The organism is Bacillus sp. FSL K6-6038, assembly GCF_038050455.1.
Classification (GTDB): Bacteria; Bacillota; Bacilli; order Bacillales; family Bacillaceae_G; genus Bacillus_A; species Bacillus_A pseudomycoides.
Map to the genome: position 1 here is coordinate 520,001 of NZ_JBBOUH010000001.1, position 57,671 is coordinate 577,671.

Annotated in this window: 49 protein-coding genes, 16 tRNA genes, 2 rRNA genes and 2 pseudogenes (2 of these 69 running past the window's edge); 57 read left to right on the forward strand and 12 right to left on the reverse strand. The window is 35.4% G+C overall.

Features of this window, described 5'->3' with window-relative positions; genetic code table 11:
* The 35 genes from NSQ40_RS02655 to NSQ40_RS02825 all read left to right on the forward strand — a co-directional run.
* Positions 1–1,815, forward strand: a 23S ribosomal RNA gene (locus NSQ40_RS02655); it begins 1,107 nt to the left of the window's first position.
* A 102-nt stretch (positions 1,816–1,917) separates the two neighbouring features.
* Positions 1,918–2,033, forward strand: a 5S ribosomal RNA gene (gene rrf, locus NSQ40_RS02660).
* 9 nt (positions 2,034–2,042) lie between these two features.
* Positions 2,043–2,117, forward strand: a tRNA-Asn gene (locus tag NSQ40_RS02665).
* Between the two features lie 5 nt (positions 2,118–2,122).
* A tRNA-Ser gene (locus NSQ40_RS02670) sits at positions 2,123–2,214 on the forward strand.
* A 10-nt stretch (positions 2,215–2,224) separates the two neighbouring features.
* Positions 2,225–2,299: transfer RNA gene (locus NSQ40_RS02675), tRNA-Glu, on the forward strand.
* Between the two features lie 5 nt (positions 2,300–2,304).
* Positions 2,305–2,380: transfer RNA gene (locus tag NSQ40_RS02680), tRNA-Val, on the forward strand.
* A gap of 24 nt (positions 2,381–2,404) precedes the next feature.
* Positions 2,405–2,481 (forward strand) — tRNA-Met (locus NSQ40_RS02685).
* A 3-nt stretch (positions 2,482–2,484) separates the two neighbouring features.
* Positions 2,485–2,560, forward strand: a tRNA-Asp gene (locus tag NSQ40_RS02690).
* A gap of 9 nt (positions 2,561–2,569) precedes the next feature.
* A tRNA-Phe gene (locus tag NSQ40_RS02695) sits at positions 2,570–2,645 on the forward strand.
* A 14-nt stretch (positions 2,646–2,659) separates the two neighbouring features.
* Positions 2,660–2,735, forward strand: a tRNA-Thr gene (locus tag NSQ40_RS02700).
* 10 nt (positions 2,736–2,745) lie between these two features.
* Positions 2,746–2,829: transfer RNA gene (locus tag NSQ40_RS02705), tRNA-Tyr, on the forward strand.
* 14 nt (positions 2,830–2,843) lie between these two features.
* Positions 2,844–2,917 (forward strand) — tRNA-Trp (locus NSQ40_RS02710).
* A gap of 12 nt (positions 2,918–2,929) precedes the next feature.
* Positions 2,930–3,005, forward strand: a tRNA-His gene (locus tag NSQ40_RS02715).
* Positions 3,006–3,070: 65 nt separating this feature from the next.
* Positions 3,071–3,145, forward strand: a tRNA-Gln gene (locus NSQ40_RS02720).
* Positions 3,146–3,150: 5 nt separating this feature from the next.
* A tRNA-Gly gene (locus tag NSQ40_RS02725) sits at positions 3,151–3,225 on the forward strand.
* 14 nt (positions 3,226–3,239) lie between these two features.
* Positions 3,240–3,310, forward strand: a tRNA-Cys gene (locus NSQ40_RS02730).
* Positions 3,311–3,320: 10 nt separating this feature from the next.
* Positions 3,321–3,402 (forward strand) — tRNA-Leu (locus NSQ40_RS02735).
* Positions 3,403–3,584: 182 nt separating this feature from the next.
* Positions 3,585–3,758, forward strand: coding sequence for a hypothetical protein (locus tag NSQ40_RS02740; protein WP_170957071.1), 174 nt, complete (start codon positions 3,585–3,587; stop codon positions 3,756–3,758).
* A 297-nt stretch (positions 3,759–4,055) separates the two neighbouring features.
* A complete protein-coding gene (locus tag NSQ40_RS02745) occupies positions 4,056–4,862 on the forward strand; it encodes a C1 family peptidase (RefSeq protein ID WP_029427298.1) in 807 nt (268 codons plus the stop codon).
* 838 nt (positions 4,863–5,700) lie between these two features.
* The gene (locus tag NSQ40_RS02750; protein ID WP_003205196.1) at positions 5,701–6,420 is read left to right on the forward strand and encodes a YebC/PmpR family DNA-binding transcriptional regulator; all 720 of its coding nucleotides are present in this window, start codon (positions 5,701–5,703) and stop codon (positions 6,418–6,420) included.
* 150 nt (positions 6,421–6,570) lie between these two features.
* Complete coding sequence (locus NSQ40_RS02755) at positions 6,571–6,735, forward strand: hypothetical protein (protein ID WP_018765644.1); 165 nt, start codon at positions 6,571–6,573, stop codon at positions 6,733–6,735.
* Between the two features lie 688 nt (positions 6,736–7,423).
* The gene (locus tag NSQ40_RS02760) at positions 7,424–8,200 is read left to right on the forward strand and encodes a transglycosylase domain-containing protein (protein WP_003195077.1); all 777 of its coding nucleotides are present in this window, start codon (positions 7,424–7,426) and stop codon (positions 8,198–8,200) included.
* A 191-nt stretch (positions 8,201–8,391) separates the two neighbouring features.
* A complete protein-coding gene (locus tag NSQ40_RS02765) occupies positions 8,392–9,045 on the forward strand; it encodes a DsbA family protein (protein ID WP_141525807.1) in 654 nt (217 codons plus the stop codon).
* Between the two features lie 111 nt (positions 9,046–9,156).
* Positions 9,157–9,230, forward strand: a tRNA-Gly gene (locus tag NSQ40_RS02770).
* A 209-nt stretch (positions 9,231–9,439) separates the two neighbouring features.
* Entirely contained in the window at positions 9,440–10,582 is a 1,143-nt protein-coding gene (gene queG / locus NSQ40_RS02775; protein ID WP_003195073.1) for a tRNA epoxyqueuosine(34) reductase QueG, read from the forward strand.
* A gap of 77 nt (positions 10,583–10,659) precedes the next feature.
* The gene (locus NSQ40_RS02780; protein ID WP_224796257.1) at positions 10,660–11,517 is read left to right on the forward strand and encodes an amidase domain-containing protein; all 858 of its coding nucleotides are present in this window, start codon (positions 10,660–10,662) and stop codon (positions 11,515–11,517) included.
* A gap of 58 nt (positions 11,518–11,575) precedes the next feature.
* The gene (gene trmL / locus NSQ40_RS02785; RefSeq protein ID WP_003195070.1) at positions 11,576–12,064 is read left to right on the forward strand and encodes a tRNA (uridine(34)/cytosine(34)/5-carboxymethylaminomethyluridine(34)-2'-O)-methyltransferase TrmL; all 489 of its coding nucleotides are present in this window, start codon (positions 11,576–11,578) and stop codon (positions 12,062–12,064) included.
* A gap of 403 nt (positions 12,065–12,467) precedes the next feature.
* The gene (locus NSQ40_RS02790; protein WP_003195068.1) at positions 12,468–14,363 is read left to right on the forward strand and encodes a PrkA family serine protein kinase; all 1,896 of its coding nucleotides are present in this window, start codon (positions 12,468–12,470) and stop codon (positions 14,361–14,363) included.
* 671 nt (positions 14,364–15,034) lie between these two features.
* Positions 15,035–16,210 carry a sporulation protein YhbH gene (gene yhbH / locus NSQ40_RS02795; RefSeq protein WP_033797684.1) on the forward strand — a complete coding sequence of 392 codons (1,176 nt, stop codon included), beginning with the start codon at positions 15,035–15,037 and terminating at the stop codon, positions 16,208–16,210.
* 312 nt (positions 16,211–16,522) lie between these two features.
* Complete coding sequence (locus NSQ40_RS02800; RefSeq protein WP_098158992.1) at positions 16,523–17,071, forward strand: NfeD family protein; 549 nt, start codon at positions 16,523–16,525, stop codon at positions 17,069–17,071.
* Positions 17,072–17,083: 12 nt separating this feature from the next.
* On the forward strand, positions 17,084–18,643 hold the full coding sequence (locus NSQ40_RS02805; protein ID WP_003195033.1) for a flotillin family protein: 1,560 nt from the start codon (positions 17,084–17,086) through the stop codon (positions 18,641–18,643).
* A gap of 1,301 nt (positions 18,644–19,944) precedes the next feature.
* Positions 19,945–20,658, forward strand: coding sequence for a response regulator transcription factor (locus NSQ40_RS02810; protein WP_018765620.1), 714 nt, complete (start codon positions 19,945–19,947; stop codon positions 20,656–20,658).
* Positions 20,655–21,713 carry a sensor histidine kinase gene (locus tag NSQ40_RS02815; protein ID WP_018765619.1) on the forward strand — a complete coding sequence of 353 codons (1,059 nt, stop codon included), beginning with the start codon at positions 20,655–20,657 and terminating at the stop codon, positions 21,711–21,713. Before NSQ40_RS02810 ends, NSQ40_RS02815 begins: the two co-directional genes overlap by 4 nt.
* Positions 21,714–21,954: 241 nt before the next feature.
* Complete coding sequence (locus tag NSQ40_RS02820) at positions 21,955–22,266, forward strand: heavy metal-binding domain-containing protein (protein ID WP_000587631.1); 312 nt, start codon at positions 21,955–21,957, stop codon at positions 22,264–22,266.
* Positions 22,267–22,488: 222 nt separating this feature from the next.
* A complete protein-coding gene (locus NSQ40_RS02825) occupies positions 22,489–22,758 on the forward strand; it encodes a hypothetical protein (protein ID WP_033795860.1) in 270 nt (89 codons plus the stop codon).
* Between the two features lie 152 nt (positions 22,759–22,910).
* Here the strand turns inward: NSQ40_RS02825 and NSQ40_RS02830 are convergent, their stop codons facing one another.
* Positions 22,911–23,705, reverse strand: coding sequence for an EcsC family protein (locus NSQ40_RS02830; RefSeq protein ID WP_258248429.1), 795 nt, complete (start codon positions 23,703–23,705; stop codon positions 22,911–22,913).
* Between the two features lie 361 nt (positions 23,706–24,066).
* Here NSQ40_RS02830 and NSQ40_RS02835 point away from each other — a divergent pair, with 361 nt between their 5' ends.
* Positions 24,067–24,756 (forward strand): DUF4274 domain-containing protein, encoded by a 690-nt coding sequence (locus NSQ40_RS02835; protein ID WP_018765616.1) that lies wholly within the window; start codon positions 24,067–24,069, stop codon positions 24,754–24,756.
* Positions 24,757–24,826: 70 nt separating this feature from the next.
* A pseudogene (locus NSQ40_RS02840) lies at positions 24,827–25,180 on the forward strand (histidine kinase); the annotation flags it as partial.
* Here the strand turns inward: NSQ40_RS02840 and NSQ40_RS02845 are convergent.
* Positions 25,135–25,410 (reverse strand): annotated as a pseudogene (locus NSQ40_RS02845) (citrate transporter); the annotation flags it as partial. The pseudogenes NSQ40_RS02840 and NSQ40_RS02845 overlap by 46 nt on opposite strands.
* 254 nt (positions 25,411–25,664) lie before the next feature.
* Here NSQ40_RS02845 and NSQ40_RS02850 point away from each other — a divergent pair.
* The 7 genes from NSQ40_RS02850 (at position 25,665) to NSQ40_RS02880 (ending at position 31,394) form a co-directional block, all read left to right on the forward strand.
* A complete protein-coding gene (locus NSQ40_RS02850; RefSeq protein ID WP_341286058.1) occupies positions 25,665–25,919 on the forward strand; it encodes a hypothetical protein in 255 nt (84 codons plus the stop codon).
* 166 nt (positions 25,920–26,085) lie between these two features.
* The gene (locus NSQ40_RS02855) at positions 26,086–27,360 is read left to right on the forward strand and encodes a right-handed parallel beta-helix repeat-containing protein (RefSeq protein WP_097786854.1); all 1,275 of its coding nucleotides are present in this window, start codon (positions 26,086–26,088) and stop codon (positions 27,358–27,360) included.
* Complete coding sequence (locus tag NSQ40_RS02860; RefSeq protein WP_003195015.1) at positions 27,360–27,878, forward strand: nitrous oxide reductase accessory protein NosL; 519 nt, start codon at positions 27,360–27,362, stop codon at positions 27,876–27,878. The genes NSQ40_RS02855 and NSQ40_RS02860 overlap by 1 nt, the downstream gene beginning before the upstream one ends.
* Positions 27,879–27,973: 95 nt before the next feature.
* Positions 27,974–28,786: an ABC transporter permease gene (locus NSQ40_RS02865; protein ID WP_098187795.1), complete on the forward strand. Its 813-nt coding sequence runs from the start codon at positions 27,974–27,976 to the stop codon at positions 28,784–28,786.
* Positions 28,783–29,478 carry an ABC transporter ATP-binding protein gene (locus NSQ40_RS02870; protein WP_033795862.1) on the forward strand — a complete coding sequence of 232 codons (696 nt, stop codon included), beginning with the start codon at positions 28,783–28,785 and terminating at the stop codon, positions 29,476–29,478. Before NSQ40_RS02865 ends, NSQ40_RS02870 begins: the two co-directional genes overlap by 4 nt.
* A gap of 168 nt (positions 29,479–29,646) precedes the next feature.
* Positions 29,647–30,591 carry an alpha/beta hydrolase family protein gene (locus NSQ40_RS02875; protein ID WP_098187796.1) on the forward strand — a complete coding sequence of 315 codons (945 nt, stop codon included), beginning with the start codon at positions 29,647–29,649 and terminating at the stop codon, positions 30,589–30,591.
* Positions 30,564–31,394, forward strand: coding sequence for an ankyrin repeat domain-containing protein (locus NSQ40_RS02880; RefSeq protein ID WP_018765610.1), 831 nt, complete (start codon positions 30,564–30,566; stop codon positions 31,392–31,394). Before NSQ40_RS02875 ends, NSQ40_RS02880 begins: the two co-directional genes overlap by 28 nt.
* A 48-nt stretch (positions 31,395–31,442) precedes the next feature.
* On the opposite strand, the gene NSQ40_RS02885 is transcribed toward NSQ40_RS02880, so the two are convergent.
* From NSQ40_RS02885 to NSQ40_RS02910, 6 genes are read right to left on the reverse strand one after another with little or no spacing between them, the layout of a single operon-like run.
* Positions 31,443–32,588: a hypothetical protein gene (locus NSQ40_RS02885; RefSeq protein WP_258248430.1), complete on the reverse strand. Its 1,146-nt coding sequence runs from the start codon at positions 32,586–32,588 to the stop codon at positions 31,443–31,445.
* Positions 32,585–33,922, reverse strand: coding sequence for a F390 synthetase-related protein (locus NSQ40_RS02890; protein ID WP_033795864.1), 1,338 nt, complete (start codon positions 33,920–33,922; stop codon positions 32,585–32,587). The genes NSQ40_RS02885 and NSQ40_RS02890 overlap by 4 nt, the downstream gene beginning before the upstream one ends.
* The gene (locus NSQ40_RS02895) at positions 33,915–34,766 is read right to left on the reverse strand and encodes an MBL fold metallo-hydrolase (protein ID WP_018765607.1); all 852 of its coding nucleotides are present in this window, start codon (positions 34,764–34,766) and stop codon (positions 33,915–33,917) included. The genes NSQ40_RS02890 and NSQ40_RS02895 overlap by 8 nt, the downstream gene beginning before the upstream one ends.
* A complete protein-coding gene (locus NSQ40_RS02900; RefSeq protein WP_018765606.1) occupies positions 34,763–35,749 on the reverse strand; it encodes an NAD-dependent epimerase/dehydratase family protein in 987 nt (328 codons plus the stop codon). Before NSQ40_RS02900 ends, NSQ40_RS02895 begins: the two co-directional genes overlap by 4 nt.
* Complete coding sequence (locus NSQ40_RS02905) at positions 35,746–36,909, reverse strand: ATP-grasp domain-containing protein (RefSeq protein ID WP_258248431.1); 1,164 nt, start codon at positions 36,907–36,909, stop codon at positions 35,746–35,748. The genes NSQ40_RS02900 and NSQ40_RS02905 overlap by 4 nt, the downstream gene beginning before the upstream one ends.
* Entirely contained in the window at positions 36,899–37,888 is a 990-nt protein-coding gene (locus tag NSQ40_RS02910) for a beta-ketoacyl-ACP synthase III (protein ID WP_003194997.1), read from the reverse strand. The genes NSQ40_RS02905 and NSQ40_RS02910 overlap by 11 nt, the downstream gene beginning before the upstream one ends.
* 639 nt (positions 37,889–38,527) lie before the next feature.
* On the opposite strand from NSQ40_RS02910, the gene NSQ40_RS02915 reads away from it, so the two are divergent.
* From NSQ40_RS02915 to NSQ40_RS02970, 12 genes are all read left to right on the forward strand, one after another.
* Positions 38,528–39,625, forward strand: a complete 1,098-nt coding sequence (locus tag NSQ40_RS02915) for an ABC transporter ATP-binding protein (RefSeq protein ID WP_141525825.1) — start codon at positions 38,528–38,530, stop codon at positions 39,623–39,625.
* Positions 39,625–40,557, forward strand: coding sequence for a carbohydrate ABC transporter permease (locus NSQ40_RS02920; RefSeq protein ID WP_097786921.1), 933 nt, complete (start codon positions 39,625–39,627; stop codon positions 40,555–40,557). The genes NSQ40_RS02915 and NSQ40_RS02920 overlap by 1 nt, the downstream gene beginning before the upstream one ends.
* Positions 40,554–41,375, forward strand: coding sequence for a carbohydrate ABC transporter permease (locus tag NSQ40_RS02925; protein WP_098716137.1), 822 nt, complete (start codon positions 40,554–40,556; stop codon positions 41,373–41,375). The genes NSQ40_RS02920 and NSQ40_RS02925 overlap by 4 nt, the downstream gene beginning before the upstream one ends.
* 27 nt (positions 41,376–41,402) lie before the next feature.
* On the forward strand, positions 41,403–42,779 hold the full coding sequence (locus NSQ40_RS02930) for an ABC transporter substrate-binding protein (protein ID WP_098716136.1): 1,377 nt from the start codon (positions 41,403–41,405) through the stop codon (positions 42,777–42,779).
* Positions 42,780–43,302: 523 nt separating this feature from the next.
* On the forward strand, positions 43,303–43,974 hold the full coding sequence (locus NSQ40_RS02935; RefSeq protein ID WP_258248432.1) for a response regulator transcription factor: 672 nt from the start codon (positions 43,303–43,305) through the stop codon (positions 43,972–43,974).
* The gene (locus NSQ40_RS02940; protein WP_033795867.1) at positions 43,971–45,242 is read left to right on the forward strand and encodes a sensor histidine kinase; all 1,272 of its coding nucleotides are present in this window, start codon (positions 43,971–43,973) and stop codon (positions 45,240–45,242) included. The genes NSQ40_RS02935 and NSQ40_RS02940 overlap by 4 nt, the downstream gene beginning before the upstream one ends.
* Before the next feature lie 315 nt (positions 45,243–45,557).
* Complete coding sequence (locus tag NSQ40_RS02945; protein ID WP_050775690.1) at positions 45,558–46,343, forward strand: hypothetical protein; 786 nt, start codon at positions 45,558–45,560, stop codon at positions 46,341–46,343.
* A 21-nt stretch (positions 46,344–46,364) separates the two neighbouring features.
* Positions 46,365–47,186: a C39 family peptidase gene (locus NSQ40_RS02950; RefSeq protein WP_141521859.1), complete on the forward strand. Its 822-nt coding sequence runs from the start codon at positions 46,365–46,367 to the stop codon at positions 47,184–47,186.
* Positions 47,187–47,570: 384 nt separating this feature from the next.
* Positions 47,571–49,178 (forward strand): sensor histidine kinase, encoded by a 1,608-nt coding sequence (locus NSQ40_RS02955; RefSeq protein WP_003194978.1) that lies wholly within the window; start codon positions 47,571–47,573, stop codon positions 49,176–49,178.
* On the forward strand, positions 49,175–49,882 hold the full coding sequence (locus tag NSQ40_RS02960) for a response regulator (RefSeq protein ID WP_018765595.1): 708 nt from the start codon (positions 49,175–49,177) through the stop codon (positions 49,880–49,882). Before NSQ40_RS02955 ends, NSQ40_RS02960 begins: the two co-directional genes overlap by 4 nt.
* A 122-nt stretch (positions 49,883–50,004) precedes the next feature.
* Positions 50,005–51,351 carry a 2-hydroxycarboxylate transporter family protein gene (locus tag NSQ40_RS02965; RefSeq protein ID WP_003194975.1) on the forward strand — a complete coding sequence of 449 codons (1,347 nt, stop codon included), beginning with the start codon at positions 50,005–50,007 and terminating at the stop codon, positions 51,349–51,351.
* A gap of 68 nt (positions 51,352–51,419) precedes the next feature.
* Positions 51,420–52,625, forward strand: a complete 1,206-nt coding sequence (locus tag NSQ40_RS02970; RefSeq protein WP_003194973.1) for an NAD(P)-dependent malic enzyme — start codon at positions 51,420–51,422, stop codon at positions 52,623–52,625.
* Between the two features lie 325 nt (positions 52,626–52,950).
* Here NSQ40_RS02970 and NSQ40_RS02975 read toward each other — a convergent pair whose 3' ends face one another.
* Both NSQ40_RS02975 and NSQ40_RS02980 read right to left on the reverse strand, forming a co-directional pair.
* A complete protein-coding gene (locus tag NSQ40_RS02975; protein ID WP_018765594.1) occupies positions 52,951–53,490 on the reverse strand; it encodes a DUF4871 domain-containing protein in 540 nt (179 codons plus the stop codon).
* Between the two features lie 119 nt (positions 53,491–53,609).
* Positions 53,610–54,536, reverse strand: coding sequence for a DMT family transporter (locus NSQ40_RS02980; protein ID WP_097786929.1), 927 nt, complete (start codon positions 54,534–54,536; stop codon positions 53,610–53,612).
* A 119-nt stretch (positions 54,537–54,655) separates the two neighbouring features.
* Here NSQ40_RS02980 and pdxR point away from each other — a divergent pair, with 119 nt between their 5' ends.
* A complete protein-coding gene (gene pdxR / locus NSQ40_RS02985; RefSeq protein WP_098609622.1) occupies positions 54,656–56,053 on the forward strand; it encodes a MocR-like pyridoxine biosynthesis transcription factor PdxR in 1,398 nt (465 codons plus the stop codon).
* 42 nt (positions 56,054–56,095) lie between these two features.
* Here pdxR and NSQ40_RS02990 read toward each other — a convergent pair whose 3' ends face one another.
* Positions 56,096–56,608, reverse strand: a complete 513-nt coding sequence (locus tag NSQ40_RS02990) for a GNAT family N-acetyltransferase (protein WP_003194966.1) — start codon at positions 56,606–56,608, stop codon at positions 56,096–56,098.
* A gap of 191 nt (positions 56,609–56,799) precedes the next feature.
* On the reverse strand, positions 56,800–57,671 hold the 3' portion of the coding sequence (locus NSQ40_RS02995) for a HAMP domain-containing sensor histidine kinase (RefSeq protein WP_003194963.1). 505 nt of this gene lie beyond the right edge of the window; the window shows 872 of its 1,377 coding nt (coding positions 506–1,377); the start codon falls outside the window, past its right edge; the stop codon is at positions 56,800–56,802.

Consider the following 57,671-nt stretch of genomic DNA (forward strand, 5'->3'; position numbering starts at 1 on the left):
GGCTTAGAAGCAGCCACCATTTAAAGAGTGCGTAATAGCTCACTAGTCGAGTGACTCTGCGCCGAAAATGTACCGGGGCTAAATACACCACCGAAGCTGCGAATTGATACCTATGGTATCAGTGGTAGGGGAGCGTTCTAAGGGCAGTGAAGTCAGACCGTAAGGACTGGTGGAGCGCTTAGAAGTGAGAATGCCGGTATGAGTAGCGAAAGACGGGTGAGAATCCCGTCCACCGAATGCCTAAGGTTTCCTGAGGAAGGCTCGTCCGCTCAGGGTTAGTCAGGACCTAAGCCGAGGCCGACAGGCGTAGGCGATGGACAACAGGTTGATATTCCTGTACCACCTCTTTATCGTTTGAGCAATGGAGGGACGCAGAAGGATAGAAGAAGCGTGCGATTGGTTGTGCACGTCCAAGCAGTTAGGCTGATAAGTAGGCAAATCCGCTTATCGTGAAGGCTGAGCTGTGATGGGGAAGCTCCTTATGGAGCGAAGTCTTTGATTCCCCGCTGCCAAGAAAAGCTTCTAGCGAGATAAAAGGTGCCTGTACCGCAAACCGACACAGGTAGGCGAGGAGAGAATCCTAAGGTGTGCGAGAGAACTCTGGTTAAGGAACTCGGCAAAATGACCCCGTAACTTCGGGAGAAGGGGTGCTTTCTTAACGGAAAGCCGCAGTGAATAGGCCCAAGCGACTGTTTAGCAAAAACACAGGTCTCTGCGAAGCCGTAAGGCGAAGTATAGGGGCTGACACCTGCCCGGTGCTGGAAGGTTAAGGAGAGGGGTTAGCGTAAGCGAAGCTCTGAACTGAAGCCCCAGTAAACGGCGGCCGTAACTATAACGGTCCTAAGGTAGCGAAATTCCTTGTCGGGTAAGTTCCGACCCGCACGAAAGGTGTAACGATTTGGGCACTGTCTCAACCAGAGACTCGGTGAAATTATAGTACCTGTGAAGATGCAGGTTACCCGCGACAGGACGGAAAGACCCCGTGGAGCTTTACTGTAGCCTGATATTGAATTTTGGTACAGTTTGTACAGGATAGGCGGGAGCCTTTGAAGCCGGAGCGCTAGCTTCGGTGGAGGCGCTGGTGGGATACCGCCCTGACTGTATTGAAATTCTAACCTACGGGTCTTATCGACCCGGGAGACAGTGTCAGGTGGGCAGTTTGACTGGGGCGGTCGCCTCCTAAAGTGTAACGGAGGCGCCCAAAGGTTCCCTCAGAATGGTTGGAAATCATTCGTAGAGTGCAAAGGCATAAGGGAGCTTGACTGCGAGACCTACAAGTCGAGCAGGGACGAAAGTCGGGCTTAGTGATCCGGTGGTTCCGCATGGAAGGGCCATCGCTCAACGGATAAAAGCTACCCCGGGGATAACAGGCTTATCTCCCCCAAGAGTCCACATCGACGGGGAGGTTTGGCACCTCGATGTCGGCTCATCGCATCCTGGGGCTGTAGTCGGTCCCAAGGGTTGGGCTGTTCGCCCATTAAAGCGGTACGCGAGCTGGGTTCAGAACGTCGTGAGACAGTTCGGTCCCTATCCGTCGTGGGCGTAGGAAATTTGAGAGGAGCTGTCCTTAGTACGAGAGGACCGGGATGGACGCACCGCTGGTGTACCAGTTGTTCTGCCAAGGGCATAGCTGGGTAGCTATGTGCGGAAGGGATAAGTGCTGAAAGCATCTAAGCATGAAGCCCCCCTCAAGATGAGATTTCCCATAGCGTAAGCTAGTAAGATCCCTGAAAGATGATCAGGTTGATAGGTTCGAGGTGGAAGCATGGTGACATGTGGAGCTGACGAATACTAATAGATCGAGGACTTAACCATATAATATGAAGCAAATGTTATCTAGTTTTGAGAGAACATGAAAAAACTTATTGACTTTTTTAATCAATCAAGTATAATAATGTTTGTCTCGAGTGAATGTAGTCTGGTAATGATGGCAGAGAGGTCACACCCGTTCCCATACCGAACACGGAAGTTAAGCTCTCTAGCGCCGATGGTAGTTGGGGCCTTGCCCCTGTGAGAGTAGGACGTTGCCAGGCTAATATCATTCCGCAGTAGCTCAGCGGTAGAGCTATCGGCTGTTAACCGATCGGTCGTAGGTTCGATTCCTACCTGCGGAGCCATGATTGGAGAGCTGTCCGAGTTGGCCGAAGGAGCACGATTGGAAATCGTGTATACGTCACAAGCGTATCAAGGGTTCGAATCCCTTGCTCTCCGCCATAATATTTTTGGCCCGTTGGTCAAGTGGTTAAGACACCGCCCTTTCACGGCGGTAACACGGGTTCGAATCCCGTACGGGTCACCACTTTTGGAGGATTAGCTCAGCTGGGAGAGCACCTGCCTTACAAGCAGGGGGTCGGCGGTTCGATCCCGTCATCCTCCACCATATATAACATATGAATAGTATTGTCGCGGGGTGGAGCAGTTCGGTAGCTCGTCGGGCTCATAACCCGAAGGTCGCAGGTTCAAATCCTGTCCCCGCAACCAAATGGTCCCGTGGTGTAGTGGTTAACATGCCTGCCTGTCACGCAGGAGATCGCCGGTTCGACCCCGGTCGGGACCGCCATTTATTTATGGCTCGGTAGCTCAGTCGGTAGAGCAGAGGACTGAAAATCCTCGTGTCGGCGGTTCGATTCCGTCCCGAGCCACCATTTTAACTAAATATGCCGGCTTAGCTCAATTGGTAGAGCAACTGACTTGTAATCAGTAGGTTGGGGGTTCAAGTCCTCTAGCCGGCACCATGTAAGTTTCGGAGGGGTAGCGAAGTGGCTAAACGCGGCGGACTGTAAATCCGCTCCTTCGGGTTCGGCAGTTCGAATCTGCCCCCCTCCACCATTTACATTTTATATAGGGGTATAGTTTAAAGGTAGAACAGAGGTCTCCAAAACCTCCAGTGTGGGTTCAATTCCTACTACCCCTGCCAAAACACAACATGGCGGTTGTGGCGAAGTGGTTAACGCACCGGATTGTGGCTCCGGCATTCGTGGGTTCGATTCCCATCAGTCGCCCCATTTTTATTTTTTAACATTTGTAAATAAAGTAGTTAATACTTGCATATAATGAATTAAAACTTCGGTGGGCTATAGCCAAGCGGTAAGGCAACGGACTTTGACTCCGTCATGCGCTGGTTCGAATCCAGCTAGCCCAGCCATTTTTGCGGAAGTAGTTCAGTGGTAGAATACAACCTTGCCAAGGTTGGGGTCGCGGGTTCGAATCCCGTCTTCCGCTCCAAAGTAATTTAATATGGCGGCATAGCCAAGTGGTAAGGCAGAGGTCTGCAAAACCTTTACCACCGGTTCAAATCCGGTTGCCGCCTTTCTTATTATGCCGATGTGGCGGAATTGGCAGACGCGCACGACTCAAAATCGTGTTCCTTCGGGAGTGTCGGTTCGACCCCGACCATCGGTATCAAAAAGACGAGTAATCGTCTTTTTTATTTGTCTTCGGATTGATTATATCGTACATATTAAGCGCTTCTTACTTCGGTAAGGAGTGCTTTTTTTTGCGTTTATAGACGTTGAATTCTTAGATGACTATATTAACTCGAAGCGTGCGAGCAAATCGTTTACGTTGAGTGTGGAGGTGTAGTTGTGGTAAGACGAAGGAACGTGTTAAATGATCGCGAATTATCTGTTGTTCACAAAAGTAAAAAGTCGTACGTAGAAATGTTTGAGGATGCGCTAAGTATTTTTACGAAGAATTGTGAGTTACGTAATTTAAGGCCTCATACGATTGGGCTTTATCGTAAGGAAGTATCTGCCTAAACCATTTACATGAGCAAGGTATCGACAGTATAAATTTAAAGTTGTATAACGTCACAGAGGAACATAGTAAAGAAAACGTCATTTTATATATGCGTAATGAAGTAGAAAATCCTACGGAGCCCCGCGTTTAATTATCGGAAGTGACCACCATTCTCGTTGGCTTTACTCGTTTTTTTTTATACGAGGAAGTCAAAGTATAACCAAGACTCTCTGTTATAGAATACATATTTTCCAATGTATATGTTAAGGATATATATTGAATGACTTTGTCTATAAGGAAAGGACGAATGTTTAAATATGAATTCAAAAGAATCAATTCTTAGCCTTACTAGTAATAATGATATTGTTAAATACCTAAATGTGAGGAAAGACCCTATTGATTTACGAGATAGAATGTTTCAAAGTTATCTTTTTAGTAATGAGGAGGATCTTCCAACTCAAGTGGATCTTCGAGAGCGAATGTCAGATGTTGTAGATCAAGGTCAACTTGGTTCTTGTACAGCAAACGCTATTGTATCCGGATTACGTGAGTATCTCTTAAAACAATCGGGACGCCCATTTGTTCTATTATCGCGCTTATATCTGTATTATCATGAACGAAAAATAGAGGGAGACATTCAAAATGATAATGGAGCTATTTTGCGAGATGGGATGAGTGTACTTGAAAAGCTGGGAGTCTGTCCGGAGAAAGATTACCCTTACCAAATAGAGCATTTTCGTGATACACCATCCTCGAAATCGGAAAATGATGCATTACTTTATCGGATTGGGCAATATAGTCGTGTGCAAGATTTACCACGATTAAAATCTGCACTGGCGCATGGACTTCCAGTAGTTCTTGGTTTTCTAGTTACAAATGCCTTTTATCATTCTGATGAGGTAAGAAAAACTGGAATCGTACCTATCTCAGGAACTGATGATGTAATTATAGAAGATGGACAACCAGCAGGACATGCTGTATGTGCTGTTGGGTATGATGATGATAAAAAAGTTGTGATTATTCGAAACAGCTGGGGGACAGAATGGGGAGATGAAGGGTATTGTTATTTTCCATATGAATTATTCCAAAACGGAATTGTACAGGATATGTGGACCGGACGTTAATTTCAGAATAAGGAAGGAGGATAAAAAGATTATTCTAATTCCTCCTCTTTGAATAATCTTTTTTTGTATTGCGTATACTATCTGCAAGCCGACTTTCCTTCGGCTTCACTCTTTCAAAACGGGGCGCTCTCTCTTCCGTGTCGTGCAAGAACGTAGCGGGGGACTTAATCAGTTGCCTGCTGTTTTTGCGAATAAACGTAAAAATTCTTGTCCACAATAACTAAAGAAGATATCTTAAGCTATTCGTAGCAACCTCCAGCAAATGTTTTTTGTACGACCGTTCTTGTAAAAGAGGCGGTCTTATTTACGTATTGCTATAAACACAAAGAAAAACTCTTATAGTATCAGTCATTCTGTTATCGGTACTAGCTGAACAAAAGTTAACACTACGAGCAATTCTCACCGTTCGCACCACGCATTAAAACCGTGCATTTTAATCGGCAGTGAGTCCGAGAGTTCGATGAACCAAATCATGCGCATTATGAGGAAACACACTTTGTATTAAATAAATTTGGAGATGGAATTGCTAGATCATTAACGAAATCTGGAGACCTTTCAGAACCAAAATAATGGGTTGTAAAAGTAGGCTTCCATTTTAGGAGGCTTTTTGTATTTACACTGTAAAATCATGTTATTTGAGTGTTAAATTCGTAATGAATTATGAATTTAAGGTATAATATAATTTGGTGAATGAACGAAATTATATTGATTTATATTATGTCAGTAATGCGAATCAATAATGAACTTTTTGTATTTATTTTGAAAAAGTGTTGAATAAACATTGTATTTCATATTAATATTTTTATGTAGATTTAAACGTGAAAGAGAGTGGAACAGTATGGGCCGTAAATGGAATAATATTAAAGACAAAAAAGCATCAAAAGATGCAAATACAAGCCGTATATATGCGAAATTTGGACGTGAGATTTATGTGGCTGCAAAACAAGGTGAGCCAGATCCAGAATCAAATCAAACGTTGAGAGTCGTATTAGAACGTGCAAAAACATACAATGTACCAAGAACAATCATTGATCGTGCGATTGAAAAAGCAAAAGGTGGTTCTGAAGAAAATTACGACGAGCTTCGTTATGAAGGATTCGGACCAAATGGATCTATGGTAATTGTAGATACACTTACAAATAACGTGAATCGTACTGCAGCGGATGTACGAGCTGCGTTTAGTAAAAATAGTGGTAATATGGGCGTAAATGGATCCGTAGCATATATGTTTGATGCAACTGCTGTTATTGGGCTTGAAGGAAAAACAGCAGATGAAGTGCTTGAAATTTTAATGGAAGCAGATGTAGACGCGCGTGATATTCTAGAAGAAGAGGAAGCAGTTATCGTTTATGCTGAACCTGATCAGTTCCATTCGGTACAAGCAGCGCTTAAGGATGCTGGTATTACTGAATTTACAGTTGCTGAGCTAACAATGCTTGCACAAAATGATTTAACACTTCCAGAAGATGCACAAGTACAATTTGAAAAAATGATTGATGCATTAGAAGATTTAGAAGATGTTCAACAAGTTTATCACAATGTGGATTTGGGTGAATAATATCTAAAAAAGAGACCTTTTGTTATTTAGAACAAAAGGTCTCTTTTTTAGATTGTTTATAGCCTAAAAGAAAAGGATTCTTACAATAATTAATGAATATTAATATATATTGTATTTGGAATTATACTAATGTTCTTTGGGGGCTATAAAATGGAATATACAACACCAAGGCATATTGTTGCTGTTTCTGCTTACATAAAATATATAACACGCCCACATATGAAGTCGAGAACACTTGATGCCATAAAAGCAAAGAATTTCATTCCATATGAAACATGGAAAGTAGATCCTTATGATTTGATAGGGAGATTATAGATTATTTCATCTATTATTAATTTCAAAAGGGCAAGTGATTTGAGATATCATCAAATCAATCGTCCTTTTTTGCTTATATTGTGTAAGTAAAAATGTCTAGTATGATGTTTAATCGGTGAAATTAGGTAAAGTAATAAGATAAAAAATATACATAGTAAATACATATTGATTATAAGAACGTTCGTTTGGTATTATATCTATATTGTTCCAATTGGACTGTTATATTAATTTTTTAGAAATACTGTAGAAAAAATGTTAGGAGGGAACCAACTAAAACTAAAAATATGCCAGGTGATATAATAGAAGAAGGATGGATATGTGATTTTAAAGCAATTCATCTGAATATATATATCCATTTTGATTTTCCGACATATAAGTCGCGGCTATGAAAACAAAAGAGGATCTCCACTCATTTGCTCCCTTTGTTTTCACGTGGCATGGGGCCAAAAAAGGCACTGACCGCTTCTATACATGGCCGGATCCTCTCTCCCATCTAAAAAGAAGGGGGGTATGTTGTTTTTTTTATTTCGATGTATATAGAATCTTACCATTTTTTCTGCTAGAATATGTATTTTATAACTTACAACATTGTAAGGTAGGTGTAAGAGAAATCAATTGGAGATTGTTTTAAAAAACGGTATTCTTAATGTAAGGATTATATATGGTGTAAGGAAAAGAGGTGTGCATAATGAAAGAACGAGTACTGTCTAGAGTCAACTATCATCAAAAAGTTTCATTCAATCCAATTACAAAGTTTCTTTATAAAGCTATTATTTTATTATTACTACTGAGTTGTACATTATTATTTGTCGGAAATGTAATGATTGAAAGAAGTGATATTAGTAAGCTACATGTACCTGCTAAATTAGAGGTGCCAGAATCTCTGGCTCACGCATTTATTGCGACAGAAGATAAAAGGTTTTATCACCATAACGGCTTAGACTATATAGCAATTGTTCGAGCTTCTATTGAAAATATAAAAGCTGGTGGTGTTGTACAAGGTGGAAGTACAATTACACAGCAGCTTTCCAAAAATGCTTTTTTATCCAATGAACGTACATTTTCTCGTAAATGGAAAGAAGTTTTTTATACAAAAAAAATTGAGCGAACATTTACTAAAGATGAGATTTTGAAATTATATGTAAGCAATATTTATTACGGAGAAGGTGCATGGGGGATTGAAAAAGCATCCAAGCTATACTTTGGCAAAACGGTAAATCAATTAACATTAAGTGAGAGTGCAATGATGGCTGCTGTTGTGAAAGCTCCTGCTTATTATTCTCCTGCTCAAAATTATGACAAAGCAGTAGAAAGACGAAATGTCGTTTTGAAATTAATGGAACGAGAAGGATATATTAGTCATGATGAATATGTGCAAGCAATTAGTGAAAAATTAGTAATTCGTCATGACATTCCAACTCAGCATTCATTGCAAAAAGTAGCTCGTGAAAAAGTGGTAAGTTAAAAGTGAAGTTCCATAGGGGAACTTCACTTTTTTTTGAATAAGACTGCCAAAGAAGAGACACAATATTGACACATTTGTTGTGTTTTTGGAAATTATGTGAGCGTGTTCATTGCATGATGTATAAAAGTATTGATATCATGTGTAATGTGTACAACAATGTATACAGAATATGAATTTAAAGAGGAATGTATATGAAATCATCAAATAAAATCATGGCTCTTGGTATTGTTTTTTCTATTGCAGTGTTAATTGTAATTGGAACAGTTGCGTACAGTATCATAAATGACAAAAAAGATAAAGGGAATGAAATGTTTGCTTATTCCACGCAGCAATCTTTAGGTAAGGAAGATGCACCCGTTAAGGTTGTTGAATTTGGGGATTTTAAATGTCCAGCTTGTCGAACTTGGGATACGACTGTATTACCTCGTTTAAAAGAGGAGTATATTAATAAAGGGAAAGTCCAGTTTTATTTCATTAATTTTCCGTTTATTGGAAAAGATTCTAATTTAGGTGCAGCGGCTGGTGAAGCGATTTATAAACAAGACCCAGAATCTTTCTGGACATTCTATGATGAAATTTATCAAATTCAGAAGAAAGATACTGAAGAATGGATTACAGAAGAACTGCTTCTTAATATAGTGAAGGAAAAACTTCCGAAAGTTAATATAGAACAGTTTAAAAAAGATTTACATAGCAAAGAAACCCAAGAGAAAGTACGTAAGGATTCCGATCGTGCACAAAAATTAAAAGTACAAGGTGCTCCTTCAGTATATGTAAATGGGAATCTTTCAAATCCTGATTATGATAGTATGAAAAAGGCAATCGATAAAGAATTGAAAAAGTGATGATTATTCATCACTTTTCGACTTTTTTCGATAAAATTCTTGCTTGGACTTTTATTACATGCTATACTATTTTACATAAGTTATTTCAATATCTTATGTTTTTTCATATTTGCGGGTGTAGTTTAGTGGTAAAACAAGAGCCTTCCAAGCTCTGGTCGAGAGTTCGATTCTCTTCACCCGCTCCAGATATTATTTCATATTATCATAATAAATTGTGATCAACGCAGTGTTTCGTTTCTAAGATAAACGAGGCATTGCGTTTTTTAATGTTTGGAAATGAAGATTTTATGCGAAAATAGAATTAAGGACTATGATTACGAAGTGGATTGCTAACCATCAGTAGGTGATTACTTGTTTGATGAGGATATGTATTCATCGTAGAAGGAGGCAAAGCATGAATTTTGAGCAATTAAAGCAAGATGTTATAGCGTATAGTAAAACAATTGGAATAGATAAAATAGGCTTTGCGAGTGCCTCACCATTTGAAGAATTAAAACAGCGTTTAATTCAGCAGCAACAATTAAATTATCAGTCTGGATTTGAAGAACCTGATATTGAAAAAAGAACGAATCCACAGTTACTATTGCCAGGAGCAAAATCCATTATTGCAATTGCATTAGCGTATCCATCAAAGTTGAAAAATGCACCGTTAAGTAAACGAGGAGAAAGACGTGGTATTTTTTGCCGTGCTTCTTGGGGACAAGATTATCATCTTGTTTTGCGGGATCGCCTGCAAAAATTAGAGGCGTATTTAATTGAGAAGCTTCCTGATATAGAAGTGAGATCAATGGTGGATACGGGAGAGTTGAGCGATCGCGCTGTTTCGGAGCGTGCTGGTATTGGATGGAGCGGTAAAAACTGTTCTATTATTACGCCAGAATTTGGCTCCTATGTGTATTTAGGTGAAATGATTACGAACGTACCATTTCCGCCGGATCAACCAATAGAAGATCAGTGCGGAAGTTGTACAAAGTGTATTGATATTTGTCCAACTGGTGCACTTGTACAGGGAGGACAATTAGATTCAAAAAAATGTATTGCTTTTTTAACGCAAACAAAAGGGTTTCTCCCAGAAGAATATCGAGATAAAATTGGAAATCGTATTTACGGCTGTGATACGTGTCAAACAGTTTGTCCAAAGAACAGAGGGAAGGACTTTCATAACCATCCAGAAATGGAGCCAGATCCAGAGCTTGTTAAACCATTATTAACTCCATTATTAACGATAAGTAATCGGGATTTCAAAGAAAAATATGGCATTATGTCTGGATCATGGCGCGGGAAAAAACCATTGCAACGAAATGCAATTTTAGCCCTTGCTCATTTCAAGGAAACCACAGCAACTCCTGATTTAATTGGTGTTATGAAAGATGATCCAAGACCCGTAATTCGTGGGACAGCAGCATGGGCTCTAGGAAAAATCGGTGGTGAAGGTGTAGGAGAAGCGATTGAAAAGGCGATGGAGCGTGAAAAGGATGAAGAAGTTCTTCATGAAATGAATCGCGGTCTTGAAATGTTAGCTGAGAAAAAACAGTAGATAATACCTCTTTTTTTCATATTGTGTAATATGGGAGGGAGAGGCCTGTGTTGGTAAAGAAACAGCTTGAACAACAGATGCAACAATTTTTAGCGTATATTACAAATAAACGTGTAAGCGTCGATAAGATTCCTGCTGATTTACTACAAGTATTACAGCGAAAAAGAAGTTTGTTTCAAAAACGTGATGCTGAAATTGTAAAGGCAACAGCGGACGTATCTTTTATAAGACAATTGAATAGTAAGCAATATCAAGAAGTAGATTATCAAGTTCATTTGAAATATTTAGTTCATCATCATGAATTATTCTACATGGAAGAAGAACAATTAGAACGGCGTGTTTATCTGAAAGATGGGCGTATTGTAGAAGATAAAGATATTGCAGTGAAAGAAGAAAAGGTCCAAGGGGAAACGTTAGAGCGTGAGATAACGAAAGGAAAGTATGATTCGTATCAATATAATCGCTTAGAAGCTGTCAAATATGCGGAGCGTTGGTGGGATGATCGAAACCCTGCGTATCGTAATTTTCCTGATAATTGTACGAATTTTATTTCACAGTGTCTGCATATTGGTGAAACACCAATGACTGGGTATCCTAACATTCGTAAAGGATGGTGGCAAAGGGAGAATCAGTGGAGCTGGAGCTGGGCAGTTGCTCATTCATTTTATTGGTATTTATCAGGGGCTACAACAGGACTTCGTGCTAAAGCGGTAGAAAATCCGGAAGACCTGCTACTTGGTGATGTAATTGTTTATGATTTTGAAGATGATGGTAGATGGAATCATACAACAATAGTTGTAGCCAAAGATGCGGACGGCATGCCGCTTGTAAATGCCCATTCTGCTAATAGCCGCAGGCGTTATTGGAATTATGAAGATTCCAGTAAATATACACCACAAATGAAATATAAATTTTTTCATATTATTAATGGGTAGAGATTTTTCACTCAAGTGGTATAATACGTAGTAGACAAAAGATTGAGGTGAATATAACGTGGGAGTACATGTTGTTTTATATCAACCAGAAATTCCAGCAAATACAGGGAACATTGCACGTACTTGTGCAGCCACTGGAACAGAATTACATTTAATTCGGCCACTTGGATTTTCAACGGATGATAAAATGTTAAAACGTGCCGGTCTTGACTACTGGCAGCACGTAAAAATTACGTATTATGATTCGATTGAAGAGTTTTATGAAAAAAATAAAGACGGTGAATTCTTCTATTTAACAAAGTATGGTGAAAAAGCACATACAGCGTTTGATTATAGTAAGGTAGAGAAAGATTATTATTTTGTATTTGGAAGAGAAACAAACGGATTGCCAGCAAACGTAATTGAAGAAAACTTCGATCATTGTTTACGTATTCCAATGACTGACAAAGTACGTTCTTTAAATTTATCCAATACAGCAGCGATTTTAATTTATGAGGCATTCCGCCAACAAAATTATCCAGGTTTAGATTTAGAGATTGTATATTAAAATTTAAATGTAATAGCAGACAAAAAGTGATGGGCTTAGGCCCATCACTTTTTGTTTGTACCTGGTTTATCATTATATCCTGAAGTGAAAATTGCAGTAAGAAATGTAAGTGAGACACCTAAAATTAATAATAATTTCATGTGAGACCTCCTTCTTCATATTTTATTTAAAATAATTTTGATCTGAAGTTTATGTAGATTCTATGGAAGTAAAGAAGATATATCCTGTAAGAATGGAGAACAAGTTCCCTAGTATTTTTATTATACCGAATTTTCTTTTAACTTTGGGGTGAAATTTATAATGTTTGTAGAAGATTTCATTTTGATTTAAAGAATGTTTAAGGACATCCTCGCATACCTTTTATAATAATCCGATTGAACAAGGAGATGGGGGAGGAGCTATAATGGATATTCTAAAGAAAATTGAACAGCATCGAGAAGCAGAAGAACGTTTACAATGGGAAGGTACGTTTGCGGAATATTTGGAGCTTGTTAAAGAACGACCATGGGTGGCTCAAACTGCACACTCTCGCATTTACAATATGATTAAAGATGCTGGCATTGAAGAAGTAGAGGGTAGAAAAAAATATAATTTTTTTAGCAATCAGCTATTTGGATTAGAAGAAGCATTAGAGCGTCTTGTGGAAGAATATTTTCATCCGTCTGCGAAACGTTTAGATGTTAGAAAACGGATTTTATTATTAATGGGACCAGTTAGTGGTGGGAAATCCACGTTAGTCACTATGTTAAAACGGGGATTAGAGACATACTCGCGTACAGATCGAGGAGCTATTTTTGCGATAAAAGGTTGCCCGATGCATGAAGATCCTCTTCATTTAATACCACATCATTTACGTGATGACTTTTACGATGAATATAGGGTAAGAATTGAAGGGAATTTGTCACCATTAAATGTGATGCGTTTAGAAAAAGAATATGGTGGAAGAATTGAAGATGTGATTGTAGAACGTATTTTCTTCTCGGAAGATCGCCGGACAGGAATTGGTACATTTAGTCCTTCAGATCCAAAATCACAGGATATTGCAGATTTAACAGGGAGTATTGATTTTTCTACAATTGCAGAATATGGTTCAGAGTCAGATCCACGTGCATACCGTTTTGATGGAGAGTTAAATAAAGCAAACCGTGGTATGATGGAATTTCAGGAGATGTTAAAATGTGATGAGAAATTTTTATGGCATCTATTATCTCTTACACAAGAGGGGAATTTCAAAGCGGGGAGATTTGCACTTATTTCAGCAGATGAATTAATTGTAGCCCACACGAATGAAACAGAGTATCGCTCCTTTATTTCTAACAAGAAGAATGAGGCGTTACATTCAAGGATTATTGTAATGCCGGTTCCATATAATTTACGAGTGAGTGAAGAAGAACATATTTATGAAAAGATGATTCATGAAAGCGATGTTGCCAATGTACACATTGCGCCGCACACACTTCGCGTCGCAGCAATGTTCACGATTTTAACACGCTTGAAGGATCCGAAGCGTCCGGATATTGATTTAATTAAAAAGATGCGTTTGTATGACGGAGAAATGGTAGAAGGTTACAATGCAATTGATGTAGAGGAATTGCAGCGTGAATATCAGGATGAAGGTATGAGTGGTATTGATCCGCGTTATGTCATTAACCGTATTTCTTCTACTATTATTAGAAAAGAAGTACCATCGATTAATGCGCTTGATGTGTTACGTTCATTAAAAGATGGGTTAGATCAACATCCATCTATTAGTAATGAAGATCGGGAGCGCTATATGAATTTCATTTCATTAGCACGGAAAGAGTACGATGAAATTGCCAAGAAAGAAGTACAAAAAGCATTCGTGTATTCGTATGAAGAATCAGCTAAGACGCTTATGGATAATTACTTGGATAACGTTGAGGCATATTGCAATAAATCAAAATTACGTGATCCATTAACAGGTGAAGAAATGAGTCCAGATGAAAAGCTGATGCGTTCTATTGAAGAGCAAATTGGTATTTCAGAAAATGCAAAGAAAGCGTTCCGAGAAGAAATTTTAATACGCATTTCAGCTTATGCTCGTAAAGGAAAACGTTTTGATTATAACTCACATGAACGCCTTCGCGAAGCAATCCAGAAAAAATTATTTGCTGATTTGAAAGATATTGTGAAAATTACAACATCTACAAAAACACCAGATGAAAATCAGCTGAAGAAAATTAATGATGTTGTAGCACGCTTAATCGATGAACATGGCTATAATTCTTCATCAGCAAATGAATTGCTTCGCTATGTAGGTAGCTTGTTGAATCGATAGCTTGATAATAAAACGCTGTCTCTAATGAAAGCAGAGGCAGCGTTTTTGTATCTATCTGATTGAAGTAATGGAACTTTACTATATAAATCCATTTCGATTTTCAAACATCTAAATTGTGGTTATGAAAAAATCTCCATTCATTTCTTCCTGTTGTTTTCACAAGGAAGGGGGCCAAAAAAGGAACTGACCACTACTAGGCTTGGCCGGATGCTCTCTTCCACCTAAAAAGTAGGTGCTGTATTGGTTTTTCAATATGTATTTATATAGTGAATGTTTCCTGGAGACTTGTCCAAACATAATAAATTAGGGTGCAATTTCATGAATTTATTGTCAATTATTTTTACAATACGCATATGATAGAGTAACCAACCATTCATACAGAAAAAGCCAACACAATACAATATGTTGCAGAGTGGAAAAGTGTGCAACAATGAATTGTGTTTCTTTCTTATCAGCTAAAGAAATTTCAATTTAAAATGAATGCCAAAGTTTTTGTTAAGGAAGTTCGGAGCAATACGTAAAAAAGCTATGGGTGTCTTATGATTATGGAAAAAGTAAGTTCTAATGAACAGATACTTTTTAACTACTCTTGTTGCTACATCATAACCTCAAATTTGTATATTACTGTTTATTAGAGAAAATAAGGAAAATCACAGTAAGGAGGGAAAAAGATGGGCGAAGAAAATCAACCAAATTATACAATTTCACAGGAAAACTGGTCCCTCCATCGCAAAGGACATGACGATCAACAACGCCATCAAGAAAAGGTGCAAGAGGCAATTAAGAATAACTTACCAGACCTTGTGACAGAAGAAAATATCGTGATGTCTAATGGTAGGGACGTTGTAAAGATACCAATTCGGTCTTTAGATGAATATAAAATTAGATATAACTACGATAAGAATAAACATGTTGGGCAAGGAACTGGTGATAGTAAAGTTGGCGATGTGGTTGCAAGAGATGGGTCAGGTGGTCAAAAGCAAAAAGGACCAGGAAAAGGGCAAGGTGCAGGGGATGCAGCTGGAGAAGATTATTATGAAGCAGAAGTATCAATTTTAGAATTAGAGCAAGCATTTTTTAAAGAGTTGGAGCTGCCTAATTTAAAGCGGAAAGAAATGGATGAAAATCGTATTGAACATATTGAATTTAATGACATTAGAAAAACAGGATTGTGGGGAAATATTGATAAAAAACGGACGATGATCTCAGCTTACAAACGAAATGCTATGAATGGAAAGCCAGCTTTTCATCCAATTCGTCAAGAAGATTTGAAGTTCCGAACATGGAATGAAGTGTTGAAGCCAGATTCCAAAGCTGTTGTATTAGCAATGATGGATACGAGCGGATCTATGGGAATTTGGGAGAAGTATATGGCGCGTAGTTTCTTCTTTTGGATGACAAGATTCTTACGTACAAAGTACGAAACGGTAGATATAGAGTTTATTGCGCATCACACAGAAGCGAAGGTCGTGACAGAAGAGGAGTTTTTCTCAAAAGGAGAAAGTGGTGGAACAATCTGTTCCTCTGTTTATAGAAAAGCACTTGAGCTTATAGATGGCAAGTATTCACCGGAACGCTATAATATTTATCCATTTCATTTTTCAGATGGAGATAACTTAACATCAGATAATGCTCGGTGTGTGAAGTTTGTGCAAGAATTGATGAAGGTATGTAATATGTTTGGGTATGGGGAAGTAAACCAGTACAATCGTCACAGTACGCTTATGTCAGCCTATAAAAATATTAAAGATGAGAATTTCAGATACTATATTTTAAAGCAGAAAGCTGATGTGTTTCATGCAATGAAGAGCTTTTTTAGAGAAGAATCAGGTGAGAAAATGGCGTAGCCCCTTTTTTAAGGGGTTTTTTATATAATAGAATATTCATTCATGTGTAATAAAAGGGAAAAAATTGAAGTAGAAATATTTATATAACTTTACTTTTTATGTAAAATAGTATATTATATAAATATACAATATAACGGTTATTTTCTAGGAGGAGCCTGTCACCATAGGCTCCTCCTGTTCTTTTTTAAGCAGCCTGTCGTACAGGTTTTTTTTTAAAAGATTAAATAACTGAAAATTAGGAAAAATAATTTTTGAAAGAGGTGAGGCATACATATAACAAAGAGAGAGGTAATGATGAAAGGGGGATAAGGCATGACATTGTTGGGTTATCCGCTTGAGACAATTTATTTATATGGATTTATTATTGCTACCGTACTTACTGTTATTTATATCTTTTTTGGAGATATATTTGAATCCATAGTTAGCTTCGGAGGTGGATCTACATCTATTGTAACGTTGCTGCTCAGTTTCTTTGCCATGCTTTGTGGTTTTAGTTATATAGGAGAGTATTTATTTACTTGGAATAGTATTGTTATTTTTAGTCTTTCTTTCGGCATATCTTTTATTGGAGTTTTCCTAATGAAAATATTGATTTTAAAACCAATTGCAGAAGCTGAACAAAATACAGTGCAACGTATGGCTGAATTTGTTGGATGCAAAGGAGAAGTGATTATTACCATCCCGAAAGAAGGATTTGGAGAAGTATTAGTTTCTTCGCAATTTGGAAGTAATGCGATACCAGCTAAGACAATTGGAAAGAAAGATATTTTACAAGGAACCGAGGTCATTATTGAGGGAGTTCAAGATGGTGTTTTGCTTGTACAGAACATCGCTTATTCTTTAAAAAAACCAAAGTTATAAGGGGGAATTTGAATGATTCCATTAATTATCGGTGGTATATTACTCGCAATCTTACTTTTACTTATTTTGGTGTTTATCACAAAATATCGTACAGTTGGTCCTGATGAGGCGCTGATTGTAACAGGGAACTGGCTTGGTGACGGGAAAAACGTTGTCACAACAGATGATGGTAAAAAAATTAAAATTATTCGTGGTGGTGGTACGTTTGTTGTACCAATTATGCAACGAGCGGAACTTCTTAGTTTATTAAACTATAAATTAGAAGTTGGAACACGTGATACGTATACAAAGCAAGGGGTGCCAGTTACGGTAAATGGTGTTTCTATTATTAAAGTAGGTTCAACAATTGAAGAAGTATCTACAGCAGCTGAACAATATTTAGGGAAAGAAACGGAAGAGTTAAAAGTTGAAGCGAAAGAAGTATTAGAAGGCCATTTACGTGCTATCTTATCTTCAATGACAGTGGAGGATGCTTATAGTAATAGAGAGCAATTTGCACAAAAAGTACATGAAGTTGCTTCGACAGATTTGAAGAAAATGGGGCTTCGTATTGTCTCCTTTACGATTAAAGAAATCATGGATAAAAATGGTTATTTAGATGCTTTAGGTCAACCGCAAATCGCAACAGTGAAACGTGATGCAACAATTGCGAATGCAGAGCGTGAAAAAGAAGCACGTATTGAAAAAGCTCGTGCGGAGAAAGAAGCAAAAGAAGCTGAATATCAACGTGATGCACAAATTGCTGAGGCTGAAAAGCATAAAGAATTAAAAGTACAATCATATAAGAGAGAGCAAGAGCAAGCACGTGCCGATGCGGACCTTTCTTATGAATTACAACAAGCAAAAGCACAACAAGGTGTTACAGAAGAGCAAATGCGCGTTAAAATCATTGAGCGTGAAAAGCAAATTGAATTAGAAGAAAAAGAAATTGCGCGTCGTGAAAAACAATACGACGCGGAAGTAAAGAAGAAAGCAGATGCAGATCGTTATGCAGTTGAACAATCAGCGGAAGCGGAAAAAGTAAAACAAATGAAAAAAGCAGATGCAGATCAATATAAGATTGAAGCAGAAGCAAGAGCACGTGCGGAAGAGGTGCGTGTAGAAGGTTTAGCAAAAGCCGAAATTGAAAAGGCACAAGGGCAAGCAAAAGCAGAAGTTCAAAAAGCGCAAGGTACAGCGGAAGCGGATGTTATCCGATTAAAAGGTTTAGCAGAAGCAGAAGCGAAGCAAAAAATTGCGGAAGCATTCGAATTATATGGGCAAGCGGCAATTATGGATATGGTTCTTAAAATGCTTCCAAGCTACGCAAAAGAAATTGCAAGCCCACTTAGTAACATTGATAAGATTACTGTTGTGGATACAGGCGGCGGTGGAAAAAACAGCGGAGCTGGAAAAGTGGCAGGATATGCGACGGATTTAATGGCAACAATGCAAGAAACATTAAAAGCTTCTTCTGGTATTGATTTGAAAGAGTTATTAGAAGGATTTGCCGGAAAAGGTACTGTGCAGCAAATGGTGAGTGAGAAGCCTGTTGTGCAAGTAGTGGAAGAAAACGAGAAAAGTGAAAAATAACGAAGGAAGGCCTCTAGCATTAGGGGCCTTTTTAGGCTCTAATGTAAAGCGAAAATAAAAGAGAATATAGCGCATATATTTCTAGCGGAATTATATTTGATGATATAAATGCAAACAATTGATGGATGAATTCTTTCTATTTTGGACAGGTTGATTCTGTAAATCAATTTTTCTTTTTCATATTGATCATGTCCTTTTTTAGATTGATAGTATCAGTATGTCAAGGTTTTATAAATTTCTCGCACCAGAATCTCGCTAGCATCATACATGCCGCACTCATGCCACCTAATGCTTTGGAAAGAAATAATCCCCATATATGATTGGCAAATTCAAATAAAGATTCAGAGGAAGAACAAAGAAGTAACCCCAGTATAATCAATTTTTGATTGAATCTATCTATCTATCTATCTATCTATCTATCTATCTATCTATCTATCTATCTATATTCCGGTGATAGGAGGTGTTAGTAATTGAGTAAATGTAAATGTAGCAATATTTCATTATAGTCAGTAACTAATTGTAACGTATTCATATAAAAAGACATTATAGGAACAACAAGATCGATTCCTAAAAATAAAGAAATTGAATAATATCAGGGCTAAAGATATCTTTTCTGCTGCATACAATTATGTTATTTCTTTCAATGTGTTAAATTTAATTCAAATAAAGTAAATTTAGATTAATGGAGAAATGATTGTGTGTTAAACTACATTAAAATATGTTTAATTATAATTCGTTACACAACTTGCTACAAGAACATTAGGAGGATTAGAAAGATGAGGAAATTGAAAGCAAAGATATACAAGTATGGAAAGGTTAATATCCTTTACTAAACAAGCTCATTTCAATGGAGGAAGTATTTTGAATCAACCCTGATATCGAAGAATTTCAAAAAGGATTGAAAATAGCGTTAGAGAAGCAGAATTAATTTAATATGGGGAATTTGAACTTCATATAGCGTTTGAAAAAGCTACTTCTATTCAAGGGAGATTACAAATAGGATGGGCTGTTGTGTATAGCGTAACTCAAATATTTTTTATAGTTATATAAACAGAATTATTAATGTGATATAAAAATTATTGTGTAACTCCATTTTTATCCCGCATTAACGGACAGTAACACTCCCACCTCAAAATTCAGCGAAGGCAAAGAAGTTAGGTAGGAGATGAACTGTCCGTAAAAGCCCGATTCGTTCAACTAATAATCAGTGGTGGATGAAGAAAACCCCCACTGATTAAAGTTTCACTTTATTTAGTGTGCTGTTATCGCAGTTTTTATAAGGAACAGAGGAGACTTAATGTATGAAAAAAAGAATTGTAATCATAGAAGATGAAGATAATATCCGAGAAATATGTAAACGGTACTTGGAAAGAGAAGGATATGAAGTATACACCGCTGTAAACGGAATAGAAGGTTGGAACGTATTTCAGCAATATCAACCAGATTTAATTATTTTAGATTTGATGATGCCGAAAAAAGATGGCTGGGAATTATGTGAGGAAATTCGCCAATACTCTAATGTCCCTATTATTATGTTAACCGCTAGAGGAGAAGAAAGAGATCGAATTTTAGGATTAACAATGGGCGCGGATGATTATGTGACAAAGCCGTTTTCACCTCGTGAATTAGTATTAAGGGTGCAAATTATATTAAGAAGAGGAAATCAAGCAACGATACAAGAGAAAGAACCTGTATCAGAAATGATAGAGTTCCTAGATTTGAAGATTGATCCAACGAAAAGACGTGTATTTGTTTGTGGACATGAAATTGAGTTAACAGTGAAAGAATTTGAGGTACTTTATATAATGGCAAAACATCCAAAACAAGTATTCTCACGATCTCAACTTCTTGAACAGATATGGAATTTTGAGTATGAAGGGTGCACAAATGCAGTAACTGTGTTAATGAGTCGTCTACGTGAAAAATTGGAGAAGCATACAACAAAGAATCGTTGGATTCATACAGTTTGGGGCATAGGATATCGCTTTGAGCCAGATGGAGGAAATGAAACATGAAGTTACGGAATCAATTGTTATTGATGAATTTATTAAGCACGGGAATCATAGTAATTTCGATCTGGTATAGTGACAGAAGAATGTTACTTAGACCGGAACAAACACGGTTATTAATAGGAATTGTGATGGTAGCAATGATTCTTTCAACGATTATTTACTGGTTAATGACACGTCCTATTATGAGATCTATTCAAAATTTAATTGCATTAACGAAACAATTTAGTGATAGACACTTTGAAACGATGTATATAATCGGGAAAGAACCAGAAGAGTTTAAAGAATTAGCGACAGCTTTTCAACAAATGGCTAAAAAATTAGAAGAAAGCTTTACTAAGTTAGAACAAGGAGAAAAAGCACGTACAGAACTAATTGCGAATATTTCCCATGACTTACGAACCCCTATGGCTAGCATACAATTGATGATAGAAGCGTTACAAGATGGTTTAATTGAAGATCCTAATATGAAAATGCAGTATCTAACGACAATCCTAAACGAAATTCAAAGATTAAGTGGATTAATTAATAATTTGTTTGAGCTTTCTAAGCTAGAACTTGGACAAGGAGCCTTTCACCCCAGTTTAACACATGTGGACAGCATTCTATTAGAAGTACTAGATTCCCATGCGATCTTATTGAAGGACAAAAATATCCATTTACAATTGCACGTTTCGGATACATTGCCACGACTTTGGATTATGCCATGTAAAATAGTGCGGGTTATCAGTAATTTGTTACATAATGCGATTCGGCATTCCCCCACATTTGGAACAATCGAGTTAATTGTGGAGGAAAATAAACAAAAACAGCAAGTTACATTCATTTTGCGTGATGAAGGGGAAGGGATTTCTTACGATGATCAATTACGTATATTTGAACGTTTTTTCAGAACAGACCCATCAAGAAGCTCACAATCTGGAGGGTCTGGACTTGGACTCGCCATTGCAAAATCACTAGTTGAAATACACAAAGGAGAAATTGGTGTTCAAGATCGTTCGGATGGGAAACAGGGATGTGAATTTTGGTTTACTCTTCCCATTGCATCAGAAAAGAAATAATACGGTTGAAAGACTTTTGTAACATTTATGAGAGAGAAATGAAAGATTTGTTAGCTATGATGAAGTTAATCTTACTAGTAGATGTTTTATAACTCATCTAGAAAACTTAGTGACTTATGAAATCTTACAAACCTGTCATCTTTATGTAAGGTTATTAGATAGTTCATTTATTATTTTAATGTGATAATAAAGGTATAAGAAATACCAGTAAATTTTTAGATATTATAGGAGAGTGTCAGTAATGATTATAACAACAACTTCAACGATTCAAGGAAAAGAAATTATTGAGTATATCGATATTGTAAACGGTGAAGCGATTATGGGGGCAAATATTGTACGTGATCTATTTGCTTCTGTTCGTGACGTTGTCGGTGGCCGCTCTGGTGCATATGAAAGTAAATTAAAAGAAGCTCGTGATATTGCAATGGAAGAGATGAAAACTCTTGCGAAGCAAAAAGGTGCAAATGCAATTGTTGGTATTGATGTAGACTACGAGGTCGTTCGTGATGGAATGTTAATGGTTGCTGTTAGTGGTACAGCTGTACGTGTATAAAATAAAAAGTATAATTGCTAAAGCGCCTTGTTAAGAGTGAGGTGCTTTTTCTTTTTTGTAAAATTAGAAAGGTGAAACACCTGAAAGGAAATAATATCTTATTTTCTTTAAGTTACTTTAGTGTTTTTTTGTACCATTAATATTTCCAATTATGGTATATTTTTTAGCGGAAGAAGATGTTCAATTAATAATAAATATATTTTTATTAAAAAGGAGAATATTTTGTTAAAAAAAAGTAGGGTAACTACAAGTATATCGATTTTAATACCAGTTCTATTGATCTTACTCATAGTTAACTTTATAAATGAAATTATTTTAACTGTATTTCAGGGGATTTCTCTTGTTTTACCTTTATTTCTTTGTCCTATTGGATTTATTTTAGCTATTTTTTCTTATAAAGTAGATAAAAATAATGGAGCAAAGATTGGGATCGTATTAAATGTGTTAGTATTCTTAATTCCTTTTATTTTGCTGATACGGGGAACGATGTGATTTCTATTTTGGTTATATTTAAATAGAGTTACCTTCTCTAAAGGGGAAAAACGTAGAAAGATCTTTGATAATTTTTGAGGGATTCTGGTGCAAGAAATATATGGGTATATTCTCTTTTATTATATCTTTGCACCAGCCCACCTTTTTAGACACTATTTAGAAGTGTATTTCATTCCTTCTAGTCTATCTAGTACCCTTCTTTTCTTATAAAACATTTTCCCTACTTCTGCAATTTCTTCAATTGTTTTTCGGTTTAAATAAGCACCAAAAATCATACCAGCAATGGGAATCATCTGAAATAGCTTCTTCCAACCGTAATTGTCACGATATACAGTAAACACTTCGCGCCATGATTTAATTTGGGACATACTGTCGTCGTGATTGACACGAGCATCAAAATGTTTTAATTCATGAAGAATGGTTTGTTTTCCTACAATATCAGACGAGGAAAATTGTAAGCATTTTACGATAAATAATCTCTCTTGAATATCTTCAGGATTATAACCGTAGCAAATTGCAATTTCTTGCAAAACGTTTAGTGACATGCTTAAAACAGCTGGAATATCAATTGCTAGGGTAAAAATGCCACCAAAACCGGTTGTGGCCCCTTGTGCAGTTGCGACAGATTTTCTATTCTCGATAATTTTATCAACGATTGTATCTATCTCACTTAAAGGGAATTTTTGAACATCTGTTAAAGAAGCTGCGTTTTCAAATTTCTTTATTGTTGTTTGTGGATGAATTAAATATTTACTTCCAGAATTGAGATATTGAATGAGCTCATCTAGTAAAATATTAATTTTTTTATGGATAAACTTAGGAGTTAACTTATCAAGAATAGCAAATGGAATTTCCCCCCACTTTTCAAAGAACCAAAGATCTTCCTGTTCTTTCTCCCATTTTTCAATGATTACGATTTCCTGTAATAAAAGTTCTTTTGACTCCATTTTTCGCCCTACTTTCTTATAACCGTGTCTTTCTATTTTACTGGGTATTTTTTGAATAATAAATAAAATTTAGCGTTTGTATTTATATTGGATGCTGTAAATAAGAAAAAGAGATAAGAGAACCAGCTTGAAGGAAGTATAGAATTAGATAACGTAATACAGCATTTCAGTTGGGATTTCTTGTGTAGGAAGTAGATATACGAGTACAATAAATATGTTAGTTTTACTTAACTTTTAACATTTGAATAAGCTTAATTGATTTTTGTGAGGTATCCTTTTTTACTGATAAAGGGCTTAATCCATTTGTAGATATCAGTATTTTCTGTAAAAAAGAGACTTTAGTTCGAAAGTGGTGGATGAAATGAATATACTGTTTGAAGCAATTAAGAGTAAAAATCTTGAAAAAGTGATAGGAGCTATGCCAAAGGTGGATATAAATGAACAAGATCAGTTTGGAAGAACCTCCTTGCATTACGTAATTGTAAAAAAGGCTCCTATTGAAATATTCAAAGAGTTACTAGCCTTCGGGGCGAAAACAGGCATAACAGATCGTTTACATGAGTCAGTACTTACTAAAGCAATTAAGTTTAATAATAAACAAGCTGTAAAGTGTTTAATCGAAAATGGAGTGGAATTGAATCATCCAGCCGGGATAAAGAAAACTCCTTGGTTTTTAGCAAGACATAATCCTGAAATAGCAGATTTATTATTGGAAACAAAAGGAGCTATTCGGCTGAAATTAACAGAAAGCGAACAAGCAATCATCGATGGTTGTTTGTATGGAGAACCTGCTGAAGTAAATGCTTATTTGACTCAATTAAATACTCCGGAATTGTTACATGCTTTTGTATTACATTTTAATTGGGATGATGATTTACAGCCGATGAAAATGGTATTGCAACATGCTAATTGTCAGGAAATAACTGCTATTGAAATGTTTGATTTAGTAGATGGGGATTATTGGCTGAATCAGGGAGATAGTAGTGATGAAGAAAGGGAGTATGTAGATTTTGTACAACATCTTTTAAGGAGGTTTCCTAATATATTATAAGCTATTTTTCATATTGTGATCTTTGTATTAAGGAGATTATACAGAGTAATGGGCAATGAAAGTTAGGGGAATGATTTTGAAGGTTAAAAAATTAAAATTACAGCCAGGAATTACATTGACGATTGGTACACTCATTTTCTTTGTTATTGTTTTAACGAGCTTTCTTTTTTACTATATTGTATCTGAAACGGTGGAAGAGCAAATTGGTAAAAGGGCATTACACGTCGCAAAAACAGTTGCTGCCATACCTGAAATTCAAGAAGCATTTCAGAAAGAAAACCCATCTGCTATTATTCAACCAATTGTTGAGAAAATAAGAGTAGAAACAGATGCCGATTTTATCGTGGTAGGAAATAAAGATGGGATTCGTTATGCGCATCCGTTTACAATCTTCAAGATTTTACTAATGATTGGATCAAATAATCCACTATCAATCATAATTCCGAAATATAAAATGGCAAACATAAGCATAATACCAGTTGGTGCTAATTTCTTAATCCCGTCTAGCATCATTGGTCCTACATTTGCATAAAATCCTCCAATTAATGCAAATATAATAGGAATTAATATTAATGCAACTAATGCTGATATACGTTTGGTCATAATTAAAAACATAAAGACAAAGACCATCGCAAACCCGAGTACTGCTAACATGTAATCTCCCCCTCTGAAAATGATTGCGCTTTCAATAAATGCTGAAAATTCAGAAAAACCTTTTTATTTATCATAAAGGATGGAGTATGTATGGTAAATAATTAGAAAAATAACGTTATTAAACGCATAATCGTTATTTTGTTCATTTTGTTCATGAGTTTTATTTTGAATTTTTAAAAATATAAGGTGTTTATTGCAGGAGTGATAGAATAGATGAGAAAATAGAGAAGCGTGAAGTAGGGAGTAGATTTTGAATGGAAGCAATGATTGAAGAGATTTATAGTTCATATAAAGGAAGAGTAGAAGAGATTTTCGTTGATGAATTATCTTACGTATATGAATGGGAAAAATTAATGACGATTCGAAAAAATGACGGAACACTGGAGAAAGTAGCAGTGGGAATTAGTGGTCATATACGATCTGTAAATATAGAGATTGGTCAGGAAATTGATATGGATACATTGTTACTTAAGTTAGAAGATGATTTATTGATTACGGGCTGCGAATGATAGAAGATGTGTAGAAATTGCTACACATCTTTTTTTATTAGTGAAAATTCCATTTATTACAAAAAATGCATTGTTTTTTCACAAATCTCACACAAATCTCACACAAATTTTTGGTATTCTCCTAAATGAGTAAGTGAATAGAATTTGATAGAGAAGGGAATTACATATGAAAATGATTCGATTTTCTTTTCTCTTATTTTTTGTATTACTTTGTATCCCATTTCGTATTCATGCTGAAACAACAATTCAATCACAAATTGATGATACTCCTGCGTACGGAACTGTAAAGCTAAAAAATGGTATGTATAATGAAGCGATTGAAATATCAAAACCTATTACGTTGGAAGGAGAGAAAAATACGAAGATTCGTTTTTGTGGTAATAAACCTGTTATTAAGGTGAATGGGGAAAATGTTACTGTTAAACGACTAAAAATAGAGCAGTGTAAGAAAAGAGAGGGAACAGCCGCTGTATATGTTGCAGGAGTCGGGCATAATTTCACTGATTTAGAAATTCGTACACAGCAAATTGGGATGAAGTTGGAAGGTACTCAAAATACGAAAATCCAGAATAGCAGTATTCTAGGAGAAGCTAACGGTAATGGAATTGATTTATGGAAGTCCCATTGGAATCAAATTGAAAATGTTCGAATGAAAAATGTAAGGGATGGGATTTATTTAGAGCAAAGTGATAATAATCAAATATTAAGAAATTCCATTAGGCAATCTCGTTATGGTATTCACCTTATGTATTCTGATGGTACGAATGTGAGCAATAATATATCACAATATAATATAACTGGTGCGATGATTATGGGTACGAAAAGAACGACTGTAAAGGGAAATCAATTTATCAATAATAGAAGAAATGTTCATGCGCAAGGATTACTTTTGTACGATGCGATAGAAACGGAAGTTATGCAGAATCAAGTTACTAACAATAGAGTGGGAATGTATGTTGAAAAGGCGAAAGATAATCGGATTATAAAAAACATCGTTACAAATAACTTTATTGGAGTGCAATTAAAAAATGCAAATGAAAATGAAATAGCTGAGAATACCTTTTTAAGTAATATCAATGGCTCACAAGCTACGAAAAGCACGAATAATGTAATTCATCGTAATTATTGGGATGGTGCTTTAAAAGTAGATTTAAATCATACAGGTATTAGTGCATTACCTTATAAGGCTGATTCTTTTTTTTTAGTTTTAACGCAGGATATTCCTGAATACCAGTTGTTTTTTCATTCGCCTGGGATGCTTATTTTACAAAATTTAATCAAAATTCCAGATGAATCGATGTTAATTGATTATAAACCAAGTATGAGTATGCAGTTTTCGAAGATAGAAAGAGGTACAGAAAGTCAATTTGAAGCTTGGATTATTAGTGTAAGTATGTTGCTTATGGGAAGTATATTGTTCTTTTTAGGGAGGAAGTATTGATGAAAATAAAACATGTTGTATTTGTTATGTGTATGTGTCTAGTATTTGCAGTGGTAGGGTGTGGAAAGAAGGGCGCAGAGCCAGTCGCGGTCGATGAAAAAAATGATAAGTGTGATGTTTGTAATATGGCAGTAATGGATAATCAATTCGCAACGGAAGTTATTTTAGAAAATGGTAAAGCGCTAAAATTTGATGACATTGGTTGTATGTATAAATGGATGGACGAACATAAAAATGAAAAAACACAAGAAAAATTTGTTCGAGATTATCATACAAAGGATTGGATTTCATTAGATAAAGCTACTTATGTGTATGATAAAACAATTAAAACGCCAATGGCATACAATGTAATTTCTTTTAAAGAGAAAAAAGATGCTGAAAACTTTGTATCTAAACATGCTGGAAAAGTCTTTTCATATAAAGAGTTAACGGATCATAAATGGGAAATGAATAAAGAAATGATGGGGAAAATGAAGAAGGAACATGGGAAAGAGAATAACTCAGGGCACTCTCATTAATATAAAATAAAATGGAAAGAGGCTTTATAGCCTACAAATAGCTGGATAAAAGACAACCTTAGGCGGTTGTCTTTTTCTATAAAAAGGGTGATGATATGTGGAATATATGCTATTCAGAGTGGCGTAGAACAGTAAGAGAAAAGTCTTCGTATACATTTTTATTACTTTGGATTGTAATACTTTCTTTATTATTTTTGATGGAACGGAATGTACCATCCTTAGTGGGATATACGAACACAATGGGAACAATTTTAAACTTAATTTTATACATTATCCCTTTATTTATGTTAATCGCAGGATCATTTTCAATTGCAAATGAGATGGAAAATGGACAATGGCGGCTTCTGTGTACATATCCTTTAACTACATCCTCATATGTAATAGGAAAGATTGCTGGTCAATTTATAGCGCAAATTATTCTTTTTACACTTAGCTTTGGAAGTGGTGTAATGATTGGATTATTAAGTGGAAGTATGTTTAAAAGTAGCTGGATACTAGCAATTTACTTATTTTCTATTATTCTTATATTCTTTTTTATAGTTTTAGGTATAACAATTGGTGCATTTTCTTTGACAAGGTGGCAAGCGTTAGCAATTTCAATTGCAGTTTGGTTTTTACTCATTATGATGTGGCCTACGGCAGTAATTAGTATTCTTAATCTTGTTCCATATACGATGATAGCATCGCTTATAAAAGTTTTTGTGTTTTGTAATCCGGCTGAACTGCTAAGAATCATATTTGTTATTCAATTAGGGGGAGGGGCAGTATTTGGACAATCCTATGATCAGCTTGTGATATTTTTTCAGAGTGGGGCAGTAGTTATAGTTCTTTTTATGTATAGTGCGATCTATACAGTAATCTTCTTATTATTAGCTGTTTGGCGACTAGAAAGGAGAAGAAACCAATGACGGTATTGCAAATTGATGGAATTTGTAAGCAGTATAAAAAGAAAACGGCATTATTTCCTACTTCGCTACACGGTAGAGATGGGGAATGTATTGTACTATGCGGTGGAAACGGAGCGGGGAAAAGTACGATCCTTAATATATTAGCAGGAATCTCTTCACCTACATCTGGAACAGTAAGGTTACAGGACATAGAATTGCGTAAAAATAGAAGGCAATATGTAGCTGAAATTGGTTATATGCCAGATGACTTTCATGCGCAACAATCTATGACTGTACAAGAGTTTCTATCATTCTATGCAGCTTTTCGAAAGGTAGGAAAAGAGAGAGTTCAGGAAGTAATTGCATTACTTGGATTAGAAGAGAAGCAAAGCGAGTGTTTACACAGACTATCAAAAGGAATGAGACAAAGGCTTTTATTTGGACAAGCGTGGCTCGCCAAGCCTAAATTACTACTATTAGATGAACCAACAAATGGTTTAGATCCATATTGGGTAAATGAATTTGTTACATTATTAAAAGATATAAAGAGAAGTGGTACAATCATTGTTTTTTCTACACATATGATGGATGTAGCAGCAGATATTGGAGATGTGATTCTCTTTATGGAAGATGGAAAGGTTACACAAGAAATAAGAGATGATGGAAATACGGAAAACTTGATATTACAATTATTGCAACTTCATCGTAAGTAACAGAATAGATTTTTTTCATATAATCCAAACAGCTGTTGAATCATTTTCAACAGCTGTTTGGATTATATACCTGTTCTTACTTTTGATAATATAGGCATAGAATATAGTAGGAAAGAAGAGCGATTGCAACGATTATCATTCCTGAAAAAGAATGAGAGGCGAATAGAAATGGGGAAAGAACTGTTTGTGACAATTGAAAGTGCCTTTACACTTCAAGGAACATTAACAATTCCTACATATTATTCAGAAACATATCCAGTTATTATGTTGATTGGTGGTACTGGGAAGGGAAATCGTGATGGAAATACAAGTCGTTTACAGTTAAACTTATATAAAGAATTAGCTGATTATTTTACCTCTTTAGGATTTGCAGTGCTTCGTTATGATAAACGTGGTACTCATAAAAGTAAGGGGAATTACTATAAAGCAGGGGTAACAGATTTTATTAATGATGCTGCTTTATGGATTCGATTTTTAAAGGATCATCCGCAAATAGATCCGAAACGTGTTATTATTGCGGGGCATAGTGAGGGAGCGTTGCTTGCACCAGCTGTCTACGTAAGAGAATCAGTTGCGGGATTAATATTACTTGCTGGTGCAGCAGAACCATCTAAATTGTTGCTCGAGAGACGAGTAGATAAAGTTGCTAACGAGTTAGAAATAGCGTCAGGATTCAGAGGGTGTTTATCTAAAATGTTGAAAATTCCGCAGCATATAAGAAAGCAAAATGAAATACTGATGAAAAAGGTGCAACATTCAACAAAAGCTGTTATATGGATCAAAGGTACGAAAGTGAATGCAAAATGGCTAAGAGAACAGTTACAATATAATGTAGTTACATATTTAGAGCAAGTATCATGTCCTGTTTTAGCAATTACGGGAGACAGTGATATACAAGTGCCACCTGAGCATGCTAAACTGATTGCTTCATATGTTAATGGTGAAGCAGAGTGGCATATCATTCCGAACATGAACCATATTTTAAGAAATTATGAACATAAGCATACAATGATTCGATTAATGAAGGAATATAAGGGGCTTATGGATAAATCTATTGAAGAAGAGTTGTTACATGTGATGAAGGGATGGTTAAAAAAACATTATCTTTCATAGGAGCTGTAGTTGTGAGGAAACAAAATTTTTTATTATTTATGTTGTTAGGGCTTTTCATTATGCTAGTAGCTTGTGAGAAGCAAGAAGAGGTTGAATCTAAACCGGTTCAAGTGAAAAATGAAAAGAAACAAGAGAAGACGCATAAAGAGGAAGAAGAGAACAAAGAGAAAAAGAATATGAATTTAATGGATAAGCAATTATTACTTTCTGCAACACTAGGCGATACAGAAACAGTTATGAAATTAATAAAAGATGGAGCTAACATAAATGTATCAGGGGATAAAGGAGAAACACCTGTAATGGCAGCGACGTATCATAATCATGTTGAGACAGTGAAAGCATTGATCGATGCGGGTGCAGACATTGAATTGCCAGATGAAAATAAAGAAAATCCATTCCTTTATGCAAGCAAAGAGGGCTATGTTAATATTGTGAAACTAACAATTGATGCAGGAACAAATATTAGAGAAACAAATCGTCATGGTGGAACAGCACTCATTCCAGCGGCTGAAAGAGGACATGTGGAAGTTGTAAAAGAGCTAGTAGGTCGCACAGATATCGATGTGAATTATAGAAATGACCTTGGTTGGACGGCATTACTAGAAGCAATTGTTCTTGGAAATGGCAGTGAAAATCATAAACAAATTGTTCAGTTACTCATTGATCATGGGGCAGATGTAAATATGGCAGATCGAGACGGCGTTACTCCACTAGAGCATGCGGAAAATCGTGGTTTTAAAGAAATCGCAAATATGCTAAGAGTAGCAGGAGCAAATGAAACTATCAAACAATCTACAGAATAATGTAGGGTATAGAAAAAGAGATAAGAGGGAATCTTATCTCTTTTTTATTTAAAAGCGATGTTTTTTTGCCATCGGTTCTATACATGTATTTAATATCCAACTTAAGATTCTCCAGACTTTTTGTTGTTTATGTGGCAAATGGTCATTATATATATAGCTGTATTCAATCTGCTGTTTTGCACCACGATTTCGTTTGAACTCTCCAGCTCCAGCGCTACAATGACAAATTAAATTTTTTTCGATAGAATCCATTGTAATAAGGAGGGAAAGAATGCGATATAAGCCTTGTTGCTGATCAGAGTTTGTATCATATCCGAGTATAGGAGTTGTCATAACTCCATCTCTAATAAAGTAAGCAATGACACCATCAATTATCCCCTCTTTTTTTATAACTTTTATCTCAAATAAATGATGCTGAAGTGCGTTCCATAAATAAGCTGGTGTAAACATTGGATTATGATCGGAATATTTCTCGATATATAGTTGATTGTATAACTCGAAAATCTGTAAAATATCCTCTTTTGTTAACTCCTCATTCGTAATTATTTCATAATTACTTTTCTTTAATAAACTTTTATCATTTAATAAGTCTTTTCGTGCTTTTCGGTTCATTTTTTTATAGTCTTTTGGATTAAATAAATATACAGAACGAGACATAATTTTATTGTAACCTACAGTAGACAATGCTTGTGTAATTGTAGGGTATAATTCGCTATTTAAAGAACGGAATAAAATTGTATGCTCTGGAAATTTCTCAACAAGTAAATTCGTAATCTGTTCGATTTGTTGTTTATTGATAGAATGGTAAAGATTTGTTGATAACATCCAATTATTTACTATAATTACTTTATTAATATTCGTTCGTCGTAGCCAGCTTCCGATAATATGAATCGGATAGGTTAGTAACTTCTCTAACCACGGTTTTTTTAATTCCCATAACTCTTCTAGTGCATAGGATATGTAATGTGTATAAGGAGAACATACATATGAATTTTCAAACTCCTCATGATTAACAGTAACTGGTAATACAAGATCATCAATTTCTAATAGAAAAAGTTGAGTATTAACATTTTCAATAAATGCTGTAATGTCATTTTGTAAGAGTGGTAGGAAGCTGTCTCTTACATATGCTCCATCTCGTTTTGTGGTCCAGTCGATGCTGTGTAGAGAATGAATATCATGTAGCTTAATCATATATTCTCACCATGCTTTATAAGGTTTTCTATTCTTTTTAGTTTTTTATCATATAACTGAATATCATAATGTGAAAAGAAAAAGTGTGGTGCAACACATTTTTTAGTGGCCCATAGTGTATGTAGCTCCTGTATTACGATAGATTTACATGATTTGAAATGTTCAGGTGGTACTTTAAGTTTAATCTCAATTTTGTCTGTGCTGTGCTGAATCACTTTAAATTCTTGAATTTCATTAGATGCAAACATAATTGCTCTTCGAATGAAATCAGGAAAAATAGATATCTCACTCTTATCCAATTCACTTATCCCAATAAATATATCATCACATCGACCATCAATTCGTTCTAAGGCTAAGAAGGGAGAGCCGCAGGCGCATGTTGTTTTTTTCTCAATTAATATGTCATTGAGACGGTAGCGGATTATAGGCTGTGTTTTCCTCATGAAATCAGTAATAATAGGAACGAATATCCCTCTTTCCTGATCTAGGTATTCTTTTTCAATATGAACGAGGTCTTCATTGATATGTAATGTACCATGTTTACATGTTGTAGCAAGAAAGCCTTCTGTACATTGGTAAATTTGGTGTACTGTTTGTTGAAAAATTGTACTGATAAACTCTCTATCAATATCTTCAAGTACTTCTGCTACAGAGATAATTTTTTTGGGACAAATCATAATAAGTCCTTCTTGTTGCCAATGAGCGATTTTTCGCAACATAGAAGGAGGTGCAATTAAAATAGATGGATTTATTTCATTTAGTCGAGCGATATGTTGCTGAAACGAATCTAGTAAATCAAAAAAATGAAATGAGATTCGCTTATTTTTTGTCGCTTCATATAAATTGCTGTTCGCTCGTAGGAAAAAAGCGATAGTGTGTTTATGTAGAATGCTAGAAGGAAGTACTTTACCGATAATAGAACCAGCCCACATCGTTTGTTCTTCCTCAGAAACGAGAAAAACTCCGCGATTTCCACTAGTGCCTGATGATAGCCCAACAGTTATATTACGAATAGTCGGAGAAAAATTCCGGGTCTTTTCAGCCTCAAATGCCACATGAAAGGCTTCTTTCTTTGAAATAGAAACTGTATTTAATGTATCAAAATTTTCCATCATTACCTCTTTATTAATGATAGGGAGTGTAGCCAAGTTCCCTTTTTCGATTTCTTTTGAAAAAGGTGTATATAACTGGCGATAGAAAGGAGACATCTCTACAGTGAACAAAAGTTGTTTTTTTATTTGTTGTTTATGAAATTGTTCCAATTGTTCGCGATTTGAAAATCGTAAGCGATATTTTGTTTTCAAATATTGCTGGAGAATTCGTAATTTATTCATAGTACACCCCTGCTTTAATTTGATTCCATGTGCGTTCGCAATGAGTTGGAAGAATTTCAATTTCAGGTGATATTTGCGATAAATGATGTAGTTTTTCAATGTTGAGACGATAAGATTTTGCATCCCCAGTTAAAAGATTGGCGATCTTACTTGGAAATACAAGGTTTTCATACGTTTTACTTAGCCACACTGCATCTGCACAAAGAAAAACAATTTTATTACTATGTAAATGGACGAATACACCAAATTGTCCAATTGCATGTCCCGTTAAATCAACAGCGAGCAATGAACCATCACCAAACACGTCATAAGCCTCTTCAAATTTTCCATATGTAGGAGGTAAGCTTGATGGTGGGATTTGATCAATGAATGTCAGCCGTTGTTCTAAATCAATTGGTAATGTGTCTTTTAAGCAACCTTTTAATAGAGCACCAAATTTACTTCTCTTTTTTATATCTTCATAAGCTTTCGCGAAGGTTAGTATTTTTGCTTTCGGAAAGTCAGGTAGCCCTGCTGTATGGTCACCGTGAAAGTGAGAAAGAATAATATATTTAATTTCTTCTGGCTGGATGCCATCAAGAAGTAGTTGCTGTTTAATAGATTGCTCCTCTGTAAAATGAACAGGGGTAAGTTTAGCGTATACAGAGTAAGGAAATTTTCTTGTTGCTTCTTTAAAGTGCCGAGCATATCCGGTATCAAACAAGATATAACCTAAGCTTGGATGTTGAAGTAACCCCACTGTAGCTGGAAAGCTAATTTGCCTCCAACTCCCCTTGGAATATGCAACTTTTTCAGGGTGTGTACAATATCCTGTATCGTATAGCTTTAAAGATTTGATTTTCATTGTGTTTTCCACCATTCTACAAATTTTGTGATTCCTTCTTCTATGCTGATATTCGGAGCATAGCCTAGTTCTTTTTGAGCTTTATCAATGCTTAAAGTCTGACTTTTTGAAAGTACACTAACTGTATATTTTGTGAGAATAGGTTCTTTTCCAAGTAAAATGGTTTTTGAAATACCTTCTAGTATAGCGGCAATTGTAAAAGCGGCTTTGTAGGAAATCTTTTTATATTGAACCTCTTTACCAAGGCGTTTCATCACATTCTCAATTACTTCATATAAATTTACACGTTCACCATTTGTTATATTATATTTTTGACCTAATGTATGTTTAGGTGAATGCATACAAAGAAGTAAGGCATCTACAACATTATCGATATAGGTAATGTCTACGAGTACATCTTCTGTACCGATTCTTGGTAGAGCACCTTTTTCACATACTTTAATAAGGCGCGGGAGAATGGCGTTATCTCCTGGACCAAATAAAGCACGTGGGCGTATCGTGATAACAGGTAAACCATGATTGAATGCTTGATCAATAGATTGCTCAGCTAAGTACTTTGTTTTCGCATAATGGTTTACAAATGTATCAGGAAGTTTCGCATTTTCTACTACATCTTGTCGTTCATCATAATAGAAATAAATACTCGGTGTTGATACATGGATGAGGCGCTTTATACCAGATTTTTGACTTCCTTCGATAATATGCTTTGTTCCTAATACATTCGCATTGTAAAAATCTTTATATTTGCCCCAAGGAGAAGAAAGGGCACCGCTATGAAAGATATAGTCTTTATCTTTACAAACTTGTAGAACACTATGCCTGTCTTCAAGAGGGCAATAGACAAACTCAATTCCATTTCGCTCTAATAATTTTCCGATTGTTTTATTTCTCCCGGTTGCTGTTACTTCATAACCCATACTCGCTAATCGAAAAGCAAGTTTTTGTCCCAGAAAACCAGTTCCTCCAGTTACTAGCGTTTTCATAAATTTTCACCGTCCCATGATATGTCATATGTTGTTTGCTCCAAAATAGTCCGTCCATGTTTATAGCTTTCATGCCATAATTTATACATGCTATAAAACTGATAAAAAAATGTTTTTTTATCAGAGCGACTATAAATAATATCTGGATAGGAACATAGGACTTTCCACCATCGTTTACGTGTTTGTTTGCTTTTTAAGTAAGGAGTTCCGTATAAAAGCATTGCTAATCGAATTGCACATTGGGAGTTGTGCTTAGGAATGCGCATATTGTTCACCTTTTTAGCAAAAAAAGCGGATACTACTTCTTCGTCGAATAAATGTAATCCACTTGTGGTACGTGGATTACATTCAATCGGAATAGCGTCTCCATCTTCTGTAATGATAAAATCAAAGGCGATTTGCCCAGAGAAATTTAGCTCCTTTACGATATGTTCAACAAATTGGTCAATTTTTGGATGGTTAATATGCTCGAAAGCAATAGTAGCACCTAAACCCGCCGTGAATTCCGTTTTGTAAACAGAGTGAGCTAATACCTTCCCAGATTGTACAATACTGTAGGAGCAATGCTGCGTTCCTTTTATAAACTCTTGAATGATATAATTTTTCTTGTCCATCGTGATGCCTTTTTCAATATCTTCTTTTGTAATAAACGCTACTTTGTCAGAAAAACGAGAGAAAATAGGTTTTAACACAAAAGGAGTGGCGGGTGATGTTTGCTGAATCATTTCCTGTATGATTTGTTCGTTATTTGTTCTATATGTTGCAGGAACTTGCCAACCTAATTTCGTTACTAACTGAACAAATTCCCACTTATTATGAAGTAATGCAAGTTTCTGAAATTCGTCTACAAATATATGACAAAATCGGCTTAATTTCTCTTTATGTCTGGATATATAAAATATTTCTTCACAAGTAGGAATAAGTAAATCTACATCATGACTTTGAATAATTAATTGTAGTGCAGAGATACATTCATCTGTTTTCCATTTTGGAGAAGGAATTTCATAAAAATAATCAGTGCTCGTTGAAACTTTGCTTAATGGATAAGGAATACTATCTGCAATAATGACGGTATGTCCGTTTTTTTTAAGCAGCCTGCATAAATGCAATGCTGCTGGTGCGCGTGCGCCAGTAATTAATACTGTTTTCTTAGTACTCAAGGAGAATGCCTCCGATAGAAAGCCCAGCAGAAGTACCTAGTAATAATATTTTATCTCCGCGTTGCACTTTCTTTTGTTTAATTGCTTCGAAAAGAGCGAACGGAATGGATGCAGAAATCATATTCCCATAGTCTTCAAAAATAGTCATAAAGCGATCCTCATCGACGCCTAGCTTTTTACGAATTAGTTTCATAGCTGGTCCACTTGCTTGGTGTGGAACAATTAAATTGATATCATTTAACGAATAACCTGTATGCATAAGTAGTTTTTCGATAAAATCTAACATATATTTAGAGGACAATTTGAAAATAGCTCTGCCATTCATATCGAATAAGAAATCCTCTTTTCGTTCTTCGCTATATTCTCTAGGATGAATCATCGTTCCCCCGCCGCGAATTTCCGATAGATGTGCGCCAGAGCTATACGTTTCCATATGAGAAGCTATAATGGAAGAAGTGTGATCACTTTTGGTTACAACAACGGCCGCTGCGCCATCGCCGAATAAAATGCTGCTTTCATTTTGTCCCCAATTTAATCCTACAGAAGAAATTTCAGAAGAAATGATAACCACATTTTTGTATCTCCCGCATTCAATTGCGTAAGAAATTGTATCAAGTGCTGTTACGAAACTTAAGCATGTTGAGTTAATATCAAAACATGGAATACCAGAATGCTGTAGCCCAAGTTGTTCTTGAATAAGTGATGCAGTAGAAGGAATTGCCTGCTGGATTGTTCCGCTTCCGCAGATGATACAATCGATATCTTTCCATGTTAAATTCGCATCTGCTACAGCTTTTTTTGCAGCTTCAGCTCCCATATAAGAAGAAGTTTCCTCATCGACAAAGTATCTCGTTTTCACTCCAGCTTTTTTTAAAGTCCAGCCTTCAGAGACTCCTAACATACGATCTATTTCAAAAGAATCTACTTTTCGTTTTGGAACATATACACCAATACCTTTTATTTTAATATACCTTTTCATCCCATATCGCCTCTTAATCTTTTCATAAATTTATAAAATTCTATCATATTATATACTATTATAGAAAAAATATGGAAAAAAGTATTTTTAGGAAATTTAGTATTTTTATAAATTATTTCTATTTAATTTGTGTCGCTGTAAGAAAAGAAATAACTAACTTTATAGTGAGAAATAAATAATTAATGTGGTGAAAATTGTAAAAAAAAACAAAAAAATATTAACATGTGATTAACATCTTGTTAACAAATCATCAAAACTAACTTAATAAATAAGTAATATAGTAAAGGTAACAACGTAACTAGGGTAGAGAACATTTGAGAACACCCGCTTACATATAACAATCTATTTATATTTCTTACATTTACTCTAGTTTATAGGGGTTAAGCGAGAAGAAGGTTGTTCTATGTAGATTGGTGTTTTAAATTTGCCTACATGCATATTAGAAATACGTAAAAAGCTGAGGGAAATCAATATTTCAGGAACCCTTCCTTTATAAAGTAACTAGTAGAGAAGGTGTTTTTTCCTATTATTGCAGGAAGCTTCATTCAAACGTAAGAAGAGGCGGAGATTACAGGTAAAGCAGATTTCAATAAGCCGTTGTGAAGTATGGTTATAAGAACAAAAAAGGAGTGCAAACTGATGATTGAATTAAGAGATGTGTCAAAAGTTTATAAGAATTCAAAGGAAATAGCAGTTGAAAATGTGTCGGTGCAGATTCAAAAAGGTGAATTTTTTGTTCTAGTTGGTCCTTCTGGGTGTGGGAAAAGTACATTATTGCGAATGATTGCAGGTTTAGAAGAAATTACTTCTGGGGCGTTACTTATTAACGAAAATGTTGCAAATGATTTAGAACCGAAAAATCGAAATCTATCAATGGTATTTCAAAATTATGCTTTATATCCACATTTGACGGTAGAAGAAAATATTTTATTTGGATTAAAAATACGGAAAATTCCAAAAGAGGAACGACAAAAACGATTGATAGAAGCAGTAGAAATGGTAGGGCTTACGGAATATACAAAGTCGAAACCAGGTCAATTATCAGGTGGACAAAGACAACGTGTTGCACTGGCGCGAGCAATTGTAAGTCAAGCGCCAATTTGTTTAATGGATGAACCTCTTTCTAACTTGGATGCAAAGTTGCGTGCACAAATGCGCATTGAAATTAGAGAGATCCAGCAGCGACTAGGTATTACGATGATTTATGTGACCCATGATCAAATTGAGGCAATGACAATGGGTAATCGCATTATGGTGTTAAACAAAGGGAGTATACAACAGGTAGGCACACCGCTCGATATATATAACTATCCTGCAAATGAATTTGTTGCAGGCTTTATCGGTTCACCATCCATGAATATTGGTAATGGAATCGTAGATAAAGGTATGGGGGGATTACATGTTGATGGATTACAAATCCCGTTGTCTTCGGGGCATTTACAACAGTTTTCAGAACAAAAGGTGCGCTTAGGAATTCGTCCAGAACACATCGTATTAGCTGAAGATGGCCAAGAAGTTACACTGCAATCTGTAGAAGTATTAGGAAATGAAACAATTTTAAATTTTATAGTAAATGAAAAAACATGGAGTGCAAAAGTAATCGGACAACTTATTTTGAAAAAAGGTGATAAAGTTAAATTGCAATTTCCAGTACAGAAACTATGTTTCTTTCATAACGATACAAATGAAAGGATTCGATTCGTTGCCGAAGAAGAGTTGAAGGCGGTGGCGAAATAATGATTGAGGTAGAAAATTTACCTGTTCAAACAGAAGTTTCAAGAAAAAAGGCATTATGGGGCCGTACGAAAGATTTGCGCACAGGCTTGTTATTTTTAGCACCTTCCATCATATTATTTACAATTTTTTTGTTTTATCCATTATTTCGTACTATCTATTATAGTTTTTATTTAACAGATGTTCATGGTGAGGCAAATCTTTTCGTAGGACTGGAAAACTATCAATATTTATTGTCTGATCCAACTTTTTATAAAAGCATAAAATCTACTTTACTCTTTGTATTATATACAGTTCCAACTAGTATTTTGTTTGCACTGTTTCTTGCTTTAATTGCAAACGAAAAAATAAAAGGAATAGGCTTGTTTCGAGTTTTATTCTCTTCAACAATGGGAATTTCAGTAGCAGCTAGCGCAGTAATCTGGTTATTTTTATTCCATCCGAGTGTCGGTTTATTCAATAATATACTTGGTTCGATGAATCTTCCTGCAATTGCATGGCTAACAAGTCCAGATTGGGCATTATTTTCTGTATCAGTTACAACAGTTTGGGGAAATACGGGGTTTGCATTTTTAGTTATATTAGGTGGTTTGCAAAATATTGATACGACTCTATACGAGAGTGCATCTATTGATGGTGCTAGCTATTTACATAAACTTCGGCGCGTTACATTACCGATGCTATCTCCTACATTATTTTTTATTATAACAGTTACTTTAATTAGTGCATTTCAAAGCTTTGGACAGATTGATATTTTAACGCACGGTGGACCAAACGATGCAACAAACTTAATTGTGTACTCTATTTATAAAGAAGCTTTTGCGAATCATCAATTTGGTACAGCGAGTGCACAGGCAATGGTATTATTTATTTTCATTTTTCTTGCCACATTACTTCAATTTAAGTTTGCAGAGAGAAAGGTGCATTATAAATGATTACGAATAAGTGGAAACAACATATTCTTTTATACATACTGCTTACCATAAGCGCAGTGATGGTCTTTTTTCCAGTTCTATACGCATTTTTGCTAGGGTTCATGACGCCAGAAGACATTCAAATGAGAAGGATGTTCCCGACACAATTTACATTCGATAATTTTGTACATATTTTTCAGAAAGTACCGCTGTTTTCTTATTTATACAATAGTTTTATAGTTTCAACAGCAGTGATGATTGGGCAGCTTGTTGTATCAAGTTTAGCTGCTTATGCATTTGTATTTTTAAATTTTAAAGGACGAAATTTTATTTTCTTTCTGTTTATTTCAACGATGCTTATCCCATGGGAAGCAACGATGGTACCGAACTTTTTAACGGTACAACAATTTGGATGGATTAACACATTTACTGGAATGACGGTTCCGTTCTTTGCAACTGCTTTTGGAATCTTTTTATTACGTCAGCATTTTATGACGCTTCCAAATGAGTTAAAAGAAGCTGCCTTTATCGAGGGGATTGGCCATGTGAAGTTTTTATTCCGTATTGTCATTCCTTATTGTAAAACAAGTTTTATAACACTAGGTGTATATAGCTTTTTAACAACATGGAATATGTATTTATGGCCTCTCCTAGTTACGAATGATGAGAAAATTAGAACCGTACAAATTGGGGTGAAACAACTTCAATCTCAGGAAGTTGCAACAGATTGGGGCAGTGTGATGGCAGGAGTTACAGTTATTGTGATTCCGACTTTAATTTTATTATTTTTAGGTCAGAAGCAGTTGCAACAAGGTTTAACAAAAGGGGCAATTAAATAAACATACATATGAAAAGGTGGGATTGAGATGAGATTTTGGAAAAAAGGTGCTGTTATTATAATGGCAGTAACGATGGCTTTATCAGCTGCAGCTTGTTCAAGTAGTAAAACAGAGGGGAAATCTGAAGCAAAGGAAAAAGTAGCTCCCGCAGAAAAGAATGGAGATAAAACAGTTATTCGCTTTTGGCATGCAATGGGTGGAAAAACGCAAGGTGTGTTAGATGGAATTGTTGCAGATTATAATAAGTCACAAAATAAATATGAGGTGAAAGCTGAATTTCAAGGTTCCTATGAAGAATCTTTAACGAAGTTTAAAAATATAACAGCTTCAAAAGAATCACCAGCTCTCGTTCAATCTAGCGAAATTACAACGAGATATATGATTGATAGTAAAAAGATTACACCGATTGATAGCTGGATTAAAAAGGATAAATATGATACATCGAAATTAGAAAAAGCGATTACGAATTACTATTCAGTTGATGGGAAAATGTATTCCATGCCATTTAATTCATCTACACCAGTATTAATTTATAATAAAGATGCCTTTACAAAAGTGGGGCTCGATCCGGAAAAAGCACCGAAAACATACGCTGAATTAAAAGAAGCAGCAAAAAAATTAACTGTTAAAGAAGGCGAAAGCGTAAAACAGTACGGTTTTTCAATGTTAAATTACGGATGGTTCTTTGAAGAGCTTTTGGCAACACAAGGTGGGTTATATGTTGATAAAGAAAATGGGCGTAAAGGTGCAGCGAAAAAAGCTGTATTTAACGGAAAAGAGGGACAAAAAGTATTTGGTTTATTAGATGAACTGAATAAAGCTGGTACATTAGGAAAGTATGGGGCGAGTTGGGATGATGTTCGTGCCGCATTCCAATCTGGACAAGTTGCGATGTATTTAGATTCTTCAGCAGGTGTTCGTAATGTGATTGATTCGTCTAAATTTAATGTAGGAGTAGCATATATCCCATATCCAGAAGATGTGAAACAAAACGGAGTTGTTATTGGCGGTGCATCACTATGGATGACGAATATGGTCGCAGAAGAAACACAAAAAGGTGCTTGGAACTTTATGAAATATTTAACAAAAGCAGATGTACAAGCAAAATGGCATACGGAAACAGGTTATTTCTCTATTAACCCAGATGCATATAATGAGCCTTTAGTAAAACAACAATATGAAAAATATCCACAGTTAAAAGTAACGGTAGAACAGTTACAAGCAACAAAACCATCTGTTGCAACACAAGGTGCACTTATTAGTGTATTTCCTGAATCCCGCGATGCAGTTGTAAAAGCGCTAGAAGCAATGTATGATGGGAAAAATAGTAAAGAAGCATTAGATGAAGCAGCAAAAACAACAAATCGGGCAATTAGTATTTCGAACCGTACAAATCAAAAATAAAAGAAAGCCGTATCTGTAAAAAAGATACGGCTTTCTTATCTTTCCTTTGCTTGTTGTCTCATTTCTTACTTTAAGTATAGCGGGTAGCAAGTCTTGTAACTATCGAATTAGGTGACATGAGGATTACAGTGTTGTAAGGGTACAAATTCTCCTTTTTGAAACTTCTTTTGTTAAGGGAAAGTTAAGGAATAGCTTTCATAATAAAGTACATATATAAACGGATGGTAAATAAGCGAGAAAATGATTCATGTTATGACAGGTCTACATAGACAATGATATATAATTATTATAAGTACGTAGGATTTAGAGGAAGCAAGGCAAGGTGAAGTGTTCGGATACAAGCCTGGAAATCGTTTGGAAGTAAGGATAAGTATGTTGTGCTGCTCTCTTTTGTTATTATGAAAAATGGTAACAGTAATTATTTATCCCGCTATTCGCGGGCTACTAATAATCAGTGAGGGATGAAGAAAATCACCACCGATTAAAGTTTCACTTTATATTTGATGAAAGGTGAGAAAGTGGTATGCGCTTATTAGTTGTAGAAGATAATGCACCTTTATTGGAATCAATTACACAAATTTTATGTGATGAGTTTGAAGTTGATACAGCAATGAATGGAGAAGATGGTTTATTTTTGGCGTTACAAAATATTTATGATGTAATACTTCTTGATGTGATGTTACCGGTGATAGATGGTTTTGAAGTAATTCAAAGAATACGGAATGACAAAATTGAAACACCTGTCTTGTTTTTGACTGCTAAAGATTCTTTGGAAGACCGTGTGAAAGGATTAGATTTTGGAGGGGATGATTATTTAATAAAGCCATTTCAAGCTCCCGAGCTGAAAGCGAGAATTCGAGCTTTATTACGAAGAAGTGGTAATTTAACAACAAAGCAAACCATTAACTACCGTGGAATCGAGTTGTTCGGAAAGGACAAGGATATTCAAGTGGGTGGAGAAGCAATTAAATTAACATTAAAGCAATATGAACTTTTAGAGTACCTCATTCAAAATAGTGGAAAGATTTTAATGCGTGAACAAATCTTTGATCGCGTTTGGGGATTCGATTCAGATACAACGGTAGCCATTGTTGAAGTGTATGTTCATCATTTACGAAAAAAGTTGGAGCCATTTGGTTATCAAAAAGATATTCAAACCGTTCGCGGGATTGGGTATATGTTAAAAGAAAAATGAAAAATAAGAGTATGTTTCAAAGAACCCGCATTCAACTTACCGTGTTAAATTCATTAGTGTTTATTATATTAATTGGCATATTGGGAAGCGTTATTTATTCATATACACACGATCGAATTTATAAAGGGATAGATGATTCTATAAGGAATTTTATTGTTAAGCAGACAAAGAATAATAGATCGATGCAAAAACAGTTTGGTTTAAATAAAGATTTACGCATTGGAGATTCACGGATTCTCGTATTGAAATGGAACGAAAAGAATCAGTTGATAGATATGGAACCAAAATTTCGAGGTCCTAATTTTTGGGAAGAAAATCAATCTACGTTATTTCCGAAAAAATTTGGAGGGTTTCATGATATAGAGGTAGAAAGAAAAAGCTTTCGAACATGGGCGTTTCAAATAGATTTGGTATCTGGAGAAAAAGTGACATTTCAAATATTACGCGAAACAACAGCCGAAAAAGAGATGCTCCACACATTATTATTAATTATTATAATTGGATGCAGTATAGGAAGTTTATGTGCAATTGGGATGGGATTTTTCTTAGCTGGAAAAGCTCTTGTACCAATTCGTAATTCTTGGGAAAAGCAACAACAGTTTGTTTCTGATGCATCTCATGAATTAAGAACACCACTAGCGGTCATTCAATCTAAAACGGATGTATTATTTCAGTCTCCTTCCGCCACGATAGAGGAAAAGGCAATTGATATTTCTACAATTTCAAAGGAGTGTAGAAGGTTATCGAAGCTTGTTGCTAATTTATTATTATTAGCTCGTTCGGATTCGAATCAAATTGAAATGTATAAAAAGGAATTTGCATTAGATGAATTATTAACGGAAGTAGTAGATCCTTATACAGAAATTGCTGCGTATCAAGAGAAAAAGATGACATTGGAAATCGAATCTAAAGTATCTTTTATTGGTGATAGAGAACGAATTCATCAAATGGTGGTAATTTTATTAGACAATGCGATGAAATATACTGATGTGGGCGGAACGATTCAAGTAGCATGCATGCAAACCAATAGTTCAATTACGATTCAGGTAAAAGACAATGGAATTGGAATAAAAGAAGAAGAGATTCCAAAGTTATTTGACCGTTTTTATCAAGGAGATAAGGCAAGAACGAAGGCAGAAGGTGCTGGTTTAGGTCTTTCAATTGCCAGCTGGATTGTAGAAAAGCATCATGGGAAAATAAAAGTAGAGAGTAAAATGAATGAAGGTACTTGTTTTGAAGTGATTTTACCTAAAAATCAAAGAATATAAAGAAATTGGAGACGATCTTGTTTTTACAAGGTCGTCTTTTTGTTAAGGGAAAGTTAAGAAATATTTTTAATAATAGAGTTTACACAGAATGAGAAGGACAAAAGAGAGAAAAAGTAATCACTTTGTATTCTTTTTGAGGATAGCTAGATAGTTATGTTCATGGGTAATTTTAATAGGAACCGAATTGAGCATATCTTTTACGATAATGTGGGGAAAATGGAAGAGGAAGCATCAGAAGAAAATCACAGTGTAAGAAATGTAAAGGGGAGATGAAATTTGGAAAAGAAAAAGATAGTGTCATTATTTGTTATTGGAATGTTGAGTTTAAGCGTAATGGGAGGCGCATCCTCTTCTATGATGTCAAAAGGAAAAACGGACTTTGTTCAGCGCAGTAAAGAACAACTAAATGATGGGAAAATACATGTGGCACATACAGAGGAAAAAGCAAAAAAACTAGGAATTGAAACGGATGGTAAAGAACAAATCACAGTAGAAAAAGAAATTCATGAAACTGAAGTTGATCAGGAAGCAAAACAGCTAGGGATTCCTACTGAGGGAAAAGATGTGGGGGCTCTTTCAGAAGAAATCTATGAAACCAAAGTAAAAAAAGAAGCAGCGAATTTAGGAATAATAATAGATGATACATCTATTGTGGATTTAATAAATCAAATTAATACAATCAAGATCAATGATGAAGCAGATAAACTTGGGGTTTCAACCAAAGGAAAAGAAATAGAAGAGATTGCAACTGAGATTTATGGAACGAAAGTAAAGGAAGAAGCGAAACAGCTAGGGATTTCGCAAAAAGGAAAAGGTATAGAAGATTTGGCACAAGAAGTATACGAGGGGAAAATTCAGGCCGAAGCAAAAGAACTTCATATTGATTTATATGGTAAAGATATTTACCAAGTGCTAAGAGAAATAAATGAGCAGAAAGTAATACAAATTGCAGACGAGCTTGGCATAGATAGTACAAATACAAATATTCAACAGTTAACAGAGAAAATAAAAAAGGAACAACCTGAAAAGGGAAAAGAACTTGTCTTTTTACCTATGGTTCAAACAGATGCGGATGCATTTTATTCGTATTTAACGAATTAAAAAGGACGTGAAGATAGAAGAATGAAGCGAAAGTGGAAGGTGTATATATGTTTGATTGTATTAGGGATATTTATCTGTAGTGTATATATGAAACGGAGCGGCATAATGCCTGTTACTAAACGTGTAGAAAATGTAAAGAGAATCGTCTCAAACAAATTTGTTCAAAAGGAAAGCGGTAAGAATCAGCTTGTCACTCCAGTTGCGCAAGCAAAAAAGAAAAAGACGCTGGGGAATGCAGATGAAGAAAAAGTATTATTGCAAAATGTACCTTTTATCCAGCAGTTACCAGAGTTAGATAGAGGCTGCGAAGTAACTAGCTTAGCCATGATGTTACAGTACGCAGGTGTTTCAGTAGGTAAGATGACGTTGGCAGATGAAATACAGAAAGTTGCCTTTTCAAATGATGGTGTACGCGGTAATCCACATGAAGGGTTTGTAGGGAATATTTATACTTTTTCTGAATCAGGATATGGTGTGTATCATGAACCGCTTTTTCAGTTAGCAAATAAATACTTACCAAATCAAGTTGTTGATTTAACAGGTGAAAATATAAATGAAATTTATAAAACTGTAAAAGAGGGCAAGCCAGTTGTTATGATTACAAATGCAACATATGCTCCTTTGGATGAAAATGAATTTGATACATGGGAAACAGATGCAGGTAATGTCTCTATTACGTACAATGAACATTGTATTCTTCTTATTGGTTATGATAAGGAGTTAGTTTATATTCATGATCCGCTTAGTGATACTGCAAGTGTAAGTGTTCCACGCGAAAGCTTTGAACAGGCATGGATACAGATGGGGAGTCAAGCTATTAGTTATGTGCAAAATTCAAAGTGAATGGGACAGAAATGGAGTTAAGAAGAGAAAGTGATGATTATATTTAACAAAAACAAGAGGAATTCAGCATAATTTTTTATACTGAATTTCTCTTGTTTTTGTTTAGTTATACATCGGGAGATAGGAGAGAAAAACAATGATGAATATTTCTCGTTTGCAAAAATCGCTACCATTTATTATTTTACTGTTTGCGAACGGTAATATTCTCATCTCAAGATTCAGTAAAAACAAAGAAAATAGGTGGGAGATAAAATCCTCGTAAAATCCCGTTTGCTGAGGCATGATTAAAGTTCAGTTGTATTAAAAAACGTTGTATTCATAAAAAAGAATAAGTAAGATAGATTTCGCGTGTAGTAAAGAAGAAATAAGGGAGACAATAAAGGGATGAGAAAAAGAAAAAAATTGTTAAGTTTATGGAAAACGATTACGTTGCTGGTATGTACTGTTATTTTACTTTCTTTACTTGTAACAGATATATTAATTAGTCATAATGTCGAACGTACGACGGAAGAAAGTCAAGCTGAAAAAGCAAAAACAATCGCGCGTATTGTAGCAAATTCACCACTTGTAATTGATGCTTTAGCAGGAAGAAAAGATATATCTGAAATTCAAACGTATACAAATCGGTTGTTAAAAAATACAGATGTTCAATTTATCGTGGTCATGGATATGAATGGCATTCGCAAATCTCACCCAGATCCTCAAAAAATCGGCCATCACTTTGTAGGGGGGGATGAAGGGATAGCCTTAAAAGGAAAAGAGCATGTATCAATGGCAGAAGGAACATTGGGAATCTCTATGCGAGTGTTTGTACCTGTTTTTTCTGAAACGAGAGAACAAATGGGGGTTGTTGCTGTCGGAATTTCAGCTGATAATGTGCATGAGAGGATAAAAGAGAGTAGATACATTATTTATATCGGTGTCGGTGTTGGAATCTTAGTTGGAATTATAGGTGCTATTTTATTAGCTAGACATATTAAGAAAATTTTATTTGATCTTGAACCTAGCGAAATCGCAAAAATTTTAGAAGAACGGAATACGATGTTACAATCTGTTAAAGAAGGAATTATTGCTGTCGATAAAGATGCGAGAGTTACTTTAATTAATAACGAAGCGAAACGGTTATTTAAGAAAAGTGGTCTCGAAGAAGATTTTATTGGTAAAGATGTTGAGAAGTATATGCCCAACTCATGTATAAAAGAAGTGTTACAAACGGGGAAAGCACAATTGTATGAGGAACAAAATCTTTATGGAATTACCATTGTTACAAATAGAGTTCCTTTATATGTTAAAGGAGAAATTGTTGGTGCTATTGCAACATTTCGTGATAAAACAGAGATTAGGCAATTAGCAGAACAATTAACGGATATTCAACTTTATGCAGAAGCGCTCAGGGCACAATCTCATGAGTTTATGAATAAGATGCATGTTGTATTAGGGCTTACACATATGAAGCATTATGAACAATTAGAGACCTATATTAGTAACATGGTCTCGGAGCATCAATATGAAATTGGTGGTGTGATGCGAAAAATAAAAAATCCTGTATTTGCAGGATTTATGCTTGGTAAACTTAGTTACGCAAGGGAAAAGAGTATACAACTCATTGTAAGCGAAAATTCTTACTTACCAGAGCCATATGATGAAAGTATTATTCATGAACTCATTACAATTGTAGGAAATTTAATTGATAATGCATTAGATGCGGTGATAAATTGTCAATATAAGCGAGTAGATATTTCTATTCAATATCATGATAAGATGATTATCACAGTTAAAGATACAGGAGTTGGAATCCGGCAAGAAGAAATTGACAAATTATTTGTCAAAGGGTATTCCTCAAAAGGAGAAAATCGAGGATATGGTTTGTATCTTGTAAAGGATAGTTTAAAGCGAATAAATGGGGATATACAGGTAGAGTCTTTGTTAGGGAAGGGAACGACTATAACCATTGAAATACCATACAAAAGTAGGGATGAGATAGGGATATGATCAAAGTTTTGATTGTAGAAGATGATCCAATGGTAGCGATGTTAAATAAGCATTATTTAGAGCAAGTAGGAGGGTTTGAACTTGTTCATATAGCTAATTCTGTGAAAGAAGCAGTAGAGATATTAAAGGAATCGTCTATAGATTTCATATTGCTTGATATTTTTATGCCTGTTGATACAGGATTTGAATTGCTACTGCATATTCGGAATCAAGAAAAAGAAATTGATGTTATCATGATTTCAGCTGTGCATGATATGGGAAGTATTAAAAAAGCACTTCAATATGGGGTTGTTGATTATTTAATTAAACCATTTACATTTGAAAGGTTTAAGGAAGCATTAACCGCATATCGAGAAAAATTTATCTTTATGAAAGAACAGCAAAAAATTAGCCAGTCTGAATTAGATACGTTGATTTTACAAAAAGAAAAAGTAGAAACTTATGTGAATAAAGAGCTGCCAAAAGGGCTAACAAGACAAACATTACAGTTAATTTGGAAGCAAATAGAATCACTTCATGGACAAGCATTTACAACAGATGAAATGGCTCAATTAGTTGGAATTTCAAGGGTGTCTATTCGAAAGTATGTAATGTTCTTAACTGAAATTGGGGTTTTAGAAAATGAAATGGTTTATCAACATGTGGGGAGACCAGTAAGTAAATTACGATGCATCGATGAAAACAAAATACGTTTGTATGTATAAGCGGCTTATATAAGCCGCTTATACTTTTTTTAATTACAAAACTAATTACAAAACTTACAAAAACTATTTTTACTATTGAAAGCGTTTTAATATTGTAGATAAGAATATAAGGAGGTGCCTATATGGGGATTCAAAAAAAAGTGGAAGCGGTATCACCCGTGGAAACAACAGAGGTGGAACAAAAGTCTTTTGTTTCAAAAATTATGAATATTAAAATTGGTGTTATACCTTTACCGTTATATATCGTATTAGCAGCTATTATTTATGGAGCATCTGTATATAACAAATTACCTGCTGATATGATTGGTGGATTTGCAGTCATTATGATCATGGGGATTTTCTTAGGTGATATTGGGATGAGGATTCCGATTTTAAAAAATATTGGTGGACCAGCAATTCTTTCATTATTTATTCCATCTTTACTAGTGTTTTTTAATTGGATGAATCCAGCTTCAATGGAAGCAGCGACGATGCTAATGAAAAAGTCGAACTTTTTATATTTATATATTTCTTGTTTAGTAGTCGGAAGTGTTTTAGGAATGAACCGTAAAGTGTTAGTACAAGGGTTTGTTCGTATGTTTATTCCGTTAGTTGTAGGAACAATTGCTTCTATTGCAGTTGGATTATTAGTTGGATCATTATTTGGATTTGAAATGAAGCGAACGTTCTTCTTTATCATTGTACCAATTGTGAGCGGTGGTATCGGAGAAGGTATTTTACCACTTTCCTTAGCTTACAGTGACATTTTAAATCAATCATCAGCAACATTTGTATCTCAGCTTGTGCCAGCAGCGGTTATCGGAAATATGTTTGCGATTGTAAGCGCTGGATACATGAAGCGCTTAGGTGAGAAAAAACCAGAGCTTAGCGGTAATGGTGCATTGGTAAAAACAGGTGATCAAGATGAATTATTAAAAGAACAAAATACAGAAAAACCAATTGACTTCTCATTAATGGGAGCAGGTTTATTAATTGCATGTACGTTCTTTATTTTCGGTGGATTTGCTTCTAAATTTATTGGTATTCCAGGGGCAATCATTATGATCTTTTCAGCAGCACTTGTAAAATACTTTAAATTAATGCCAGCAAAAATGGAGCAAGGTGCATATCACTTATATAAATTTATTTCGACAAGCTTAACGTGGCCATTAATGGTTGGTTTAGGATTGTTATATATCCCATTAAAAGATGTAGCAGCTGTTCTTTCAGTTGGATATGTTGTGGTGTGTGCATCAGTAGTATTAACAATGATAACGACTGGTTTCCTTGTTGGGAAAGTCATGAAAATGTACCCAGTTGAATCTGCGATTGTAACAGGATGCCATAGCGGATTAGGCGGAACTGGAGACGTTGCGATTTTATCAGCTTCAAATCGTATGGAATTAATGCCATTTGCGCAAATTTCCACGCGTTTGGGCGGTGCTGCAATGGTCGTAACAGCAACAATTTTATTAAAAATGTTTTCGTAAATTATTATCATACAAGCTAGCTATGTAAAAACGTAGCTAGCTTGTCAAATTAGGAGGAGCTTATTTATATGTTAGAAAGTCAAATTAATGAACGTTCATTATTACTTCATAAAGAATTGGTAGGGAAAATTGAAATTACAAGTAAAGTAGAAGTAAATTCAGCAGATGATTTAAGTTTGACATATACACCAGGAGTGGCTGAGTCTTGTAAAGCGATCGCTGCAGATGAAGAAACAGCTTATGACTATACAGCGCGCGGTAATATGGTTGCAGTTGTTTCGGATGGAACAGCAGTACTTGGATTAGGTGATATTGGCCCGAAAGCAGCTATGCCTGTTATGGAAGGAAAAAGTATTTTATTTAAAAAGTTTGCGAATGTAGATGCATTTCCGCTTTGTCTTGGAACGACTGATGTAGATGAAATCGTAACCATTGTTAAAAACTTAGAACCTACATTTGCAGGTATTAATTTAGAAGATATTGCAGCGCCGCGCTGTTTTGAAATTGAAAAGCGCTTAAAAGAAGAAACAAATATTCCGGTGTTTCATGATGACCAACATGGAACAGCAATTGTTGTTTTAGCTGCGGTTATTAATGCGTTAAAAGTTGTAAACAAACAGATGGATGCAGTGAAAATTGTCATTAATGGTGCTGGTTCGGCAGGGATAGCAATTGCTAAATTACTGTTACAAGCTGGAGCGCAGCATATTACATTAGTAAGTTTAGAAGGAATTGTTTGTGAGGGTGAATCATGGATGAATCCGGCACAAATAGAGATTGCAAAGAAAACAAATCGCGAATATATACGTGGAACATTAAAAGAAGCGATTCATGAAGCAGACATTTTTATCGGTGTATCTGCTCCTAATGTGTTAACCACAGAACTTGTACAGACAATGAGTGAAAAACCAATTGTGTTTGCAATGGCGAATCCAATCCCAGAAATATACCCAGAGGATGCACTAAAGGCTGGTGCTGTTGTAGTTGGAACAGGGCGTTCTGATTATCCAAACCAAGTAAATAACGTGTTGGCATTTCCTGGTATATTCCGTGGGGCATTAGATGTACGTGCAACAGATGTTACAGAGGAAATGAAATTAGCTGCAGCATATGGGATCGCTAACATCATTACTGATGAAGAACGTAATGAAAACTATGTAATTCCGAATCCGCTAGATAAAAGAGTTGTCCCAAGTGTTGCAGCTGCAGTAGCAAAAGCAGCAATTGAATCAGGAGTAGCGCAAATTACAAAAATGCCAAGTTATTTAAAATAATAATAAAAAAGCAGTGCCATCTTCTTAGAAGGGCGCTGCTTTTTTAGTGAGATAAGAGATCAAAACAATAAAGAAATCGTACTCCCGCTTATTGTTTTATATGATTAGTAATAAATATTTCGCTCTGCATTATTTATTCAACTCCATTGCAACTTGCTTTCCATTTACGAAAACCTCTACCACTGCCACTACAACATCCATCACTTTTTTCATCTCTCATCTCTCCTTGTTTGTTGTTGCATTTCTTATTTTTAGTATAAGAGAGAGAGGGAGATACAACTATCGAAGTAGATGACATAAGAATTACATTGTTGTAAGGAAGAAATTAAGCTTTGTCACTCTTTTCTACATGAATAACAATTTGCTCATAATATTTCTCATCAATATATACATTTAATACCCATAATCCGGGGGAAGGCAGTGACATAAGAAGAGGTAGTTCTTCTGTATTTGAATGAATGGGAGTAGGAGTAGTCCAAGTCTGTTCGGAAGCTTCATCTGGAAAGAGTACGGGAGTGGGTGTTGTAGATCCTTGTTTTAGAGCAATAATAGATAGTTTACCAGATGGCATTTGTGGATCGAGGAAGAACCACATCTGTTTATTTTTCTCATTGGCAATGAAAGTACTATCTGCAATTGCAATCTTTCCTTCAATGCCTTTTAACGGCATCTTTCCTTCTACAAAGGAAGGGCTTTCTTGCCAGTAAACATCCTTTAAGACACTAAGGTGAAAAAAGGTGGGTGCGTTAGTTTGAGGTTTAGAGATTTCGGTTATTTCTTTTATCGGTTCCTTGGAATTTTGCCCTAGTGAGGTACAGCCAGTGATGATACAGGAGAAAAGTAGCACGGTTCCAATTTTTTTCATCTTGCCACACTCCTATTTTTCATAGTTAGTGTAATTGTATTTGCTAGAAGACAGGACAATTCCTTTTAATTCATAAAAAGAGGTCATAAGTTTAGTATGACCTCTTTTGACATTTTGTACTATATTTGTTCAGTTGTAAATGTAGGCTCTGCATCTTTTTCTGGCATTGTTAAGAAAATAACAGCAATGACGATACACACACCGCCTAGTAATTGGTATGCTCCGAAAGATTCTTTTAGCCAAGTGATGGAAACAATGGCTGCTACAAGCGGTTCAATACTAGATAAAATACTTGTCTCTGTTGCTGATAAATATTTTAGACTACCAATGTAAAGAAGGAAAGAAAGTGTTCCACTTACAATGATTAGAATTAGCATAGAGAATGTTTGCAATGTAAAGGTTTGTGAAAGTTGTTTCCATTCGAAGGAGAGATTACAAATAAATAGTGCAAGACCCCCGATTAACATACCCCAGCCAATAATAAGAGTCGTCCCCCATTGTTTAATAAGGGAAGCTGGGTGCAGCGTGTAAAAGGCAAAACCAATTGCTGTTAACAGACCAAATAAAATCGCTTCTTTCGATAAGACAATATTTTGGGCGGATCCATTTGTAATGATAAAGTATGTTCCTGTCAGGGCAGAGACAATTGCCAATACTTGCATAATGGAAGGAAGCTTTTTATGTTGCACTGCAACATAAATAGTAATGAGAACTGGCCCTAAAAATTGAAATAGAGTAGCAGTAACAGCGTTGCTAATATGCACTGTTTCGATAAAAGCATACTGTGCGCCAAGCATCCCAAGAATAGAGAAAATGATAAGTTGTAAAAGATGGCGTGGGTGTTGCCAAATACGAAATATATTTTGTTTTTTGGTAAGTAAGAAACATAAAATAAAGACCCCAGCAAGCAATAGGCGAATTACTAAAAAATCGATAGATGATACCTTAGTATGTTGAAAAAGCCACTGAATCATCGGACCTGATACTCCCCATAAAGTAGCTCCTGTAATAATCATAATGAGACCGAGTCGTCTGTTATTGTTCATCATCATGATGCTCCTTTCTAAGATTGATTTTTTAAAATTTACATGATAGAAGGAATTATATATAACTTCTGGTACTATAAAAAGTATCAATAATTCATTTTATAAAGGGGTCAGATTTCATGTTAGAATTAACACCAAATTTGAATATGGAGGAAAAAATCCCACTGTATGTACAGTTATACGAGTATATAAAAGCAGAAATAAGAAGTGGAAAAATCCCTCCTTTGACGAAGCTCCCAGCAAAAAGAAAGTTAGCGGCGCATTTAGAGGTAAGTAAAAATACAGTGGAATCGGCATATGAACAGCTTCTTGCAGAAGGATATATTGAATCAGTTTCACGTAAGGGGTATTTTGTATGTGAAATTGAACAAATGATATATACAGTGAAAAAAAGAGAAGTTGTTAAGGAAGTACTGCATAGGGAACAGAAATATAAATATGATTTTACACAAACAGGTGTAGATGTAAATGCATTTCCATTCTCGGTTTATCGGAAGATTTCAAACGAGGTATGGCAACTAGAAAATAAGGATCTACTCTTTCTTGGCCATCCCCAAGGTGAAGCGAGTTTGCGTGAAGAGATGGCGAAATATTTATATGAATCAAGAGGTGTGAGATGTTCAGCAAGTCAAATTGTAATAGGGGCCGGAACACAATTTTTAATAAGAATGTTGTTTCAGCTGCTAAAGGGAAGTCATTTTGCAGTTGAAAATCCAGGATATCACCGGAAATTGGTTACCTTTGAGAAAGGAGAAGAAAATGTTCAGATGCTCTCGCTTGATGAGGATGGGATTTGTATTTCAGATTTAGAAGGTAGTAATGCAAATGTTGTGTTCGTTACTCCATCTCATCAATTTCCGTGTGGAATGATTATGCCAATTAAAAGAAGGATGCAACTATTACAATGGGCACAAGGGGAGCGTGGACGTTATATTATCGAAGATGATTATGATAGTGAGTTTCGTTACTCTGGAAAGCCGATTCCAGCATTGCAAGGGCTTGATACAGAGGGAAATGTAATTTATATGGGAACATTTTCAAAAGCATTGCTTCCATCATTACGTATGAGCTACATGGTGCTGCCTAAACAGCTAATTGAGTTGTATCAAACACAATATTTATTTTATACACAAAGTGTTTCAAGAATCGATCAAGAAATCATTAGAAGGTTTTTAAATGAAGGATATTGGGAAAAACATATTCATAAGATGCGAGTCGTTTATCGGAAAAAGAGAGATGCTCTTGTCTCAGCGATAGAAAGGTACTTTTCTAATAAGGTGGAAGTAATCGGAGAAGATTCTGGCTTACATATCTTATTAAAGGTTCACAATAAAATGTTAGAAGAAGAATTAATAAAAAGAGCAGCTGAAAATAGTATAAAAGTATATCCAGTTTCTATGTACTATAAAGAAGGGACTACTTCAAAAAATACAGTTTTACTTGGGTTTGCTATTTTATCAGAGGCAGAGATTGAAGAGGCAATTCAGTTGTTATATAATGCGTGGTTTGCAATGTAAAATGGTAATAAAAAAATCCTCATATACTTGAGGATTTTTTTATTAGTTTTCTTCATCTAAGAATAAAACCATATGCTCTTCATCCCAGTACTGGCCGTTATATTTTAAAGAGCGCTCTTGTACACCAAATGTTTTAAATCCTAATGATTCGTAAAGTTTTTTTGCACCATCGTTTCCGACAACAACATCAAGCATAACTTGTTCTACTTCTAATGTTTTTGCAAGTTCAATACACTCTTTAATGAGGGATTTTCCTGCTCCAAGTCCACGTGCTTTTGGAGATACATATACTGAGCCGATTTTTGCTTTATGCTCTTGTTTCACGTATGGTTTCGTTTCCAAGGTTGCAACCCCGATTAATTTATCGTCATTAAATGCACCTAGTGTATAGTTTTCATCTTGTGCTAATTTCTGTGCTTTATACTCAATCGGGCATTCTTTATTAATAATATCTTCATAAGAAGAACTAAAAGCCTCTGGATTTTGTTTTAATCCTTCTACACGAAGTTCTAAGTAAATTTCTGCCTCTTGTTTTGTTAATACATGGATTTCCAATCGTATCACCCTCCGAACCTTTCACAGTTGTATTTACATTTTATATTGAAATAAGAATAATTTCAAAAGGTCAGCTCGTACTAGTAGTATTTTAATGTGTTTACTAATGATTTGCGAATAAATATTGGCTATTAATATAATATCACCAGCAGTTTTGAAGTAAAGACACTACTGGTGATTTAACGTACATATTATTCAATTGGTAATTCAATAATAAATTCAGTTCCAATTCTTAACTTACTTTTTACTTGAATGGAGCCGCTGTGTAATTCAACAATTTCTTTTGCAACAGCTAGACCGATTCCTTTCCCCCCTGTAGCTCGAGTTCTTGATTTATCAACTCGATAAAAACGATCAAAAATATGTGGAATATCTTCCTGTGGAATACCTTCTCCTTCATCTTGCACACTTATAGAAAAAGTATTCTCATTTTGTGATGCGTGTACAGTAATAATTGATTGTTCATAAGAATGCTGATAGGCGTTGTGTAATAAATTTAGCATAACTTGTTCCATTCGGCGTTCATCCATACATACATCGAGGTTATCTACACAGTAGAACTTAATTTTCATTTGTTTTTTAGCAAGTGTAGTTTTTGTTTTTTCAATCATGCGCTCTAGAAAAGGCAAGAGTGGAACTTTTTGTTTTTTTATAATAAATTGATGTTGTTCTAGCTGAACAAGATCGAATAAATCTTGAACGAGTCCTGTTACACTATCGGTTTCATCTTCGATAATTTGTAGGTATTCTTCACGTTCTTCTTTAGATAAAGAATCTCTTTTAGCAACTTTCGCATAACCTTTCATATACGTGAGTGGTGTGAGCAGTTCGTGTGCTACACTTGCAAGAAATTCATTTCTTTCTTTTTTCATGTAGGCTAATTCACTGGATAATTCTTCAATTGTTGTTGCTAAACTACCGAGTTCATCATTGCGTTTAATTCCTAATTTAATTGGTTTATTCAGCTTTAACATTTTTTCTGTTGCACGTTTCATTTTAATAAGAGGATCGGTAATGACACGAGAAAAGATAAATACAGAAATGGTTGTTAAAATAAGAGTTA

What these genes read in the sequence shown, in the direction of transcription:
- NSQ40_RS02780 (WP_224796257.1), top strand. Translation starts at nt 10,660, where the DNA reads ATGCAACAATTTTTAGCGTATATTACAAATAAACGTGTAAGCGTCGAT.
- NSQ40_RS02745 (WP_029427298.1), top strand. Translation starts at nt 4,056, where the DNA reads ATGAATTCAAAAGAATCAATTCTTAGCCTTACTAGTAATAATGATATT.
- NSQ40_RS02765 (WP_141525807.1), top strand. Translation starts at nt 8,392, where the DNA reads ATGAAATCATCAAATAAAATCATGGCTCTTGGTATTGTTTTTTCTATT.
- NSQ40_RS02900 (WP_018765606.1), bottom strand. Translation starts at nt 35,749, where the DNA reads ATGAAAACGCTAGTAACTGGAGGAACTGGTTTTCTGGGACAAAAACTT.
- NSQ40_RS02810 (WP_018765620.1), top strand. Translation starts at nt 19,945, where the DNA reads ATGAAAAAAAGAATTGTAATCATAGAAGATGAAGATAATATCCGAGAA.
- NSQ40_RS02910 (WP_003194997.1), bottom strand. Translation starts at nt 37,888, where the DNA reads ATGAAAAGGTATATTAAAATAAAAGGTATTGGTGTATATGTTCCAAAA.
- NSQ40_RS02960 (WP_018765595.1), top strand. Translation starts at nt 49,175, where the DNA reads ATGATCAAAGTTTTGATTGTAGAAGATGATCCAATGGTAGCGATGTTA.
- NSQ40_RS02755 (WP_018765644.1), top strand. Translation starts at nt 6,571, where the DNA reads ATGGAATATACAACACCAAGGCATATTGTTGCTGTTTCTGCTTACATA.
- NSQ40_RS02885 (WP_258248430.1), bottom strand. Translation starts at nt 32,588, where the DNA reads ATGATTAAGCTACATGATATTCATTCTCTACACAGCATCGACTGGACC.
- NSQ40_RS02750 (WP_003205196.1), top strand. Translation starts at nt 5,701, where the DNA reads ATGGGCCGTAAATGGAATAATATTAAAGACAAAAAAGCATCAAAAGAT.
- NSQ40_RS02930 (WP_098716136.1), top strand. Translation starts at nt 41,403, where the DNA reads ATGAGATTTTGGAAAAAAGGTGCTGTTATTATAATGGCAGTAACGATG.
- NSQ40_RS02860 (WP_003195015.1), top strand. Translation starts at nt 27,360, where the DNA reads ATGAAAATAAAACATGTTGTATTTGTTATGTGTATGTGTCTAGTATTT.
- NSQ40_RS02875 (WP_098187796.1), top strand. Translation starts at nt 29,647, where the DNA reads ATGGGGAAAGAACTGTTTGTGACAATTGAAAGTGCCTTTACACTTCAA.
- NSQ40_RS02820 (WP_000587631.1), top strand. Translation starts at nt 21,955, where the DNA reads ATGATTATAACAACAACTTCAACGATTCAAGGAAAAGAAATTATTGAG.
- NSQ40_RS02955 (WP_003194978.1), top strand. Translation starts at nt 47,571, where the DNA reads ATGAGAAAAAGAAAAAAATTGTTAAGTTTATGGAAAACGATTACGTTG.
- NSQ40_RS02890 (WP_033795864.1), bottom strand. Translation starts at nt 33,922, where the DNA reads ATGAATAAATTACGAATTCTCCAGCAATATTTGAAAACAAAATATCGC.
- NSQ40_RS02815 (WP_018765619.1), top strand. Translation starts at nt 20,655, where the DNA reads ATGAAGTTACGGAATCAATTGTTATTGATGAATTTATTAAGCACGGGA.
- NSQ40_RS02850 (WP_341286058.1), top strand. Translation starts at nt 25,665, where the DNA reads ATGGAAGCAATGATTGAAGAGATTTATAGTTCATATAAAGGAAGAGTA.
- NSQ40_RS02790 (WP_003195068.1), top strand. Translation starts at nt 12,468, where the DNA reads ATGGATATTCTAAAGAAAATTGAACAGCATCGAGAAGCAGAAGAACGT.
- NSQ40_RS02855 (WP_097786854.1), top strand. Translation starts at nt 26,086, where the DNA reads ATGAAAATGATTCGATTTTCTTTTCTCTTATTTTTTGTATTACTTTGT.
- NSQ40_RS02805 (WP_003195033.1), top strand. Translation starts at nt 17,084, where the DNA reads ATGATTCCATTAATTATCGGTGGTATATTACTCGCAATCTTACTTTTA.
- NSQ40_RS02965 (WP_003194975.1), top strand. Translation starts at nt 50,005, where the DNA reads ATGGGGATTCAAAAAAAAGTGGAAGCGGTATCACCCGTGGAAACAACA.
- NSQ40_RS02880 (WP_018765610.1), top strand. Translation starts at nt 30,564, where the DNA reads ATGGTTAAAAAAACATTATCTTTCATAGGAGCTGTAGTTGTGAGGAAA.
- NSQ40_RS02980 (WP_097786929.1), bottom strand. Translation starts at nt 54,536, where the DNA reads ATGAACAATAACAGACGACTCGGTCTCATTATGATTATTACAGGAGCT.
- pdxR (WP_098609622.1), top strand. Translation starts at nt 54,656, where the DNA reads ATGTTAGAATTAACACCAAATTTGAATATGGAGGAAAAAATCCCACTG.
- NSQ40_RS02950 (WP_141521859.1), top strand. Translation starts at nt 46,365, where the DNA reads ATGAAGCGAAAGTGGAAGGTGTATATATGTTTGATTGTATTAGGGATA.
- NSQ40_RS02830 (WP_258248429.1), bottom strand. Translation starts at nt 23,705, where the DNA reads ATGGAGTCAAAAGAACTTTTATTACAGGAAATCGTAATCATTGAAAAA.
- NSQ40_RS02800 (WP_098158992.1), top strand. Translation starts at nt 16,523, where the DNA reads ATGACATTGTTGGGTTATCCGCTTGAGACAATTTATTTATATGGATTT.
- NSQ40_RS02895 (WP_018765607.1), bottom strand. Translation starts at nt 34,766, where the DNA reads ATGAAAATCAAATCTTTAAAGCTATACGATACAGGATATTGTACACAC.
- NSQ40_RS02760 (WP_003195077.1), top strand. Translation starts at nt 7,424, where the DNA reads ATGAAAGAACGAGTACTGTCTAGAGTCAACTATCATCAAAAAGTTTCA.
- NSQ40_RS02865 (WP_098187795.1), top strand. Translation starts at nt 27,974, where the DNA reads ATGTGGAATATATGCTATTCAGAGTGGCGTAGAACAGTAAGAGAAAAG.
- NSQ40_RS02975 (WP_018765594.1), bottom strand. Translation starts at nt 53,490, where the DNA reads ATGAAAAAAATTGGAACCGTGCTACTTTTCTCCTGTATCATCACTGGC.
- queG (WP_003195073.1), top strand. Translation starts at nt 9,440, where the DNA reads ATGAATTTTGAGCAATTAAAGCAAGATGTTATAGCGTATAGTAAAACA.
- NSQ40_RS02940 (WP_033795867.1), top strand. Translation starts at nt 43,971, where the DNA reads ATGAAAAATAAGAGTATGTTTCAAAGAACCCGCATTCAACTTACCGTG.
- NSQ40_RS02835 (WP_018765616.1), top strand. Translation starts at nt 24,067, where the DNA reads ATGAATATACTGTTTGAAGCAATTAAGAGTAAAAATCTTGAAAAAGTG.
- NSQ40_RS02970 (WP_003194973.1), top strand. Translation starts at nt 51,420, where the DNA reads ATGTTAGAAAGTCAAATTAATGAACGTTCATTATTACTTCATAAAGAA.
- yhbH (WP_033797684.1), top strand. Translation starts at nt 15,035, where the DNA reads ATGGGCGAAGAAAATCAACCAAATTATACAATTTCACAGGAAAACTGG.
- NSQ40_RS02925 (WP_098716137.1), top strand. Translation starts at nt 40,554, where the DNA reads ATGATTACGAATAAGTGGAAACAACATATTCTTTTATACATACTGCTT.
- NSQ40_RS02945 (WP_050775690.1), top strand. Translation starts at nt 45,558, where the DNA reads ATGTTGAGTTTAAGCGTAATGGGAGGCGCATCCTCTTCTATGATGTCA.
- NSQ40_RS02915 (WP_141525825.1), top strand. Translation starts at nt 38,528, where the DNA reads ATGATTGAATTAAGAGATGTGTCAAAAGTTTATAAGAATTCAAAGGAA.
- NSQ40_RS02935 (WP_258248432.1), top strand. Translation starts at nt 43,303, where the DNA reads ATGCGCTTATTAGTTGTAGAAGATAATGCACCTTTATTGGAATCAATT.
- NSQ40_RS02870 (WP_033795862.1), top strand. Translation starts at nt 28,783, where the DNA reads ATGACGGTATTGCAAATTGATGGAATTTGTAAGCAGTATAAAAAGAAA.
- NSQ40_RS02920 (WP_097786921.1), top strand. Translation starts at nt 39,625, where the DNA reads ATGATTGAGGTAGAAAATTTACCTGTTCAAACAGAAGTTTCAAGAAAA.